Genomic DNA, 57,671 nt, shown 5'->3' on the forward strand with positions numbered 1-57,671 from the left:
GACGGCCACTCGAGCTCTCCCTGCGTCAGCGCAATCTCAACTGCTGCATGGGATTTGCGAGTCGCGTACAGAGCACATGCGGCCCGTCCCATGCGCGGGGAGATACCCGGCAACGCAAAATGCCCGCCTCGGTGCGACAGGGTTGTCGCACCGAGGCGGGCACCAGCATGTTTACGGGTGGAATGACGGGGCCGGCCAGGCCGGGTGGGCTACCGGAGGCAGCGCGTGCCGAACATCGGCGCGGACGCTACCGGACTACCGACTCAGGCGCCGAAGCCGCGGCCGGTGGACCAGGCGAACACCGCGTAGGCCGCCGAAGACGACATCTGGTGAACTTCGGCTTCCGTGCCACCGAGCTCACGGATGCGGTCGGCGAAGGTCGACTCGATGATGCCCGAACACGTCGTCAACAAGTCCATCAACGATGCGTCCGCCGCCGGCGGCTGTGCCGGCTCGAACTGGTTCGGCAAATGCGCTACTGCTCCCACGACCACTCCTGACCTCAAACTGTTAATTTCAGCTATCTAATTTTATCGGCTAAGTACCGGTCGTGACTAGGACTTTTGCCGTGACACTGCCCAGTGTACCTAATGCTTTGTGGTGTGCGTCACATCGACGCGACCGCAATTCAACATTGACCGCATCGTTATCACCACTGGTCCCACGGCACACTCCAGTCGCCGTTCTGCCACAGCTGCAATGGCTTGCCGCCGGTGTTCCGCACCTCGACCACGTCGCCGGGCACCGAGAAGTTGTAGAACCACTGCGCGTTGTCGTGGTTCAGGTTCAGGCACCCGTGACTGGTATTGGTGTTGCCCTGCGCCCACACCGTGGCGTCGAGCTGATGCAGGTACACACCGTCAGTGCTGACACGCACGGCGTACGGGATGGTCTCCTTGTATCCAAGGTGGTTGTTGATCGGCAGCCCGTACGTCGACGAATCCATGATCACCGGATTGCTCTTGTCGAGCACCGTGTAGACACCCGGCTGGGTCCAGAAACTCAGGGTCTTGCCGTTGACGGTTTCGGTGCCGCCGCGCCCCATGGAGGTCGGCATGGTCTTCACCAGTGCGCCGCCGTCGTACACGTTGACCTTCTTGGTCGCGTCGTCGGCGATCGACACATGGGAAGCGCCGATGGTGAACGTCGGCCCCCCGGCCACCGACACCACGGTGCCCGGCGCCCAGTACTGCGGCGGGCGCCAGTGCGCGGTGGTGTTGTTGACCCAGTGCCAGGACCCGGCCACCGGCGGGTTCGCGGTCACCACGAGGTCCCGAGCGGCCGCAGCCTCATCGACCGGACCGCCGAAGTGCGCGACGATCACCGTTCCGATGCCGTAGGTCGCGCCGTCTCGAATCGGCGCCCCGGAGGTCATGGAGAACGAGACCGGCGGCGGCCCCGCAGGGCCGGGAGGTGGTGCGTCGTCGTCTGCCGATGCCACCGCGGTGGGGACGAGAAGGACCATGGACATTGCCATTACAAATGCGCGTGCCGCCAACATGCGGTCACAGTACCGATGCTCCATTCGCCACCCCCTCTCCGGTGAAATCTTCGATGTGCCAGCAACATTAGGGATGCGTACTGAGGGCGCCTTAGTCTGCGCCTAAGAATCGGCTGAGTGCCCGTGTAACGCCCGCCACACCCGCAACCAGCGCCGCATCGCCGTCACAAGCCGTTGCAGTCCACGGCAAACCGCAGAAGTTCACCTAGCATCGTGACCAATGGTGCACAGGCCCGACGAGTCCCCTGCGGTCCCGGTCAAGACCGCCGATCTGGTGCTGTCGGGCGGTGGCGTCAAGGCGATCGGATTGGTCGGCTCCGTCGTCGCCCTCGGCGACGCCGGCTATCGCGTAGGCCGGGTCTCCGGGACGTCGGCCGGCTCCCTGGTGGGCGCGGTCATCGCCGCCGCGAATCGTCGTCAGCCTGCCGGCTGTCAGCTCAGCGGTGACCAACTCCACGAGCTGGCGATGTCCCTGCCCTACCGCAAGTTCCTGGATCCCGTTGGCACCAGCCGAATCCCGGTGCTGGGCAAGTACTGGACCGCCTTCCGCGGCCAGGGGATGTACCGGGGCGACGCCGTCCACGACTGGGTCGACGGCGAGCTGCGCAATCTGGGGGTAAGGACCTTCGGCGATCTGGCACTCGACGACCGCGAGCTGCCGCCCGAGCAGCGCTACCGCCTGGTCGTCACCGTCGCCGACATCACCCGCGGCACGCTGGTCCGACTGCCCTGGGACTACCGCAGGATGTACGGCCTCGATCCCGACGAACAGTCCGTCGCCGACGCGGTCAGCGCGTCGATGGCCATCCCGTTCATCTTTCGTCCGGTGACGATCACCGGCGCCTCGGGCACGACGTCGACCCTCATCGACGGTGGTCTGCTGTCGAACTTCCCGATGTACTCGCTCGATCGCACCGACGGGAAGGTGCCGCGCTGGCCCAGCTTCGGCATCACCGTCACGGCCCAGCGTGCCGCCCAGGGCGACGGCGACCCCGGCCCAGGGCTGGCACCCGTGGTCGATCTACCCGGTGCACCGCGGCTCTTGGAGAACCTCATCAACACCGCACTACTCGGGCATGACCAGACCTATCTGCGACAGCCATCGGTCGCAGCGCGCACGATCGTCGTCGATGCCGCGGGCATCGGATACCTGAATTTCGACATTTCCCAGGCGGATCGGAAGCGTCTTTACGACAACGGCTACGCCGCCGCAAAGGAATTCCTGAATACCTGGGACTGGCCCACTTACCTACATCGCTTTCACGCCGGTTCGGCGTGAATACCCGCGCGCCCTAAAAGCGGGGGCGCGGCACTCCGTCGGGACCGATGTTGAGGCCGGGGCACAAATGCACCATCGCCATATCCATCACGAAAGTCGCGGAGGCCTTGTTCACCTTCAACGAATTGGAAATATTGTTCACCGCATCGCCCGTCGGCTGGCCCGCGTACACGAACATGTTGCAGGTCAGACGGCCGGTCTTGAGCAGGTCGGCGTCGCTGCTTTTCAGTCGGCCGTGCAGCTCGGTGAGATAGGCGACCTCGGCCGCGTTGGCCGCAGCATTCGTCGGCACGCAGTCGAGCGGGTTGCCCCGTTCGGCGCAGGCCGCCATCTGGCCCGTTCCGACATCAGCCAAGGCGGGGGCAGAAACGCCGAGACCAGCAACTGCCAGGGCCGCCAGCAGCCCGCCGACAATCACTCGCGCAGTCATCGCAACAACACCTCCCGACCGCCATATAAGACGCTTCCGTCAATTAATTCCGGAACCGCCCCCGCGGTGTCCGTAACGGAATAATAAAGATCATTCGGGCATAGCGATAACCGAACGGGAAATGAAACTTTCCCGACTTATCGGCGTGATACCGGCGAAACGGGTCAGACCGCGCTGCCGGCCACCCGATGCTCGGTGAGTTGCGACACCGCACCCGCGGCGATCGCACTCAGTTCTCCCGACGGGTCCAGCGCATCGGGCCACGGCCCCGCCAACGCGTCGAACTCTAATTGATGACGGCCGACGGCCTGCTCAACCGCGCGCAGCGACACGCTGCAGTCGCGGGCCCGCCGGCCGCACGCGCACTGCTGGCCGGGATGCTCGGAGCAGCCGGCCACATAGCGATCAACGGCGGCGCGCAGCGTCTGATGTACCGGGCGGGCCAACGCAATGCTCCGTACCTGCCCTCTGCGCCCGATCCAGCTGGTCACCACGTCTTCGCCCATGTCATCGAGAGCTTGGACGTACGCCTCCAGTTCGGCTCGCGGCGACGGGTCTCCGGCGGCGGCGGGACCGACGATTTCGATCACCGCGTGCCCCTGCCAGTCCTGCGGACGGAACCGCAAGGTCCGCCGGCCGGACCGCAGCACCTGACCGCCGGCACTCACCACAGCTCCGTCCGGTTGTGGGGTGTCGTACATCCACCGCAGACCAACGAGCAACTCGGGGAGATGCCGTGTCACGACCCGCTCCGGTCGCTTCGAGGCGAGCCCCTGGCGCACTTCCGCGGGCTCGGTCCGACCAGGTCGACGCGGGACGCTCAGTCCGCCAGAATCCATCGCCATAGCAGCCTCCCAGCAAATCCCTCTTGTCCGCCAAAGAACGACGTTCATCCAATTACACCACGGCGATGAGGCGCCCGACGATACGTCAAACGACTGACATCGTGCAGTTCTCGCTAACTACATCAATCGACTCACAGGTAACGCACGGACCATGCGACCCACCGGAAACGCCGGCCACATACCGGTATTTACCAGGTGTTTGATAAATGCTGCCCTAGGCAAGCGCGTAGCTAGCGGCCGCCGATCAACTGACGACACTCTGACATGCAGCTAATAATCCAACGAAGTACATACCCTAGGTATGCTGCGCGATTCCAATCACCTCGACGCCGGCGCACCATTGATATTTACGTTGTGGGCAAACTAGGCCACCGGCCCCCACTCGTCTGGTGCCGCAGCTCGAGGCACCCGGCCGGTGGCGGCCCCGTGCGCGTGTTACCGCTGCCGTTCCCCGGGGCAGGTGAAAGACTCACCGAGTGCACCCAAACCGCTCGCGCCGCAGCTTCCTGGCACTGGCCGCCGGTGCAGTGGCGGTCGCCGCATGCACCAAACCGCCGGCCTCGGGCACCGTTGCCGGCGACGGGTCGGTCACGATCAATCACACATTCGGATCCACCCGGATTCCGGCACCGCCGAAGAATGTGGTGTGCGCCGGCCTCACCGGGCAGGACGAACTGCTGGCGGTCGGCGTGGTCCCGATCGCCGTGACCGAGTGGTTCGGAAACCAACCGTTCGCGGTGTGGCCGTGGGCCCAGCCTGCTCTTGGTCCGGCACAGCCGGCCGTCCTGAACCTCAACGACGGCATCCAGGTGGACAAGATCTCCGCGCTGAAGCCCGACCTCATCATCGCCACCAACGCCGGGCTGGATGCCGACACCTACAAGAAGCTGTCGGCCATCGCACCGACCGTCGCCCAATCGGGCCAGGACGCCTTCTTCGAACCATGGAAAGACCAGGCCACCGTCATCGGACAGGCAGTCTTCAAGGCCGACAACATGAAGAAGCTCATCGACGGCGTCGACGCGAAGTTCGCCGGCGCGGGTAAATCGAACCCGAGACTCAGCGGCCGAAAGATGTTGATCGTCAACGGTCTTCCCACCGCGGACGGGGTCGAGATCACACCCACGGGGTGGCGCACCGAGTTCCTCGGCGAGCTGGGCATCGCCATCCCGGACGGGCTGGACTCCTTCACCAAGGGACAACACGCCTTCGTGCCCCGCGACCAGATGGCCGGCGCGTTCCGCGGCGCGGACGTGCTGATCTGGACTCTCGACGCTGACGACCAGCGTCCCGCGGTGCTGGCCGACCCGACGGTCGCGCAGCTGAGCCAGGCCAAAGCCAACCGGATCGTCTTCCCCAACAAAGACCTGTCCGCGGCGATCGCGTTCGCCTCGGTGCTGTCCTATCCGGCCGTGGCCGATCAGCTGCCGCCCCTGCTGACCGCGGCGCTGGCCTGACCCGATCCGGGCCCGAACCCGGCTCCGGGTTGCACCCGTCGTCCCGCCTGCCAAGATGATCGGCGTGATCGGCACCGAGCGCCCCGAACAGCACGCCCGCTTCGCGCAGGTCGGATCGACCTACTATCCGATCCTGATCGCAGTGTTCACGGCCCTGGTGATCATCTCCAACGTCACCGCCACCAAGGGCGTGGCATTCGGGCCGATCATCACCGACGGCGGCTTCATCGTCTTCCCGCTCACTTACATCATCGGCGACGTGCTGTCGGAGGTGTACGGATTCAAGGCCACGCGGCGAGCGATCTATCTCGGCTTTGCGATGAATATCCTTGCGGCCCTGACATTCTGGGCGACCATCTACCTGCCGGCCGCCGACTTCTACCCGAACCAGGCGCACTTCGAGAACATCGTGCACTCCTACACGCAGCTGATCATCGCGGGTCTGGCCGGGTTCATCGTCGGACAGACCATCAACGCGTGGGTCGTGGTGGCCATCAAGGAACGCACCAAGGAGAAGCACCTGTGGGCGCGGCTGGTCGGCTCGACCTTCGCCGGGCAGCTCGGTGACACCCTGGTGTTCTGCGCCATCGCCGCCAACGCCATCGGCATCAGCACCTTCCATGACTTCGCCGTCTACACCGGCCAGGGCTGGCTGTACAAGACCGCCGTCGAGGTTCTTTTCCTGCCGGTGACCTACCGCGTGATCAGCTACATCAAGCACCGCGAACCGACGTACGACTTTGCTGTCTGAGCGATTCTTAAGGCTCCTCTGGCGACCTGCTAAAGAAGCGTCAATTTCCCGCTACTCGCGAGTAGATTTTGGTGATGACCGTCACAGTTCAAGACGTTGACACGGCAAAATCGCCAACGCTCGACAGTATCCGCGACTATGGCGACCAGGCGCTGCTCCTGGAATTGAACAGCACCGCCGAGGTGTTGGCGTGGACCGACACGCTGCGAGCTGCGCATCTGCCCGGCGTGCTCGACATCGTCCCGGCCTCGCGGACGATTCTGATCAAACTCGCCGCGCCGCGATATCAGATTCCCACCGGGCAGCGGCTGTCCAAGCTGCACCTCGCAGCCTCCGATAACACCGAGGCCAGCACCTCGCAGGAGCCCGACGTGATCATCGACGTCGTGTACGACGGCATGGACCTCGACGAGGTCTCCACGCTGACCGGACTGGCTCCGAACGAGGTGATCGCTGCCCACACCGGATCCCTGTGGCGGGTCGTGTTCGGCGGCTTCACACCGGGCTTCGCCTATCTGGTGGGTGGCGACGAGCGACTCCAGGTGCCGCGACGGAGCGAGCCGCGAACGCGCGTGCCCGCCGGGTCAGTGGCCCTCGCCGGCGAGTTCGGCGGGGTGTACCCGCGGGAGACCCCGGGTGGCTGGCAGTTGATCGGCCGTACTGACGCCAGGTTGTGGGACATCGAGCGGGAGCAGCCGGCGTTGCTGATTCCGGGCATGTGCGTGCAATTCCGGGCGATCGGTTAGGGGAACAGCGATGACCGCAACACTCGAAATTCTCAAGACCGGCCCGCTCGCACTGGTCGAGGACTTGGGCCGTCCCGGACTGGCTCACATGGGCGTGAGCCGTTCGGGCGCCGCCGACCGCCGCTCGCACACGCTGGCCAACCGGCTGGTGGCCAACCCGAATGACCGGGCCACCATCGAGGTGACGTTCGGCGGCTTTTCCGCCAGGGTCCACGGTGGCGGCAAGGAGGGCGTCGCTGTCGCAGTCACGGGCGCCGACGCCGATCCATCGGCCAACGGAAAGCTCTTCGGCACCAACAGCATCCACTACGCGCACGACGGAGACGTCATCTCCCTGGGTGCGCCGCACACCGGCCTGCGCAGTTATGTCGCGGTCCGCGGCGGCTTCGTGGTGGACCCGGTGCTCGGATCGTGCAGCTACGACGTCATGTCGGCCCTCGGCCCGCGGCCCCTGCAGGCCGGTGACGTACTGACCATCGGCGAACACACCGCGGAGTTCCCGGAACTGGATCAGGCGCCCGTGGCCGCCATCGCCGAGGACCTGCTCGAGCTGTTGGTGGTCCCCGGTCCACGCGACGATTGGTTCGTCGACCCGGACGCCCTGGTGCACACGGAGTGGGTGGTCACCGACCGCAGTGACCGGGTCGGGATGCGATTGAACGGCCGGCCGCTACAGCACCGCTGGCCGGACCGCCAGCTCTCCAGCGAGGGGGCGACGCGAGGAGCAATTCAGGTGCCGCCCAACGGTTTGCCGGTAATCCTCGGCCCCGACCATCCGGTCACCGGCGGGTACCCGGTGATCGGTGTGGTCGCCGACCACGACATCGACAAGGTGGGGCAGATCCGGCCCGGTCAGCACGTGCGGATGCACTGGTCCAGGCCACGTCAGCCGTTCGGCGGCTGAACCCCCGCAGGCACCAGCGCGGGCTGCACAATCCTGGTAGAACGAGGGGGTGCACCCCACGGATCTCTCCCGCGTACACAACGTTCACACGGCGCGCCTGGTCCACACCGCTGATCTCGACGCCGAGACCCGCGATGGCGCACGGCAGATGGTCATCGACGCCTACGACGGCGATTTCTCTGATGCCGACTGGGAGCACTCACTGGGCGGTATGCACGCGCTGATCTGCCACCACGGCGCGATCATCGCCCACGGCGCGGTCGTGCAGCGCCGCCTCATCTATCGCAACACCGCGCTGCGATGTGGATACGTCGAAGCCGTCGCCGTCCGCGAGGACTGGCGTGGCCAGGGGCTGGCCGGTGCGGTCCTGGACGCCGTCGAGCAGGTGATTCGCGGCGCCTACGAGATCGGGGCGCTCAGTTCCTCGGACGCGGGGCGCCCGATCTACACCGCGCGCGGCTGGCAGCCGTGGCGCGGCACGACGTCGGTGCTGGCTCCGGCCGGGGTCAACCGCACGCCCGAGGACGATCACTCGTTGTTCGTCCTGCCGGTCTCGGTCGAGGTCGACACCACCGCGGACATCACCTGCGACTGGCGCGACGGCGACGTTTGGTAACGCTGTGAGGTTTTGACCGGGAAAACACCAGGTCAATGTCGATTGTGAGGACAACTTCATCAATCGCTCACGAGTGACACCGCTGAGCAATGGTTGGGTAACCGGCCGGAAACACACGTTACGTTCACTAGACACATGAGTGATCCCGATCGGGCCCCGCTCACCGGATTTCGGGTGGCGGTGACCGCCGCACGCCGTTCCGATGAGCTGTGTACCCTGCTGCGCCGCCGTGGCGCGACGGTGATCGCCGCCCCTGCCATTGCCATGGTGCCGCTGCCCGACGACGACGAACTGCGCACCCACACCCGATCGCTGCTCGAGGTGCCACCCGATGTGGTGATCGCGACCACCGGCATCGGGTTCCGCGGCTGGATGTCCGCCGCCGACGACTGGGGAGTGTCCGGCGAACTGACCGAAGCCCTCAGCCGCGCCCGGATCGTCTCCCGCGGCCCCAAGGCCACCGGCGCGCTCCGTGCCGCCGGGCTGCCCGAGGAATGGTCACCCGAGTCCGAGTCGTCCCGCGAGGTGCTCGGCTACCTGTTGCAGGGCGGCATCTCAGGCCTGCGGATCGCCGTCCAGCTGCATGGCGCCACCGACGACTGGGACCCCTTCCCCGAGTTTCTCGACGAACTGCGCCGCGCCGGCGCCGACGTCGTCCCGATCCGGGTTTACCGGTGGCAACCCGTGCCGCCCGGTGGGCCGTTCGACTCGCTGGTCAACGACATCGCCGAGCGCAGGCTCGACGCCGTCAGCTTCACCTCGGCCCCCGCGGTCGCGGCGACCCTGATGCGCGCGACCGAACTCGGCGTCAATGAGCAAGTGCTGGAAGCATTTCGGACCCAGGTGCGCGCCATGTGCGTCGGCCCGGTGACGGCACGACCGCTCGCTCGGCTGGGTGTACCGACCTTCGCGCCCGAGCGGATGCGCCTGGGTGCGCTGGCCCGGCACATCGCCGACGAGCTGCCGGTGCTGCAGGCCCGGAAGCTGCGGGCAGCCGGGCACAACCTGGAGATCCGCGGTACCTGCGTCGTCGTCGACGGTGTGGTCCGGGACCTGTCGCCCGCTGGGATGGCCATCGTCCGTGCGCTGGCGCTGCGACCCGGCGCGGTGGTGTCGCGGCAGGAACTGCTCGCCGCGCTGCCGGGCAGCGGTACGGATACGCACGCCGTCGAGACCGCGGTGCTGCGCCTGCGAACCACCCTGGGCGACAAGGAAATCGTCGCAACTGTGGTGAAGCGCGGCTACCGACTGGCGGTCGACGACTACGCGGCAGGTGCGCTGTGAACCCCGTCCTGGTCGCCCACGGCACCCGCAAGGGCTCGGGTGTCGCGATGATTGGCGATCTGGCCGAGCGGGTAAGCGGACTGCTGAACCGCCGGGTGCACACCGCGTTCGTCGACGTCCTCGGCCCCACGCCGGCCGAAGTGCTGTCGGGGCTGCCCTACGGCCCCGCCGTCGTCGTTCCGGCCTTCTTGTCTTCCGGGTACCACGTCCACAAGGACATCCCGGAAGGGATTGCCGCGAGCGGACATCTGGACGTCACTGTGACGCCGGCACTCGGCCCCTCGACCGCGATGGTCCGGGTACTGGCCGACCGGCTGATCGAATCAGGCTGGCGTCCATCGGATTCCGTGGTGCTGGCCGCTGCCGGGACCACTGACCCGCGCGCCGCCAGCGACCTGCGCCGAACTTGCGCCATGCTGTCGGCAACACTGGGCAGCCGTGTCGAGCTCGCGTTCGCGATCAGTGGCACGCACTGGGTCGGTGACGTGGTGGCCCGGCTGCGCAAGCGTGGCGCCGAGCGGGTGGCCGTGGCGTCATACCTGTTGGCCGACGGCCTCTTTCAGGACCGGCTGTACACGTGTGGGGCCGACGTGGTGACCGACCCCCTGGGCCGGCACCCGGGCGTCGCCAGGCTGGTTGCGCACCGGTTCCGGACAGCCCGCCTGTCGATCGCCGCCTGACATACTGGAGGCATGGCCAAGCGGTCGGGCAACGACGTAGCGCTGGACACCTACCGGTTCCTTCGCGGCGGCATGGTCGTCATGGCTGTCCTGCTGGGTGCGGCGCTGGCCGTCGAGCGGGCACATGCCACGTGCTGGCAGACCTCGATCAGTGCCTACTACTTCACCACCGCGCATGCCGTCTTCATCGGCGCGCTGTTCGCGATCGGCGCCATGCTCATCGTGTACCAGGGCGCCAGCGACACCGAGAACACGCTGCTGAATCTGGCCGGGGTGCTGGCCTTCGTGATCGCCGTCCTCCCCACCACTCGGCCCGTATTACAGTGCGGCACAACTGATCCCGTAGCCGTGCAGACAGGGACGGCAGTGCTGTTCAACGCCTGGACGGTCACGGTGGTGCTCGCCGGCTCGCGTGTCGCGTCGTGGTTGCTGTTCCGGCCCACCCGGCCCAACACCCTTCTCGGCACTGCCGCGGTATGGCTGCAGCGCGCGGTACTCGGGACCGGCGTCGTGGTGCTGATCGCGGCTCCGGACTGGTTCCGGGGCAATGCGCACGGCATCGCCGCGGCGGCGATGTTCGGCGCCATCGTGCTGACGGTGTTCAGCTCGGCCTTCGGTACTGCGCCGGAATGCGGGCGTCGTTACCGCGTTGCCTACCAGACGATCTCACTGTTGATGGCCGGCACCTTGCTGACCACGGTGGTGCTGCATCAGACGCTGGACGGTTTCAACCACGCGGTGCTGATCGCGGAGATCGCCCTGATCATCGAGTTCACGGCGTACTGGGTGATGCAGACCATCGAGGACAACAGCTGCACGCGCTGACTTCCGACGAAACCTACGCGGCTACGTCGACTCCCAGCGGACCGATCTCGACCAGCCCTGCCCAGACCCGGATCGGGTAGACCGGCAGGCTCACCGAGGGATCGTCAAGGCAGACACCGTCATCCAGGGCGAACGCCTGCTTCTTGATGGGGCTCTGCACGCAGGCCCGGCCGGCGCGGTCACCGACGAGCCCCCGCGACATCACTGCCGCACCGGAGAACGGGTCGATGTTGCCGACCGCATACAGCGAGCCGTCGTGCAGGCGGAACAGCGCAGCCTGCGTGCCGTCGGGCAGCAGCACACCGGCGCCTCGTCCGGGCACCAACCGGTGGTAGGAGCACACCGCGGTCCACTCCGAACGGTCGTGGTACTGGGCAACTTCGGAAAGGTCGTTGAGAGTCATCGTGGCCTCCTGATCAGCTTTTCGCGGGCGGGACGGTGGGCATACCGATCGGCACCTTGCGGCCGTTGCGTTCGGTGAATTCGATGGTCGGGTCGGCCACGTCGGGCGCGTTGACGAACGAGACGAACTGCGACAGCTTCGCGCGGTCGTCCAGCACGCCCTTCCACTCGCAGGAGTAGCCGTCGACGTGCCGTTCCATGGCGGCTTCGAATTCGCTTGCCAGACCGAGAGAGTCGTTGCACACGACGTCGCGGACGTGATCCAGGCCCATCTGATCGACCCACGGCGCGGTGCGCTGCAGCCGATCCGCGGTGCGGATGTAGAACATCAGGAATCGGTCGATGTAGCGGACCAGGGTCTCGTCGTCGAGATCGCCGGCCAGCAGCTGCGCGTGGGCGGGCGTCATACCGCCGTTGCCGCCGACGTACAGGTTCCAGCCGGTCTCGGTGGCGATGACGCCGACGTCCTTGCCGCGGGCCTCAGCGCATTCCCGGGCACAGCCCGAGACGCCCATCTTGAGCTTGTGCGGCGAACGCAGACCGCGGTAACGCAGCTCCAGATCGATCGCCATCTGCACCGAATCCTGTTGTCCGTAGCGGCACCAGTCGCTACCGACGCAGCTCTTGACCGTGCGCAGCGACTTGCCGTACGCCTGCCCGGACTCCATGCCGCCGTCGACCAGACGCCGCCAGATTTCCGGCAGCTGGTCGACCCGCGCACCGAACATGTCGATCCGCTGGCCACCGGTGATCTTGGTGTAGAGCCCGAAGTCCCTGGCGATCTCACCGATCAGGATCAGCTGCTCCGGGGTGATGTCACCACCCGGAACCCGCGGCACCACCGAGTAGCTGCCGTTCTTCTGGATGTTGGCCAGGAAGTGGTCGTTGGAGTCCTGCAGACCGGCCTGCTCGCCGTCCAGGATGTGACCACTGCTGGTCGACGCCAGGATCGAGGCGATGGCGGGTTTGCAGATGTCGCAACCCTTTCCGGACCCGAACTTGGCGATCAGGCCGGAGAACGTACGGATCGAGGTGGCCGAGATGATCTCGAACATCTCGGCCCGCGACTGCGGGAAGTGCTCGCACAGCGCCTTGGACTGCTCGACGCCCTGGGCTTCCAGCAGCTGCTTGAGCAGCGGCACACAGGAGCCACACGAGGTGCCGGCCTTGGTGCAGGCCTTCAGTCCGGCGACGTCGGAGCAACCGCCTTCGATCGCGCCGCACAGGTCGCCCTTGGTGACGTTGTTGCAGGAGCAGATCTGGGCGGCATCCGGCAGGGCGCCGACACCGAGAGCGCTTGCGCCCTCACCAGATCCGGCCGGGGCGATCAGCGCCAGCGGATCGCCGGGCAGCGCCTCGCCGACCATCGGGCGCAGCACGCCGTAGGACGACGCGTCGCCGACCAGGATGCCACCCAGCAGGGTCTGCGCGTCGTCGGACAGCACCAGCTTGGCGTAGGTCTGCTTCACCGGGTCGTTCACCACGACCTGCAGGCAGTCGGGCGTAACACCCTGGGCGTCACCGAAACTCGCGACGTCGACGCCGAGCAGCTTCAGCTTGGTGGACATGTCGGCCTCGGGGAACTCCGCGGCGCCACCGAGCAGGCGGTCGGCGACCACCTCGGCGGTGGTGTAACCGGGACCGACCAGGCCGTAGCACCGGCCTTCGACCGCGGCGACCTCACCGATCGCGTAGATGTCAGGATCGCTTGTCACACAGGACAAGTCGGTCAGGATGCCGCCACGTTCGGCCAGTTCCAGACCGGCCTCACGGGCCAGCTCATCCCGCGGGCGCACACCGGCGGCGAAGACGACCAGGCCGGCGTCGATCAGGGTGCCGTCGCTGAGCAGCACGCGGATGCCCTCGTCGAGCGGCTCGATGGCGTCGGTACCGACATCCAGGTGCACCGAGATGCCCAGCTTGCCGATCATCCGGGCCAGCAGCGCACCGCCGGCGTCGTCGAGCTGCTGGTTCATCGGGCGCGGTGCGCGCTCGACGATGTGAGCCTGCATGCCGAACTGGCGCAACGCATTCGCGGCTTCCAGGCCGAGCAGACCACCACCGATGACCACACCGGTGTTGTTGCCGTGTTCGGCCGACCGCTGCATGGCGGCACGGATGCCGTCGAGGTCGTCCAGGGTGCGGTAGACGTAGCAGCCGGGCAGCTGGTGACCTGGCACCGGCGGTACGAAAGCGTAAGAGCCCGTGGCTATTACCAACTTGTCGTACGTGATACCGCGGCCCGACTCGGTCACCACCGTCTTGGCGGTGCGGTCGATACCGCCGACCTTGTCACCGAGCACCAGGTCGACGAGTCCGTCGCCCTCATAGTCGTTGCCGGGCAACGCCAGCTTCGACCGGTCCCAGTGCTCGGTGTAGCCGGTGAGCCCCACCCGGTCGTAGGCGGCGTCCGCTTCCTCGGACAGCACGGTGATGCGCCACTGGCCCGCGGTGTCCCGCGAGCGCAGCGCCTCGACAAGGCGGTGCCCGACCATTCCGTGGCCTACGACCACAAGGTTCTTCGCGTCCATGCACCAAAAGGTAGGGAGCAGATATTGCGGATTGTGTTGCCGCGTGTGAATCGACCGTCACGCTCTTCTCACAGGCCGCGACGAAGGCCCGTGAAGTGAGTGGCCCAGGTCACAGGCCTGCGGTTATGCGCTCACTAGCCGACGCCGGCGGGCGACGAGGTGGTCGCGGTGGTGTACGGGTTGTAGATCGTCGTTGTGGTGGTCGTGGGGTTGGTCCCGTAACCGGAGGTGCTCGACGGCGTGTAAGTCCCGCTGGTGGTGGTGCTGGTCGACGAGGTCGTCTCATCCGTGGTCGACGTTTCCGACGTGCTTTCCGTCGTCGTTGTCGTCGTGGTGGTGGTCGTCGTGGTGGTTCGCGTCGTCGTCGTCCGCTTGGTGGTCGTCGGATGCGTCGTCAGCACCGTGGGTTCGCCCACCGGACCGGGCGGCTGCTCGGACGCGTCAGAGGTTTGAATCACCTGGTAGATCAGGACGATCAACAGCACCGCGGCGGCAACGCCGGCGGCCCACCACAACCCGTAATTTTCGTCGGCGCTGCGCTCGTGGTCGCTGTCGCTCACTGCCATCGCGCCAGAATATCCGCGGCCGCCGCGGCCAATGCGCGCTGGAGGAACGGTCCGAAACTGATGCGCCCGACGCCCAACGGACCGAAGGACGCGGGGTCGTCGGACTCGGGGATCGCAATGGCGTTGATCGGCAACGGCAGGTCGGCGGCCAACCGGCGCAGGGTGTCGTCATCGTGGCGGCCCACCGGATACAGGGCGTCCGCCCCGGCCGCCGCACACAGCTGCAACCGCTGCACGGCGCGGTCGTACCGGTCGGCCTCGTCGCCGATCTGGCGCAGGAACAGGTCGGTGCGCGCATTGATCACCACGTGGACACCGGAAGCATCTGCAGCCCTGCGCAATTCACCGACCAGGTCGGCGTGTTCCTGCGCGTCGCGGATGCGTCCACCGTCCTTGTGCACGGTGTCCTCGATGTTCAGGCCGACCGCACCCGCGGCCAGCAGGCCAGAGATAAGGCGGGTCGGGGCCTCGCCATAGCCGGATTCGATGTCGACCGACACCGGAACCTGAACCGCCGAGGTGATCTGACTGACGCGCGTCGTGAGGTCGTCGAACGACATGCCCTCGCCGTCGGGCTTGCCCACCGAGTCAGCCACGGGATGGCTGCCGACCGTCAGCGCCGAGAATCCGGCGGCCACCGCGAGCGTCGCCGACCAGGCGTCCCACACGGTCGGGAGGACGACCGGATTTCCCGGCTGGTGCAGGGCCAACAGTGCTTCGGCGCGCTGCGCCAGTACCGCATCGGACATGGTCACACCGTACCGACACACACCGGCCGGACATGCCGGCGCCGTGCCGACAAACGTGACCTGTCTCACTTTCATCTCCGGATCTGACTAGCATCCGGTGTCGTACTGTGATTTATGACACCCTTCAGCCCAAGGAGGTCGCATGATGTCCACCACCACTGAGCTCACCGAACTGCACGAATTGATCGGCAATCTTCGCCGGTCCGTCGGCTCGCTGGCCGCCAAATACGGGGACTCCCCCGCCACTCGCCGCATCGCGAATGACGCCGAGCGCCTGGCCGTCGACATCGATCGGCTGGACATCGACATCGAAGAGCTGGAATTCAGCCGCGGCATCAAGCAGCAAGGCCCGGCCAAGGAAAAGATCGTGATCCCCGATCACGACTACTCCAGCGAATTCTGGAACAACGACGACGGTGGCGTCGGCGGCTGACCGGCAGTGGGCACGGCAGTCGGCCGTGCCCACCAGCGGCCGTCCCAAAACTGCATAGACAGACCGTGTCCCCAATGGAATCGAGGCTTTCTTCGTGAGCGCACCCGCCGCCAACCGTCCCGGGACCGGCGTCTTCTCCCCCACGCGTGCACAGATACCGCAGCGCACCCTGCGGACCGACAACTGGCTCAAATCCCCGATTCTCATCGACCTGGGATTTGCCGCGTTCATCATCTACGCGACAGCGCGCGCGTTCCAGCGGGACCACTTCTACGTCGCGGACTACCACTACCTGACGCCGTTCTACTCACCGTGTCTGAGCGTCAAGTGCGGGGCGGCCAGCGAGTTCTGGCCGCAGATCCTGCCCGCTGACGGACTCCTCTCGCTCATCCCCTACGCGGCGCTGTCCCTGCCGTTCCTGCTGCTGTTCCGGCTGACCTGCTACTACTACCGGGGCGCCTACTACCGCACGGTGTGGCAGTCCCCGACCGCGTGCGCCGTCGCCGAGCCGCACGCCAAGTACACCGGTGAGACGCGGCTCCCGCTGATCATCCAGAACACCCACCGGTACTTCTTCTACGCCGCCGTGCTCATCTCGCTGATCAACACCTACGACGCGATCGTGGCGTTCCGCTCGCCGACCGGTTTCGGGTTCGGTCTGGGCAACCTCGTCCTGCTGGGCAACGTGATCATGTTGTGGATCTACACGGTGTCCTGCCACTCCTGCCGGCACGTCACCGGTGGCCGGCTCAAGCACTTCTCGAAACACCCTGTGCGGTACTGGATCTGGACCCAGGTCAGCAAGCTCAACACCCGGCACAAGCTGTTCGCGTGGATCACCCTGGGCACCCTGATGTTCACGGATTTCTACGTCATGGCCCTGTCGGCCGGGTGGTTCAGCGACCTCAGGTTTGTCGGATGAGTTTTGTCGGCGACGAAACTCTTTGATTTTCAACACTATTCACAACAATTTGGAGTTATTTCATGGCTGAACTCGAGCGGCACGAATACGACGTCGTCGTAATCGGAGCCGGCGGGGCGGGGTTGCGTGCGGTCATCGAGGCCCGGGAACAGGGCCTGCGGGTCGCGGTGGTGTGTAAGTCGCTGTTCGGCAAGGCCCACACCGTCATGGCCGAGGGCGGCTGCGCCGCCTCGATGCGCAACGCGAACTCCAAGGACAGCTGGCAGGTGCACTTCGGCGACACCATGCGCGGCGGCAAGTTCCTGAACAACTGGCGCATGGCCGAGCTGCACGCGCGTGAAGCACCGGACCGCGTCTGGGAGCTGGAGACCTACGGCGCGCTGTTCGACCGCACCAAGGACGGCCGGATCAGCCAGCGCAACTTCGGTGGCCACACTTACCCGCGGCTCGCGCACGTCGGCGACCGCACCGGCCTCGAGATCATCCGCACCATGCAGCAGAAGATCGTCTCTCTGCAGCAGGAGGATTTCGCCGAGACCGGCGACTACGAGGCCCGGATCAAGGTGTTCCACGAGTGCACCATCACCGAACTCGTCAAAGACGGCGATCGCATCGCCGGCGCCTTCGGCTACTGGCGTGAGTCGGGCCGGTTCGTGCTGTTCGAGGCGCCGGCCGTGGTGCTGGCCACCGGCGGTATCGGCAAGTCGTTCAAGGTGTCGTCGAACTCCTGGGAGTACACCGGCGACGGGCACGCCCTGGCCCTGCGGGCCGGCGCGACGCTGATCAACATGGAGTTCATCCAGTTCCACCCGACGGGCATGGTCTGGCCGCCCTCGGTGAAGGGCATCCTGGTCACCGAGGGGGTGCGCGGTGACGGCGGAGTGCTGAAGAACTCCGAGGGCAAGCGCTTCATGTTCGACTACATCCCCTCGGTCTTCAAGGGCCAGTACGCCGAAACCGAGGAAGAGGCCGACCAGTGGCTCAAGGACAACGACTCCGCTCGTCGCACCCCTGACCTGCTGCCCCGCGACGAGGTGGCCCGCGCCATCAACTCCGAGGTCAAGGCCGGCCGCGGCACCCCGCACGGCGGCGTCTACCTCGACATCGCGTCGCGTATCCCGACCGAGGAGATCAAGAAGCGCCTGCCGTCGATGTACCACCAGTTCATGGAGCTGGCCGAGGTCGACATCACCAAGGACGAGATGGAGGTCGGCCCGACCTGCCACTACGTCATGGGCGGCATCGAGGTCGATCCCGACACCGGCGCGGCCCGCACGCCGGGCCTGTTCGCCGCCGGCGAGTGCTCCGGCGGTATGCACGGCTCGAACCGGCTCGGCGGCAACTCACTGAGCGACCTGCTGGTGTTCGGCCGGCGGGCCGGCCTCGGTGCGGCGCAGTACGTCAAGGCACTGCCCGCGCGTCCCGTCGTCTCGGACACCGCGCTGACCACCGCGGCCAGAGAAGCGTTGGCGCCGTTCGACGAGCACCCCGGCGCGGAGAACCCGTACACGCTGCACACCGAGCTGCAGCAGTCGATGAACGACCTGGTCGGCATCATCCGCACCAAGGACGAGATCGAAGCGGCACTGGGCAAGCTCGATGACCTGAAGCGCCGCATGCACAACATCACCGTCGAGGGCCACCGGCAGTTCAACCCCGGCTGGCACCTGGCCGTCGACATGCGCAACATGCTGCTGGTCAGTGAGTGCGTCGCCCGCGCCGCGCTGGCCCGGACCGAGAGCCGCGGCGGCCACACCCGCGACGACTACCCGGAGATGAACGCCGACTGGCGCAACATCCTGCTGGTGTGCCGTGCCGGCGGCGGTGACCCGATCGTCCCCGACGTCACCGTCACCGCGGAACAGCAGGTGCCGATGCCCGCCGAATTGCAGGCCTGCTTCGAGCTGTCCGAGCTGGAGAAGTACTACACCGACGCCGAACTGGCCACCCACCCGGAACGGAGCAAGTGATGAGCACGAGCTACCAAGCCAATGTGCGGGTCTGGCGCGGCGACGACACCGGCGGCGGGCTCGACGACTTCAAGGTCGAGGTCAATGACGGTGAAGTTGTGCTGGACATCATCCATCGCATTCAGCAGACCCAGGCCGGCGACCTGGCGGTGCGGTGGAACTGCAAGGCCGGCAAGTGCGGCTCGTGCTCGGCGGAGATCAACGGCCGCCCGCGGCTGCTGTGCATGACCCGGATGTCGACGTTCGATCCGGCCGAGACCGTCACGATCACCCCGCTGCGCGCCTTCCCGATCATTCGCGACCTGGTGACCGACGTTTCGTTCAACTACGAAAAGGCGCGCCAGATACCGTCTTTCGCACCGCCGAAAGACCTCAAGCCCGGCGAGTACCGGATGCAGCAGGAGGATGTCGAACGGTCGCAGGAGTTCCGCAAGTGCATCGAGTGCTTCCTGTGCCAGAACACCTGCCACGTGGTGCGCGACCACGAGGAGAACAAGCAGGCGTTCGCCGGGCCGCGCTTCCTGATGCGCGTGGCCGAGCTGGACATGCACCCGCTCGACACCCTGGACCGCAAGGACATGGCACAGGACGAGTTCGGCCTGGGCTACTGCAACATCACCAAGTGCTGCACCGAGGTCTGCCCCGAGCACATCAAGATCACCGACAACGCGCTGATTCCGATGAAAGAACGCGTCGCCGACCGCAAGTACGACCCGATCGTCTGGCTGGGCAACAAACTGTTCCGGCGGTAAGCGGCAGTTACCGAGATCAACGAGATGGTCGTTCCAGCGCCCGGGAACGGCCATTTCGGCTATTTCGAGGCACTTCTTTCGGGTCGGCGTACTGTCGGAAGGGCAGCCAATCCGCGACGAAAGGCAGCCGCATGAGTCAAGAAACCAAGAGCGTCAACGAGATCCGGACCGCGATCCGCGAGCTTTCCGCGCGCGCCGAGCTGGCACGGAAAGAGGGCCGGCCCGACGACGCCGCCGAGCTCGAACAACGGGTCGAGGGCTACCGGCAGGAGCTCAGCTCCCGGCCCTAGCGCGGGACTTGTGCACGATTTTCCGCGGCCAGCGCGGATTATCGTGCACAAATCGCTGGCATCAGGCCTCCAGGCGGCGGAATGAGCTGCGGTGGAAGACCATCGGCTCGACGTCCGGGTTGATGACGATGTCGCTGATCGCCAAGACCACGATGGTGTGATCACCGGCGGGAACCAGCTGATCGATCGATGTCTCGAGCCACACGCTGGTGCCGTGGATGAACAGCGAACCGTTCTCGCGCGCCTCGGTTTCCATGCCGGCGAACCGATCGCCGGTCTTCGCGGCGAGGGTGCGCGCCGCGGCGTCGTGGTGCTGTCCCAACACGCTGATACCCAGGGCCGGCAGGTCCTTGAGCTTGGGCCAGGTGGTCGAGGTGTTCTGCACACAGAACGACACGAGCGGCGGTTCCAGCGACACCGGCACGAAGGTACTGGCGGCCAGGCCGACCTTGACGCCCTCGACTTCGGCTGCGATGGCGACGACACCGATGGGGAAACAGCCGAACGCTGCCCGCAGGGACGCCGGGCTGAGATCTGTGGAGCTCATAGTCCCTCCATCTTCACACGGCGCTCCCCGGCACACCGAGCAAGCGTCCGCTTGGCGGGAATGCGCTGCTACCGGCCCAGGTAGCGCGCCAGCGAGTCTTCGACCGCCTCGGGTATGAATCCCGTTGATTCCAGCTTCTGGTTGTCGAGCACGCTGTTCCGCGGCCGGGGTGCCACCGTCTTGGTCGCCGAGGCGAAGTAGGCGTCGGTGCTGACGCCTGTGACCCTCTGCGGGTCGTGTCCGGCCAGCTCAAATATCCGGCGCGCGATGTCTGCCCACGACGTGGCCGGACCCGCTCCGGTGACGTTGTACGTCCCGTAGGGAGCGCCGGTCGTGGTGAGGTATCGGATGGCTCTGGCCAGCTCGGAAGTGAAGGTCAGCCGCCCGAACTGGTCGTCGACCACCGACGGGTCGACGCCGCGCTCGGCCAGCGACAGCATGGTGCGGACGAAGTTGTGGCCGTCGCCGATCACCCATGACGTCCGCAAGATGTAGTGCCGCGGCACCGTCGCCACGAGCTGGTCGCCCGCCGCTTTGGTCTGGCCGTACACCCCGAGCGGGGCGATCAGGTCGTCCTCCCGGTACGGCGACTCGGACGTCCCGTCGAAGACGTAGTCGCTGGAGATGTGCACCAGCGTGAGGCCGCGGGCGGTCGCGATACGCGCCAGTGCCCCAACCCCGGTGACGTTGACGGCCCAGGCGTCGGCCCGACCGCTGGGCGTCTCGGCGTCGTCCACCGCCGTGTAGGCGGCCGCATTGATGACGGTGTCGTAGTCCTGCCACCGGATCGCCGTCTCCAGGTCCCCGGCCAGATCCACCTCGTCCCGGGTGACGAACTCAACGCTCCGGCTGTCGCTATATTCGGCGCGCAGCGCCCGGCCGAGTTGGCCATTCGCACCCAGCACCAACGTCTTTCGCGGTGCGACGGGTTGCACGTCCGCCAACCGCGGATGCGCCCGGTCCTTGGCCGACAACTCGGCGCGCTCGAGTGGAATCGGCCAGTCGATGGCGAGCGTCTCGTCGGCCAGATTCACCGAAACGTATTGGGCGTCAACCGAATAGTGGTCGTTGACCAGGTAGACGTATGCCGTGTCGGCTTCCAGGGTCTGATACGCGTTGCCGACCCCGCGCGGCACGAACACCGCGCGCGACGGGTCCAGCTCGGCGGTGAACACGGCCCCGAACGACGGGCCGTCCCGCAGGTCGACCCAGGCGCCGAAGATCCGGCCTGTCGCGACCGAGACGAACTTGTCCCACGGTTCGGCGTGGATGCCGCGGGTGGTGCCGGCCGCGTCGTTGAACGACACGTTGTTCTGCACGGGGCCGAAGTCCGGCAGTCCGAGCGCCGTCATCTTCTCGCGCTGCCAGTTCTCTTTGAACCAGCCGCGGTTGTCGCCGTGGACCGGCAGTTCCCAGACGGTCAGCCCGGGGATCGGTGTGGTGTTGGCGGACAACGGTTTCCCGTACTCGGTCACTGGTCGCCCGTCGCTCACTGGCCCTGGCTGGCGTAGCGCGCTTCGGTGGCGTCCTTGACCGGACGCCACCATGCCTCGTTGTCGCGGTACCAGGCGATGGTGGCGCTCAGCCCGTCGGCGAAGTCGAGATACTTTGGCTGCCAACCGAGTTCGGTGCGTAGCTTGGTGGAATCGATGGCGTAGCGCAGGTCATGGCCGGCGCGATCGGCGACATGGTCGTACGCGTCGGCCGGTTGCCCCATCTGCGACAGGATCATCTCGATGACGGCCTTGTTGTCCTGCTCGCCGTTCGCACCTATCAGGTACGTCTCGCCGATGCGGCCGTGTTCGATGATCGCGAGCACCGCGGACGAGTGATCGTCGACGTGGATCCAGTCCCGCACATTGCGACCCGCACCATAGAGCTTCGGCCGGGTTCCGCACAGCACGTTGGTGATCTGGCGCGGAATGAACTTCTCGACGTGCTGGTAGGACCCATAGTTGTTGGAGCAGTTGGAGATTGTGGCGCGGACCCCGAACGAGCGCACCCAGGCCCGCACCAGCAGGTCACTGCCGGCCTTGGTCGACGAATACGGTGACGACGGGTTGTATGCGGTGCCCTCGGTGAACTTGGCAGGGTCGTCGAGTTCGAGGTCGCCGTACACCTCGTCGGTCGAGATGTGGTGCAGCCGCGCACCGTGCTTGCGCACCGCCTCCAGCAGCGTGAACGTCCCGATCACGTTGGTGTGCAGGAACGGTTCCGGATCCCGCAGCGAGTTGTCGTTGTGCGATTCGGCGGCGAAGTGCACCACGATGTCGGTCGTGGCCATCAGCTCGTCGACCAAGGCCGCGTCGGCGACGTCACCGAGGACGAACGTCATCCGCTGTTCCGGCAGGCCCGCGAGGGATTCCCGGTTGCCCGCATAGGTCAGCTTGTCCAGCACCGTCACGTGATGGTCGGTGTGGTCCAGGACGTACCGAACGAAGTTGGCGCCGATGAATCCGGCGCCCCCGGTGACCAGCAGCCGCGCCATCAAAGTCCCCTGGCCAGCAGGTCCAACAGATACGTGCCATAGCCGGACTTCACCAACGGCTCGGCGCGCTGCCGCAGTTCGTCACCGCTGAGATAGCCACGCCGCCAAGCGATTTCCTCGGGCACCCCGATCTTCAATCCGGTGCGCCGCTCGATCGTCCGGACGAATTCAGCCGCGTCCGTCATCTGGTCGAATGTCCCGGTGTCGAGCCACGCCGTCCCACGGGGCAGCACCTGCACCCGTAATCTGTTCTGCGCCAGATAGGTTCGGTTGATATCGGTGATCTCGTACTCGCCGCGGGCGCTGGGCTTCAGCTCGCGCGCGATCGACACCACGTCGTTGCTGTAGAAGTACAGGCCCGGCACGGCGTAATTGCTCTTCGGCACCACAGGCTTTTCCTCCAGGGAGACCGCCCGCCCGGCGTCGTCGAACTCGATGACGCCGTAGGCCGAGGGCTCGGCGACCCAGTAGCCGAAGATCGCCCCGCCGTCGACGTTGGTGAACCGCTGTAGCTGATTGCCCAGACCAGGGCCATAGAGCAGGTTGTCACCGAGCACCAGTGCGACGCTCTGTCCGTCAAGGAAATCCGCGCCGATGGTGAAAGCCTGCGCGAGACCGTCGGGCGACGGCTGCTGGGCATAGCTGATCGAAACGCCGTACTGCGACCCGTCGCCGAGCAGCCGCTCGAAACTCGGCGCATCGAGCGGCGTCGTGATGACCAGGATGTCGGTGATCCCCGCCAGCATCAGCGTTGACAGCGGGTAATAGATCATCGGTTTGTCGTAAACCGGGATCAGCTGCTTGGAGACCCCGGCCGTGACGGGGTGCAGTCGCGTCCCCGCGCCGCCCGCCAGGATGATCCCTTTCACTCAGCAATCCTGACATACAGCCGCCGGCCACAGACCGGCATGCGCTGGACACGCCTGCCCGGCGGGCCGTTCAGCGCGCGGATTCGAGGGCCGGCTCGGACGCCAGCGTCTTGCCGTCCTGCACGATCTCCAGCCCGGACGACGAGACGTGGTACTCGGCCGAATCGGGATCGTTGATCGCGACATAGCCGTCGCCGGATGCGTGCACGGTGCCGAGCCGGATCTTCGCGCCGTCGGACAGCCGATACCCCAGGTAATACAGCACGCCGACGCTGCTGCGGCAGATCACGACCGCCGACTGCGGCGTCCGCAAGATCATCGCGGCCTCGTCCGCACCGGCGCACCGGGCGGCCCCGTCGTAGGTGGTGAACCCGTGGGAGTCGGCGTCGGGCAGCACCATTCGCGCTGTCGTGGGAGTCAGCGTCGTGGAGCTCTCCGGTGCAGTGGATTCGACCGAGGTCACGGTCACGCCCGACGTCTCGACCGGGGTCGTCGTGGCCTCCGCCGAAGTCGTTGCGCCGCTATGGCCGTCACGTCCACCCATCAACGCCACGCCGGCGAAGACCAGGGCCACCGCCAGCAGCACCCCGATTCCCGCGAGTGCCCAGACCGTCGGGCTCAGCCCGCGTCGCGTCGTGGTCGGCGGATTTGGTTGGTGCGCAAGCCCCATGGGCGCGGCGACCGGCGCGGCGTGAACCGTCGGAGCTCCGGGTACCGCGGGAGCCGAGGCGGACGGCGGCAGCGTCGCGGCCGCGCCACGTGCCAGTGCCGCGGCGAAATCCGCACATGACTGGAAGCGGTCAGCGGGTCGACGGGCCATCGCGATCGCCATCACGGGGTCCAGATCGGCGAGATCCGGGCGGAACTCCGCCAGCCGCGGCACCACTCCACTCAAGCGTTGGCTGATGATCACCACCGGGGTGGAGTCCCCACCCGGGGAGTGGCCGGTCAACAGCTGAAAAGCCGTGGCGGCCAAGGCGTATTGATCGGAGCGACCATCCAGGGCCTCGCCCAGCAATTGCTCCGGCGACGCGTAGTTCGGCGTGCCGAGCGTCATGTTCGTCGACGTCAGTCCGTCGAAATCGTCGACGCGGCGCGCGATCCCGAAATCGGCCAACAGCACCCGGCCACGGCCCGGACCCCCTGCGCCCAACAAGATGTTCGCGGGTTTGACGTCCCGGTGCAGTAGCCCGCGACTGTGCGCGTGATCCAGTGCGTCGGCAATCGCGGTGACGATCGCCATCACCTGTTCTCGCGGCATCCCACCGGGGCACTGCCTGCGGACAACATCGCCGGCGTCGGAACCGTCGACGTAATCCATCGAGATCCACAGTCGCCCGTCGTATTCGCCGCGGTCGTGGACTCCGACGATGTGCTGGTGCCACAACGTCGCCGCGGCGTCGGCCTCGCGCTCGAAGCGCCGCCGGTATTCGGCGTCGGCGGACAACGACGCCGGCAGTACCTTGAGCGCGTCGGCGCGGGGCAGCCGCGGATGCTGAACCAGGTACACCTCGCCCATGCCGCCGGCACCCAATTTTCTGACCACGGTGAATCCGGCGAAGACCGATCCATCGGGCAGCGACATGGTCGGATCGTAACTGCCAGAACACGAATCGGCGGCCACTCGAGACTCGCTCGGGTGGCCGCCAGTCGACGAGTGGCCTAGCGCTTGTCCAGGATTCCCTCGATGTTGGAGGAACCGTGGATGCCGGTGGTCGTATCGCTTTCCAGGACCACGAACCCCTTGCCCGCGGGGTTACGCGTGATCAGCAGCGCGTCGTGCGACATCGCGGCGTTCTTGCCCTGCTTGTGCAGTGGCGTGACAATGTCGTCGTTCAGCTTCTTGAAGAAGTTGACGTCGATGTTGTCCGTGCTCCAGACCCGGTACTGGTGCTTGCTGTCCTCGGACTTGATGAACTTGTCGTCCTTGTGGCCGGTGACCTCGATGACCTGGTCGATCCACTTGTGCTCGTCGTTGCCGACCTTGCCGGCCTTGATCGCCTGAGCGATGTCGTCACGCGCCGGGCCGTACAGCCGGGTCAGGTGGATGTGCAGCTGGTTCAGCCGGCGGCCGTCCGCTGAGTTGAGCCCGAGTGCCCAGTCCGGACCGCCCGTCATGAAATGAACCGAGTCGTAGGCGTGCTTGAAGTAGTTCGGGGCATCACTACGCAGCAGGTTGTCGCATTCGATGCCGGTCTCGCGGACAGTCGGCACCACCAGCAGATCCTGCGTCTTCTGCATGTCCACGCCCGGGTGCACTGCCCAACCACGCGTCGAGTCGTGGCCCGGCCACTGGATGTCGAAGTTCCGGCCCGGGTGCTTCGGCGAGTGCTCCAGCGGGTGCCCGTGGGTCGGCGGCCGGACGCCGTCCCAGATGGGATCGTCCTTGCCGTTGTCGCAGCCCTGGTAGTGCTGCGTGCCCGTCTCGGCGTGCGCCATGGGCGAGAGACCGAAGGCCAGCGCCGGCGCTGCCACCATGGCGGCGGCGGCCGCGATCCGGCGGGCGAAGCGGGAGCGGGTGGTCACGGTCGTGGTGGTCATCTTGTCTCCTGAAGGTTTGGGGTGTGCTTCGGTGTTGAAGCAACCTTCGCGGAATTGACGCCCCAGGTCAGTCCACTGATCGGGCCCCCGACCGGACGAAATCGATGTCCTCCGATTGGGGGACAGACACGCGCTTCAGCGCACCCGCCTGCGCTGCGCCGCCAACAGCTTCTCCCGCGCCCGCAGCACCACCATCCCCGGGCTTCCTCGACCTTGCGCCGTCGACTGGGTCACCCATATGACGCTCCACCCCCGGGATTCCAGCTCCGCCGTGTGGCTGTGCACCCACTCGCGGTACCCGGGAGAATCCGCTTCTTCGTCGCACTCGACGGCCACCTTCCACCGCGGCCAGCCCATTGCCGCCCGAGTGCAAACCAATCCCCACTCGTCGTAGAACGGGATTTGCGTTTCGAGTCCCGGAACCCCTGTGCGCCGTAGCAATAGCCGAGTGTGAGTCTGAAGCGGCGATTGGGCGCCGCCATCGGCCTGTCCCAGCGATATCCGCAGTCGGTCGATACCCCGAATTCCCCGATGTGTCTCGGCCAGCGACCAGACGCGCGCAGGGTCAAGGCCGGTCTGGTTCAACAACGCATCCAGGATCGGTACCGCCTGAACGTCAGGCAGCAGTCGCCCTAAATCGAAGGCTGTCCGCGCCGCTGTCGTCACCCGCATACCGCGCGCCTCGCAGACATCGTCCGGCGCGAGCGCATATGAGCGCACCGTGAGTTCAGCGGGTGCATGACGGTTGGTCCGCACGACCTCGGCCGGCGCGCTCACGTCGAGCCACTTCGTGCCGTGCACTGCCGCCGCCGAGAGCCCACACAACACGGCGTCGGGCCCGGCGAACAGCCACGCCGCCTGCGCTCGCAGCATCGGCGTCAAGGTCACCTCGTTGGCGAGATAGACGCCCCGATAGATGGCGCGGTACTCGGCGCGGAGCTCGTGCTTGGTGAGTAGTCCTGCTGCCAACGCCGCGCCACCGAGGAACGGGGCGGGTCGCGCACCGGGAAAGACGCGGGCGAGTGGCTGGTCCATGCGTCGAGCATCGCTGCGCCCACCGACAGGTCGGCTGCCTCTGCCCACGGTTATCCACAGGGGCGGCGCTGCTGGCTGCCGTGGCCTGTCTCTACGACCAGCAGAGCCGGGGTACTACGGCGAATGTGCATGTTCCGGTTGAGATTTCGCGCATTTACCAGCCAAACCTGCACATTCGCCATAGCACCGCCCACCGGATGTAGCACCTGGCCGCCAAACCAGCTACCACCGCTCTCATGGGAGTTGAGTAGCCTTGGCGCCATGTCCGATGCGTCGATCCTCTCTGTGCTGCGAGAGCGCGCCGGCCTGACTCCCGACGACGTGGCGTTCACCTTCACCGATTACGACCACGACTGGGACGGCGTCACCGAGAGCCTGACCTGGGCACAGCTGTACCGCCGCACCCTCAACGTGGCGCACGAGCTCAGCATGCACGGCGCCCCCGGCGACCGGGCGCTGATCATCGCGCCGCAGGGGCTTGCGTACATCGTCGGGTTCCTGGGCGCCATGCAGGCGGGTTTCATTGCAGTACCGCTGTCGGTGCCGCTACCGGGCTCGCACGACGAGCGCGTCAGCGCCGTCATCACCGACACGTCGCCGACGGTCGTGCTGACCACCGCCGCCGCGTTCGACATCGCGGCGCAGAACGTGGACGACGGCGCCTCCATGGTCGCCGTGATCGCCGTCGACACCCTGGATCTGGACGCCGACCGAGATTTCGACGAAGACGTGCCCGCGGGCCCGGACATCGCCTACCTGCAGTACACCTCTGGCTCGACGCGGCTGCCGGCCGGCGTGATGATCTCGCACAAGAACCTGCGGGTGAACATCGAGCAACTGCTCGCCGATCTACTGTCGCAGCACGGCGGCGAGCTGCCACCCGGCTCGGCGCTGGTCTCGTGGCTGCCCTTCTACCACGACATGGGCCTGGTGCTCGGGATCGCGGTACCGATCTTCTCCGGGCACACGGGTGACCTGATGAGTCCCATCGCATTCCTCACCCGCCCGGTGCGCTGGCTGCAGGCGCTGTCCCGGAACCACCGGGCATGGTCGGCCGCCCCGAACTTCGCGTTCGACCTCGCCACCCGGCGCGTCACCGATGCCGAGATGGCCGAGCTCGACCTCAGCGGCGTCGTCGGCATCAACAACGGTGCCGAACGCATTCACCCACCCACCTTGGTCAAGTTCGACGATCGCTTCGCGGCCGTCGGCTTCCGGCCCGAGATGATGGTGCCGTCGTACGGCCTGGCCGAGGCGACGCTGTACGTGGCCAGCGGCGCGCACGGCCGGCCGCCCGAGGTCGTCGAGTTCGCCGCCGACGAACTGACCCAGGGCATCGCACTGCGCAAAGCAGGTGGGACGCCGCTGATGCGATACGGGCGGGCGCCGTCGCCACTGCTGGAGATCGTCGATGCCGATACTTGCCAGGTCTGCCCTGACGGTGTCGTCGGCGAAATCTGGACCCGCGGCGACAACGTCTCCGCCGGCTACTGGCGCAAGCCCGAGCAGACCGGATCCGCATTCGACGCGACTCTGGCGGACGCCCCCGAGGGCACACCCGAGACGGGCTGGCTGCGTACCGGAGACCAGGGCTTCATCTCCGACGGTGACCTGTTCATCGTGGGCCGCATCAAGGACATGCTGATCGTGCGCGGCCGCAACCACTACTCCGATGACATCGAAGCAACGGTGCAGAAGATCAGCCGTGGCCGGGTGGCGGCGATCGCCGTGACCGACGACCACACCGACCAGCTGGTCACCATCATCGAACTCAAGGCGCGAGCCGACGCCGACGAGCTCACGGTGATGAAAAATGATGTGGTCGCCGCGATTTCGCGGGCACACGGGTTGCAGGTCGCCGACGTGGTGCTGGTGGAGGCGGGCTCGATCCCGACCACCACGAGCGGCAAGATGCGCCGCTCGGCCTGCGCTGAGCAGTACCGGCAAGGGCAGTTCACTCGGTTGGACGCGTAGCCCGCGCCCCGATGTGGATCACCCTGCTGGTGATGGCGGTCGCGGTCAGCCTGGAGCCGTTCCGGATCGGCATGTCCGTCGTCATGCTGAACCGGCCGCGCCCGCACCTGCAGCTGGCCGCCTTCCTGTGCGGCGGTTTCCTGATGGGTCTGACCGTCGGCGCGATCGTGCTGTTCTTCCTCGAGTCACGGTTACCCGCTTGGGCCTCAGCGCATTTCAATCTGCCGACGGTGCAGATCGTCATCGGTGTCCTGGCCTTGGTGGCCTCGTTGTTCCTGGCCGTGACCACAGGGCGCGACCGCCAGGCGCCTGAGTGGCTGAGCCGGTTGCTCGACGGCCGGTCGCTGTGGGTCGCCGGCGTCGCGGGCCTGGGCATCGCGCTGCCCTCGGTCGACTATCTGGCCGCGCTGGCCGTGATCGCCGCCGCGCGGGTCGAAGCCGACGTCCGGATGAGCGCCCTGGTGGCATTCAACGTGGTGGCGTTCTCGTTGGTCGAGGTCCCGCTGCTGGCCTACCTCATCGCGCCGCAACGCACGCGCGCAGCAATGAGCAAGCTGCACAACTGGATTCGCGCCCGGCAGCGGCACGAAGTCGCTGGTCTGCTGGCGGCGGTCGGCGTGGTGCTGGTCGCGGCGGGTGCGCTGGGGATCTGACCCTTAGTGCGCGCTCGGCCCGTGGCTCAGCACGTAGTTGATACCCGACATCAGCTGGGAGACCGGGTCGGCGGCACCACCGAAGGCGGCCTGCGTGGCCGGGGCGGTGGCGGCGGCCGGGTCGTAGCCGTGCACCGGGTCGACCTCGATGGGCGCGGTCGCCGGGTCGTCGTTGCGTGAGTACCCGCTGTCGATCATCGGTTTCATCACGGCGTCAAGGTGATTCATGTCCGCTTCGGACATGCCGAGGTACTTGAACGGCACCACGAGCGGCAGGTGCTGCTCGGGGATCAGGTACGTCGTGGTCTTGGCGCCGCGGGAGTTGACGGTCGTGATGATGTTCTGCGGCGGCACGTTCTTCGGGTTGGTGAAGGCCACCGCGGTGTGGCCGGTGGCCAGGCCGACGACCGCGTTCGCCAGTGCCATCAGGTTGTCCGGCCGGTCCGGCCAGTCGGCGATGCTGTCGTATGCGGAGACGAATTGGTGTGTGTCGTACTGACTGTCGACCGCCGGCGGCATCAGGAAGTCCAGCGCGGGCACCGTGCTGCCCACGGGAAAGGTCTGCCGCAGGAAGCTCTGGGTCCAGGGGTTGACCGTGAGGGGGTCGCCGTAAGTGGCGAACGACAGCTCGTTCGGCGCCGGCGCAGCCGGGTCATAGGCGAGCCGGTCCTGCACGGCGTGCACGACCATCGCGCCCTCCGACAGGCCGATCACGGTGCCGGGGCCGCCTTCACGGACCCGGCGGATGACGTTGTCCTGCCCGATGTCGACGGACTCACCGATGCTCGGGCCGTTCAACCCGATCTCCGGCATCTTCTGGTGCAGTTCCTCGACGCCGGGGATGAAGCTGAGCACGTGGCCCTGAACCTGACCGGCGGGGTAATCGACGATCTCGCGTTGCAGGCCCGGGAACCAGTCCGCGCCGGTGCGCCGGATGTACTCGTCGTACGGAATGCCCATGACGTGGGCGCCGCCGAGGGCGTACCCGCGGCCGGGAGTACCGATCGGCGGGATGGCGGGGACGATCGTGTCGCCGGACCCGGAGCCACCCGAAGGCTCGTCGGCCGTCGCGATCCAATCCGCGAGAGGGCCGCTGGCTCCGACCGTCAACAGCGTGGTGGCAATTGCCAACGAGCTGGCAAGTCGCTTGTTCATGCGTTGCTCCCCTGCGGTTTTGGTCGTGACGGCCACCAGTTCGCCTCTCCGACGAGCGTGGCCATGGCGGGCACGGTGATGGTCCGCACCAGGAAGGTGTCCAGCAGGATGCCGGCGCCGATGACGAATCCGCCTTGGATCACCGTGCCGATGCTGGAGAACAACAGACCCCACATCGAGGCCGCGAAGATCAGGCCGGCCGCGGTGATCACCCCGCCGGTCGACGACAGCGTGCGAATGATGCCGTAGCGCATGCCATGTGGCGACTCGTCACGCATGCGCGAGACGAACAGCATGTTGTAGTCGGCGCCGACGGCGACCAGCACCACGAAAGCCAGTGGTGGGACGGTCCAGTGCAACGGCTCGTGGAACAGGTACTGGAACACCACGACCCCGATACCGAGCGCGGCGAAGTACGAAAGCACCACGGAGCCAACCAGATACAGCGGCGCGATCAGCGACCGCAGGAGCAGCATCAGGATCAGGAGCACCACGGCGATGGTGACGATGATGATGAACCGGATGTCGTTCTGGTAGTAGTCGCGAGTGTCCTTGAGCGCCACCGGATATCCGCCCATCGACACCGTCGCATCGGACAGCGACGTGTTCGGCTGAGCGCCGCGGGCGGTGTCGCGGATGGTGTTGACCTGATCCATCGCGGCGGAGCTGAACGGGTCGAGCTTGGTGAGGACCAGATACCGCACCGAGTGTCCGTCGGGCGAGATGAACATCTTGGACGCCGACTTGAAGGCCGCCAGCTGCAGCACCTCGGGCGGGATGTTGAATCCTGCCTGGGTCGGGCCGGCCGCGTTCTGTTTCATCGACAGCAGGAACGCCCCGGCCTGGTCGAGACCTGAACGCATCAGCTTGATCTGGTCGACGACCTCGTCCACCCCATTGGCGACTTCGCGGCTCCCGGTCGCCGACCGATCGGCGCCCTGCCGGAGTTTGGTCAGGTTGGCCTGCGCGCCGGCGGGGCTGTCCATCCCCATGCTGCGCATCACCTTGGTCAGGTTGGTCATCGCGCTCTGGAGCTGGGCCACCGACGCGTTGAGCGTCTTCTGATCTTGCATGGTCTGCAGCTGCCCGGCGAGCTTGTTGATCTCGTCGATGGTGCCGTCCTGGCGCGCCTGTTCGAGCCGCTGGAAGTGGCCGCGGGTTTCGGCGCAGGACAGGTCGAGGTCGCACACCGCGTTGTTCTGCAGCGCCGCCAGCACCGGGCCGACCCAGCCGAACATGTCCTTGGCCGCCGTGTAATTCAGCCCGAGGGTATTACCGAGCTTGCTGACGCTGTTGACGAGCTTGGCCGCGACCTCGACGTTCTGCACCAGCTTGTTGCCGCCGTACTGGCTGCGTATCGCGGTGAAGGCATCCAGCGTCGTCTGGAGTTGCGTGGCGATCTGACCGACCTGGCCGCGCACGTCGCTGAGGTTGGTCGCGAGCGTGTCGGCGCCCTTCGCCAGCCGGTTGATGTCGTTGGTGCGCTCGCCGATCATGCCCGCGCCCTCGGTCAGCCGGTCACCGACCAGGCCCGCTTGGAAGGTGGCCCGGAACTCCGGCGGCACCTCACCGAGGGGACGGGTGATGCCGCTGACCATGGCGACGTCCGGCAGTTGGCTGATGCGTGACGCCATCTGCTCCAGGTCCGCGAGGGCCTGTGGCGTGCGCAGGTCACGCGGCGATTGGACGAGGACGTACGACGGCACGGACTGGTTGACGTTGAAGTGGCTCTCGAGCGCGGCGTACCCGACGGAGCTTGGGGCGGACGAGGCGACGGCCTTACGGTCGTCGTAGTTGAACTTCGCGAAGCTCGCGGCACTGGCCAGCAGGATCAGCACCAGCAGGCTGGCCACCAGGTGCAGTCGCGGGCGGCGGACGATGCGGGCGCCGGACCGGCGCCACAGCTGTGCGGTGATCTCGTTTCGCGGCTTGATCCAGCCCTTCGGCCCGACGAGCGTGATGATCGCGGGCAGCAGCGTCACCGCGGCGAGGAAGGCCACCAAGATGCCGATCGCCGACGACACCCCGACGGTGGAGAAGACGCCCATCTTGGCGAAGCTGATGCCGAGGAACGTGACGCCGACCGTCGCCGCCGAGGCGGTGATGACCTTGCCGACGGACGTCAGCGCCTTGCGCACCGCGTCGGTTGACTCGTCGCCCTGCCGCACATAGTCGTGGTAGCGGCTGATCAGGAACACCGCATAGTCCGTGCCCGCGCCGAAGATCATGGCGCTCAGCAGGATGATGGCCTGGTTCGACACCCCCAGCCCGGTCAGTTGGGACAGCCCGGCGACCGCGGCCTGCGCGATCACCAGGGACATGCCGATGCCGGCCAGCGGCAACATCATGGTGACGGGGTTGCGATAGACAACCAGCAGGACCAGGAGCACCAGGACCGCGATGGCGATCTCGATGGGCATCCGGTCCTTCTCACCCGCGACGGTGAGGTCGGCAACGGTGGCCGCCGGCCCGGCGAGCTGGATCTTCAGCGGACTGCCCGCGGTGCTGTGTTTGACGATGTCGGCCACCCGGTTGTAGGCGGCGTACGACTGCGGCGTGCCCAGCGCGCCGGTCAAACCGACCGGCAACACCCAGGCCTTCTTGTCCTTGCTGGTCAGAAAGTTCCGCAGCGGTGGGGTGCTGATGAAATCCTGCAGCATGACGACGTCGTGCGGATCGTCGCGCAGGGCGTCCACCAACTTGCGGTAGGTGGCTTCATCGGCCCGATCCAGGCCGCGGTCGTTGACGAGAACCACCAGCAGCAGGTCGTCGGTGCCGGGTTCTTTGAACGCCTCGGTCATGTGCCGGGCGGCGACGCTCGACGGGGAGTCGGCGGGCAGCATGGCCAGCGGATGCTTCTGGGCCATGTCGTTGAGGCTCGGCACAGCCAGCGGCAGGGCCACGGCGAGCGTGATCCACAGGCCGATCACCACCCAAGGCCACCGCACTACAAAATCGGCTAGCCGTCGCAACTGAGGCCCCTTGTCGAGCCCGCCCGACGGGTCACCAGTTCCCGCCGTCGGCGATCCGCGAGCAGACCGACTTCATCGCTTCCAGGTACCTGGTCACGGACTTCTTGGCGATGGGGTTGTCCGGGTACATGACCTCCATGACCGTGCCACCCTCGTACCGGAACACGTAGATGGTCAGCTGGTAGGAGTACCGGCCGTCGGAGTAGATGCCGATGTTGTTGGCGTACCCCATCTCGGTCGCCGCAAGAATTGTGTTGAGCGGGGCCGCGCCGCCATGCAGAAAGTTCGACACCGGGAAGTTGGGCCGCGGCCAGTCCAGCCACGGTGCCAGCTCAAGCACGCGGTAGTACGGAACCCGCGCCATGTTCAGGTTGCCGTCGAACGATTCCTGCGCCGACCAGGCGGCTTCGTTGAAGGTCGCGGCAGCGATCGGCACGGTGATGGGCACCAGGCCGGTGAACCAGCCCTGCGTCATGAAGTTGTCCGACGTGCGCCGGGTGTCCCGCGGCGTGAGGCCGTAATACGTTGCGGCACCGGTCAATTCGTGCTCGACCTGGGCCATGCACGCGAACAGGCCACCGACGAACCGGGCGCCGGCCGACTCGCAGGCGGCCTCGAACCGCGCCGTCTGGTCCGGGTCCAACAGTGATTCGCCGACCATGTCGCCGACCGACGGCTCCATGGCGTTCCCCAGCGGCAACGGGAACTCCGGCATGCTGTTGTTGTTGTTCTCAGCAAACTCGATCCAGGCCTGCACCTCGGGCGAGTCGACGGTCAGCGCCGAGGTGCGCTCGTGCTCCCGGACGCACCATTCGTCGAAGCTGCCGGCGTCCGGCAGAGCAAACGCTGAGCCCCCTGTTGTCAATGCTGTGTACCGGCCATGAGCCTCCAGCATGGTGATGCCGATGAGCGCAGCATCCCCGTGGACGTGATCGATGGCGGCGTAGAAGTTGAAACTGTCTTCGCTCTGCACGATGCCGAAGGAGAAGCAGCCCCACTCCAGTGGCGTCGGGATGTCCACCAGATGCTTACGGACGTCTTCGACCGCCAACTCACCGTGATCGACGGGCTCGAACTCGAGGTCTTCGGGATCGGTCAGGGTGTGCCGGAGGATGTCACCGGCGTCGGTGTACTCGAACCAGCTGCGGTAGGTGTCGTGCCTGCGCAGATAGGAGTTGAGCGCCTCGTTCATGGCCGCGATATCGCACTGACCAGGAACTTCGCACGTCGCGATGATCTGCCGGGAGTACTCGAGGCCCGAGCCGGTGCGCTCGACGACGCCGCGGATGTGCTGGCCCTGCATGTAGCTGACCGGCACCGAACTCACAGGTGCCTGCCGGGCTATTTCACTAGCCGTCTCGGTCGGGTGCCAGGAGGTCAGAACACCTGGGATCGGCGTCCAATCATCGATCTTTCCGATCGTGATTTTCCCGATGCGCAATTACTTTCCTCCCAGGTCTGGACACACTGAGGCCCGGCAACGCTGTTGGCGTCATCAACATACCCCGGCAACCTTTGCCGGCGCCGTTACGCCTGGTGGGACGGTCCTCGCTGACCAATCACCACCGCTGCGCATAATCCTCGTGCTTCAGCAACCTACATGTAATACTGGCCCGCAGAAGATGAGCTGGCCGTGGCCGTTCGGAAGATCAACTGGCCGAGGCCGTTCAGTAGATCTGCCGACCAGTCGATAGGGCCGGCCCTTCGCACATAATTTCTGGCGCTGAACACGGTCTCCTGCATGGGACCGGACGTCACCGGCAAACGCGGGAGGACAACTTTTTCATGGCAAGGATCGAAGCTCCGGAAACGTCCAGCTTTGCGATCGTCGGCTACGCCGCGCGCTTCCCCGGAGCCACCGACGCCGAATCCTTCTGGGAGATGCTGAGCGAGGGCCGGGACGCCGTATCCGAGGTGCCCCAGGACCGGTGGGACGTCGACGAGTTCTTCGATGCCGACCCGGACGCCCGCGGCAAGATCATCACCCGCCGCGCCGGCTTCCTCGACGACGCCGTCGGCTTCGACGCACCGTTCTTCGGGGTGTCAACCCGCGAAGCCAAGATGATGGACCCGCAGCAGCGCCTGCTGCTCGAGATGGCGTGGCGCGCGGTCGAGCACTCGGGCACCGCCCCGTCTGCCCTGGCCAACACACAGACCGGTGTGTTCATCGGCCTGGCCACCCACGACTACCTGGGCATGGCCTCGGGCGATCTGACCTACCCGGAGATCGAGGCCTACATGGCCATCGGCACCTCGGGCGCCGCGGCCGCCGGCCGCATCAGTTACCGCCTTGGCCTGCAGGGTCCGGCCGTCACCGTCGACACCGCATGCAGCTCGTCGCTGGTGGCCGTCCATCAGGCCTGCCAGGCCCTGCAGCTCGGCGAGTGCGACCTGGCGCTGGCCGGTGGCGCGAACGTCATCCTCAGCCCGGCCACCATGATCACCTTCTCGCAGTCGCGCATGCTGGCCCCCGACGGCAAGTGCAAGACCTTCGACGCCTCCGCCGACGGCTACGTCCGCGGTGAGGGCTGCGGCGTCATCGTGGTGAAGCGGCTCGAGGACGCCATCCGTGACGGCGACCGGATCCGGGCCGTCATCCGCGGTAGCGCCATCAACCAGGACGGCGCCTCCGGCGGCCTGACCGTGCCCAACGGCGTTGCACAGCAACGGGTTATCGCCGAAGCACTGGAACGCGCGGGCCTGACACCCGGCGACGTCGGCTACCTGGAGGCACACGGCACCGGCACCTCGCTGGGCGACCCCATCGAGGTCCAGGCCGCGGCCGCGGCCTACGGCACCGGACGCGACGCGACCGATCCGCTGCTGATCGGCTCGGTGAAGACGAACATCGGACACCTGGAGGCCGCCGCCGGCGTCGCCGGCATCATCAAGGTGATCCTGTCGCTCGAGCACCAGGAACTGCCGAAGCACCTGCACTTCACGAACCCGTCGCCGCACATCCCGTGGGACCGCATCCCCGTGAAGGTCGTCGACGAGGCCACCACCTGGGCACGCGGTGACCGGCCGCGCGTCGCGGGCATCAGCTCGTTCGGCTTCTCCGGCACGAATGCCCATGTCCTGCTTGAGGAAGCGCCTTCCTCGATTCCCTCGGACAGCCCGGTCGAGGAGCCCGACGACCGGCGCTTCATGGTGCTGCCCCTGTCTGCGCGGACCCCGGCCGCCCTGCTGCAGTCCGCCGAGGACTACCGCGGCTGGTTGGCCGCCCACCCCGAGGCCACCCTCTCGGACGTCTGCATCACCGCGGGTGCGGGCCGCGCCCACTTCGAGCACCGCGCCGCGCTCGTGGTGAATTCCCTTGAGTCCGCACGTGAATTGCTCGGCGCGCTGGCCGACGACCGTCCGGCGCCGGGCCTGGTGCGCGGAACTTCCGCGGACAAGCCGAAGACCGCCTGGCTGTTCCCGGGACAGGGCAGCCAGTTCGCCGGCATGGCCAAGGAGCTGTTCGAGACCGAGCCGGTCTTCGCCGCGACCATGGAGCAGTGCGCTGCCGCGGTCGCTGACGTCCTCGAAAAGCCGTTGCTGGATGTCATTTTCGACGACGGCCCCGGCGCCGAGGAGGCGCTGCGGCAGACCAGCTACGCCCAGCCGGCGATCTTCGCGGTCGAGATGGGCCTGGCCCGGCTCTGGCAGTCGTGGGGCTTCGAGCCCGACGTGGTCCTCGGCCACAGCGTCGGGCAGTACACCGCGGCCTGTGTCGCCGGCGTGTTCAGCCTGGAAGACGGTATGCGCCTGCTCGCCGAACGCGGCCGGCTCTTCGGCAACCTGCCCGCGGGCGGCCGGATGGCGGCGATCTTCGCCGCGCCCGAGCGCGTCGAGCGCCTCACCGATGAGTACCCGAGCCTGTCGGTCGCCGCGTACAACGGCGCCAACACCGTGCTCTCCGGTCCCGGCGCCGACCTGGAACGTGCTGTCGCCGGGCTGTCCGGAGACGGTGTCCGCTGCGACTGGCTGGAGACCAGCCACGCCTTCCACTCGGCGCTGCTCGATCCGGCGCTCGACGAATTCGAGTCGTACGCAAACCAATTCACGTTCAACGCACCGCAGCGGATGCTGGTGTGCAACCGGACCGGCGACACCCTGGGCCGCACCGCGAAGCTCGACGGTCAGTACTGGCGCCGGCACGCACGTCAGCCCGTCGAGTTCGCCAAGGGCGTGGAGACGCTCGCCAAGCTCGGCTGCGCGGTGCTGCTCGAAGTCGGCCCGCAGCCGGTGCTGACTGCCGCGGCCCTGCGCGCCTGGCCCGACCCGGCGACCGCGCCACGGGCCATTGCGTCGTTGCGCCGCAAGGGCGCTGACCACCGGCAGATCACCGAGGCGCTGGCCACCACCTACACCGTCGGTCACCTGCCCGACTTCGCCGCGGTGCGGCCGGGCTCGACCCACAAGTTCGACCTGCCGACGTACCCGTTCCAGCGCAAGGCCTACTGGTTCACCGACGAGCGGATCACGCCGACGTGGAACTTGCACCAGACCGGTGGCGCCACCACTGAAGCCGTCCAGCTGCTCCAAGACGGCCGCATCGACGAGCTCGCCACCCTGCTGGGCGGCGTGGCCGGGGACATTGCCGGCAACCAGTCCACCATTGATGTCCTGAACAGGTTTGCCGCGCAACACAACCGGCAGCGCACCGCGCAGTCTGTAGCGGATGCCCGGTACGAAATCCGCTGGGAGAAAGCCGCGGCTGGGTCCTCTTCGGAGATCGGCGAAGGCTCGGCGTGGGTCCTGATCGGTGACGACGCTGAGGTGCTCGAGCCGCTGGCCGAGGCCCTGACCCGGCTCGGCCACCGGCACCGCATCCTCGGACTGCCGGGTTCCGACGCCGACGAGCAGCAGCTGGCAGCCGACCTGCGCGCGGCCGTCGAAGACGAGCCGACGCTGCGCATCCTGCACGTCGCGGCCCTCGACACCGATGCCGCCTCGATGCAAGCGGTCCTGCGCATGCAGCACCGCATCCTCAGCGGCACGCAGCGCCTCTTCCGCGCGGCGGCCACCGCCGAACTGCGGGCACCGATCTGGGTGATCACGCGCGGCGCCCAACGGGTTACCGACACCGACACCGTCGCACCGGAGCAGACGAGCCTGTGGGGCTTCGGCCGCTCGGCCGCGCTGGAGTACCCGCAAGTGTGGGGCGGCCTCGCCGATCTCACCGAAGGCAGCGCCGACGAGTGGGCACGATTGATCGCCCAGGTGGTCGCGGCCCAGCGCGGTGAGGACCAGATCGCGCTGCGCGCCGAGGGCGTGCACGTGCCGCGCCTCGTCCGCCGGACCGGGCAGCCGAACCCGACACAGCTCGAATTGCGTGCTGATGCAACCTATCTGGTGACCGGCGGCCTCGGGTCGCTCGGGCTGGAGATCGCGGAATACCTAGCCGCGCACGGTGCAAGGCAGCTGGTCCTGACCAGCCGGCGCGCGCCGAGTGAGGCCGCGCAGCAGCGCATTTACGCGCTGCGCGAGCAGCACGGCTGCGAGGCCCGGGTCATCACCGCCGATGTCGCGAATCCGCACGACGTCGCCCGGCTGATGTCCACCCTGCGCGCCGAGCTGCCGCCGCTGGCCGGTGTCGTGCACGCGGCCGGTGAGAACAGCACCACTCCGCTGGCCACCCTGGAGGGCGCCGAGCTGGAGCGCGTGTTCTCCGGAAAGGTCTGGGGTGCTTGGTATCTCAGCGAGGCGGTCGCCGATCTGAAGCTGGACTTCTTCCTGTCCACCTCATCGATCTCGGCGGTGTGGGGCAGCTACGGCCAGACCGCCTACAGCGCGGCCAACGCGTTCCTCGACGGCTTGACCTGGCGCCTGCGCGAGCAGGGTGTGCCCGGCATGAGCGTCAACTTCGGTCCGTGGTCCGCCGGTATGGCCGACCCGGACGCCCGCGCCCAGCTGGAGCGTCGCGGCGTCCGCACTCTGTCCCCTACCGACGCCCTGACCGGCATGGCCGACATCCTGGTGGCCGGCGGCTCCCCCGCGGAAGCCGTTGTGGCGCGGATGGACTGGGCCAAGTTCCTGCCGATCTACTCACAGGCCGGCTCGCGGGCCCTGCTGGCCGAGGTGGCCCGTGAGGTGCCCGAGACCGCGGGAGCTTCCGGCGCTGTGGGTGCGTCCGGGAACACGCGCCTTGTCGAGCAGCTCATCGCCGCACCGGTGCAGCAGCGCAAGAAGCTGGTGCTGGAGTACCTGCGCGACGCCGTCGCCGAGGTGACGCGCATCGAGGCCGCCGAGATTCGCGAGGAGACCGGTTTCTTCGACCTCGGCATGGACTCGCTGATGGCTGTCGAACTGCGTCGCCGGCTGGAACAGGGTGTCGGCAAGGAACTTCCGGCGACTCTCGCCATGGACCACCCGCGGCTCACCGACGTCGCGGACTACCTGCTCAGCGACATCCTGAACCTCAACGAGAAGGCCGGTCCGAAGGCCGTCACCGCGGTCAAGTCGCTCGCCGCGGCCGACGAACCCATCGCCATCATCTCCGTGGCGTGCCGCTTCCCCGGCTCGCCCGACCCTGATGCGTTCTGGCGGGTGCTGTCCCAGGGCGTCGACGCGATCAGCGAGATTCCCGAGGACCGCTTCGACGTCGACGAGTTCTACGACCCCGACGCCATGACGCCGGGCAAGATCTATACCCGCTCCGGCGGCTACCTGGAAAGCGTCGACACGTTCGATCCCGAGTTCTTCGGCATCTCGCCGCGCGAGGCCGTGTGGATCGACCCGCAGCAGCGGCTGATGCTCGAAATCGCCTGGGAGGGCTTGGAAAGAGCCGGGTACGCCCCGTCATCGCTGCGCGGCAGCCGCACCGGCGTGTTCGTCGGCGTCGGCGCCAACGAGTACTCGCACCTGTTGTCGGGCGGCTCGGTGGAGAACCTCGAACCGCACTTCATCACCGGTAACGCGCTCAACGCCATCGCGGGCCGCGTGTCGTTCACGCTGGGCCTGGAAGGGCCGGCCATGGCGGTCGACACCGCCTGCAGCTCGTCGCTGGTGGCCGTGCACCAGGCCACGCAGGCCCTACATTCGGGCGACTGCGACATGGCTCTGGCCGGTGGCGTCAACGTGCTGCTGAGCCCGGCGTCCATCGTCGCCGCGTCACGCGCCCGCATGCTGGCGCCCGACGGTCGCTGCAAGACGTTCGACGCCGCTGCCGACGGCTACGTCCGCGGTGAGGGCTGCGGCGTCCTGGTCCTCAAGCGGCTCAGCGATGCGCAGCGCGACGGGGACCGCATCGCCGCGATCATCCGCAGCAGCGCGGTCAACCAGGATGGTGCGTCCAGTGGCTTGACGGTGCCCAATGGTGGTGCACAGCAACGGCTCATCAACACGGCCCTGAGCCGGGCCGGCTTGACCGGTGGCGACGTCGACTACCTGGAAGCGCACGGCACCGGCACCCCGCTCGGTGACCCGATCGAGGTCCAGGCCGCGGCGGCCGCGTACGGTGCGGGCCGCGACCCGAACCGGCCGCTGCTGATGGGCACGGCGAAGACCAACATCGGTCACCTGGAGTCGGCCGCCGGCGTCGCCGGTCTGGTCAAGGTCGTGCTGTCGCTGGAGCACGAAATGCTCCCGCAGACCCTGCATTTCAACAAGCCGTCGCCGCACATTCCGTGGGACTCGCTGCCCGTGCAGGTGGTGGACAAGCCGATGCCGTGGCACACCGACGGCCGCCCGCGCCGCGCCGGCGTCAGCTCTTTCGGTTTCACCGGCACCAACGCGCACGTGCTGTTGGAAGAGGCCCCGGTGGTGACCGCCGATGAGGACACCGACGAGATCACTGCGGACGACGCGACCAACGCCCCTGCCGCCGAACCCATCAGCGTGCTGCCGCTGTCAGCCCGCTCGGCGCAGGGCCTGACGGCGCTGGCGCAGCGGTACCGCGAGTGGCTCGACGAGCACCCCGACGCCTCGATCGCCGACGTCTGCTTCACCGCAGGCTCGGGGCGTTCGCACTTCGAGCACCGCGCCGCGGTCGTCGCGAACACCGTCCACGACGCCAAGAACCTGTTGGAAGACCTGGTGGCGAACAAGCTACGGCCGGGTGTGCTCAAGGGCGAGTGCGCCGACCCGCCGACCACCGCGTGGTTCTTCCCCGGTCAGGGCAGCCAGTATCCGGGCATGGCCCGCGAATTGTTCGACACCGAACCGGTTTTCGCCGACGTGGTGCGCCGGTGCGCAGAAGCAGTGGACCCGATCCTGCCGCGCCCCCTGCTGGAGGTCATGTTCGGCAACGATCGGGAAGCGGCAGACACGCTGCGCAACACCGCATTTGCGCAGCCCGCGATCTTCGCCGTCGAGATGGGCCTGGCCCGGCTGTGGCAGTCGTGGGGCATCGAACCCGATGCGGTGCTGGGCCACAGCGTCGGCCAGTACGCGGCGGCCTGTGTGGCCGGGGTGTTCAGCCTGGAGGACGGCGTGCGATTGATCGCCGAGCGCGGCCGGCTGTTCGCCAGCCTGCCGGCCGGCGGCCGCATGGTGGCGGTGTTCGCCGATCCCGAGTACGTGGAGCACGCCGCCGAGGCGTTCCCGCGGGTGTCCATCGGCGCCTACAACGGCCGCAACACCGTGCTGTCGGGTCCGGGTGAGGATCTGGAGCAGATCGTCGCCGCCTGCAGCGAGGACGCCACGCGCTGCACCTGGCTCGAGACCAGCCACGCCTTCCACTCGGAGCTGCTGGACCCGGTCCTCGACGAATTCGAGTCCTTCGCAACGCAGTTCCAGTTCGCGGTGCCGACCCTGCCGCTGATCTGCAACCGCACCGGCGCGGTGCTCACCGCCGAGACGCCGATGAACGCGCCGTACTGGCGTCGGCATTCGCGTCAGCCGGTGCAGTTCACCGAAAGCGTCAAGACCGTCGCGGCGCTGGGCTGCTCGGTGCTGATGGAGATCGGCCCGCAGCCGATCCTGACCGCGGCCGCCCTGCAGTGCTGGCCCGAGTCTTCGGAGACCCCGCGGGCCATCGTGTCCCTACGCAAGGGCGCCAACGCACAGCGGCAGATCACCGAAGCGCTGGCCACCACGTACATCACCGGACACCGGCCTGATTTCGCGGCCAAGAATCGCGGTCAGCGGGTCGAACTGCCGACCTACCCGTTCCAGCGGCGCCGCTTCTGGCCCAAGACCGCGAATGTGGCGGGTATGAGCTCCGGCGGCTCTGCCGCCACATCCGGAATCCTGGGCAGCGCAAAGGATCTGGCCACCGGCGACACGATCTACAGCAACGTGCTGTCGGTCAAGACACAGCCCTGGCTGTCGCACCACGTCATCTACGGCACCGTCGTGGTGCCTGGCGCGACATATGCGGCGATGGCCCTGGCCTCGGTCGGAGCACCGGCGCGGGTGAAGGAAGTCTTCTTCTACGAGCCGATCATCCTGCCGGACAAGGCGGCTCGCGAGACGCAGCTGACCATCCGCTCCCTGGAGGGCGGCGAAGGCTGGAAGTTCCAGGTACACAGCCGACCGAACGGGGTTCGCGAAGCCGAGTGGTCGTTGAACGCCGACGGCACCCTGCTGGCCGGTGCCAGTGAAGCGGACGCCTCGGACGATGTCGCCGGTTCGATGGAGGATGTCGTCGAGCGCATGGAGCGGCTGCGTCCGCAGCAGCTGTTCGAGACGTTCAACGACATGGAATTGGCCTGGGGCCCAACGTGGTCCACGTCGCTCAAGTCGTTGTGGGTGCGCGACGGCATGGCCATCGGAGACGTGTCGGTCGGCGACGAACTCGCCGAGCACCTCAGCACCGAGCCCATCCATCCCGTGCTGCTCGACCTCTGCACCGGTGTGGCCTTCCCGGCCTTCCCGGCGCTGCTGGCCGCCGAACATGGCATGCACGACCTATTCCTGCCGCTGCGGTACGGCCAGGTCGAGCTGCGCGACAAGATGCCCCGGCGGTTCTATGCGCGGGCGCGCTGGCACACCAGCGAGCTGACCAACGAGACGCAGGTCTTCGACATCGACTTCCTCGATCGCGACGGCAAGCGGCTCGGCGGCATCACCGAGTTCACCGTGAAGCGGGCGCCGCGTGAGGCACTGCTGCGCGGGCTCGGTGGCGACACCACCCGCCTGCTGTACACGCTGGGCTGGCAGGAGGGCGCAGCACCGAGCGCTGCGGACGAGGCAGAGACCAAGACCACCGGTACCTGGCTGATCGCCGGCTTCAACGAGTTGGCGGCCGGTCTGCCCGGCGCGGTCACGCTCGATCAGACAGTGGATGCCGCCGCCTGGCAGCAGGCGATCGCGGCAGCCGCCGAAAGCGGCTCCCCGGTCACCGGAATCGTCTGGCGCGCTTCGGGACAACAGGACGCCGACATCGCGGCGCGGCTGGAGTCCGAGGTCGGCACCGTGCTCGGGGCCATGCAAACCGCCCTCGCCGAGGAAAAGCTGAACCTCACCGGCGGACTCTGGATCGTCACCGAACGCGCGGTGGCGACCGAGCCCGGCGAGCCCGTCGACCCGGTGCAGGCCGCGCTGTGGGGCCTGGGCCGCACCGTCATCAACGAGCAGCCGACCCTGCGCCTGCGGCTCGTCGACCTCGACGATGCCGACGACAACGCCACCAACTGGCTGACCGGCATTCTGGGCACTCCGGTGACGGAGTCGGAATTCGCACTGCGGCAGGGCAAGTTCCTCGTGCCGCGGCTGATGCACTGGGCGCGCAGCGGCCACCTGCCGATGCCGCGCTCCGACGATTACGTGCTGGCTCCCACCGAGCGTGGTGCGATCGACAACCTGCGGCTGACCGAGAAGGACGTGACGCCGCCCGCGCCGCACGAGGTGCAGGTCCGGATCGAGGCTGCCGGCCTCAACTTCCGTGACGTCCTCAACGTGCTGGGCCTCTACCCGGGTGATCCCGGGCCCATCGGCGGTGACCTGTGCGGTGTCATCACCGAATTGGGTTCGGAGGTGACGAGATTCGAGGTCGGCCAGCGCGTCTTCGGTTCCATGCAGGGCGCCTTCTCGAGCCGCCTGAACGTGCCGGAGCAGTTGCTCGCGGTGGTGCCAGAGGGCGTCACCCCGGTCGACGCGGCGACGCTGCCCGCGGCGGCGCTGACGGTCCGGCTCGCGTTCGACTGGGCGCAACTCAAGCCGGGCGACCGCGTGCTGATCCACGCCGCCAGTGGTGGTGTCGGGTTGGCGGCAGTGCAGATGGCGCGCCAGAAGGGCGCGATCGTCTTCGCCACCGCCAGCACCTACAAGCGCGCGACGCTGCGCAAGATGGGTGTCGAGTACGTCTACGACTCGCGCACAACCGATTTCGCGGACCAGATTCTCGCCGACACCGACGGCGAGGGCGTGGACGTGGTGCTCAACAGCCTGACCAACGAGGGCTTCGTCGAGGCCACGGTGCGGGCGACCGCCCGGGGTGGCCGGTTCGCCGAGATCGCCAAGCGCGACATCTGGACCCCCGAGCGCATGGCGGAAGTTCGCCCGGACATCAACTACGAGATCGTCGCGCTCGACGTCACGATGATGACCGACCCCGCACACATCCAGCGCCTCATGGAAGAGGTGTCGGATGGCTTGACCAAGGGCGAGTGGACGCCGGTGCAGGCCGAGGTCTACCCGCTGACGGAGGCCAAGACCGCGTTCCGCCGGATGCAGCAGGCCCGGCACATCGGCAAGATCGTGGTGCAGATGCCGAAACCGCTGCAGCCGCACGGTGATCGGAGCTACCTGGTGACCGGTGGCCTCGGCGCGCTCGGTCTGCACACCGCCGCCTACCTGGCGCAGTTGGGTGCCGGCGACATCGTGCTGACCAGCCGGCGGGAGCCGGACGCCGACGCGCAGCGCGCCATCGACGCGATGATGGAGCGCTTCCACTGCCGGGTGCACGTCTTCTCCGGCGACGTCGGCGACGAGTCCTCGGTTACGGCGTTGCTCGACCGGATTCGCACGGAATTGCCGCCGCTGGCCGGCGTGGCCCATCTGGCGGGTGTGCTCGACGATGCCCTGCTCCCCCAGCAGGACCTGGAGCGCTTCCGGAAGACTCTGGGCCCCAAGGCCTTCGGCGCCTTGCACCTGCACAAGTTGACGCAGGACGACGATCTCGACTTCTTCATCGTCTACTCGTCGGCGTCAGCGGTGCTGGGTTCACCGGCGCAGGCCAACTACGCCACCGCCAATGCACTGCTCGACGGACTCGTCGCGCATCGCCGGGCGCTGGGTCTGCCGGCGACGGCCGTCAACTTCGGCCCGTGGGGCCGCGGCGGCATGGCCAGCTCGCAGGCAGCCACCGCCAACCTGAGTGCGCAGGGCATGATGCCGCTCGAGCCCTCGGCGGCCCTGGCCGCGCTCGGCGAGGTCATCCGGCATGGTGCCGCGCAGGCGACGGTCCTCAAGGCCAACTGGCAGCGGGCCGCGAAGATGCTCGGTGGCATCCGACCGCCGCTGCTCGATCAGGTGTTGCCGACCAGCGACGCGGCAGCCACCGGTGACAGCGAGCTGCTCCGTCAGCTGCAGGAGATTCCCGACGCCCAGCGCGCCGGGTTCATCACCGAGTTCCTGCAGAAAGAGGTGCAGGGCTTCCTGCGCCTGGCGCAGCCGCCCGCCGCGACGAGCCGGTTCCTGGATCTGGGCACCGACTCGCTGATGGCGGTCGAGCTCCGTAACCGGTTGTTCGGGCAGTTCGGCGGCAAGTTCGACATCAGCCCGACGGCGATCTTCGACTACCCGACCCTCGGCGAACTCGCCGGGCACCTGGCGTCACAGCTGCCGCCGTCGGATGTACCGGAGGCGCGGGCTGAAGAGTCGAACGAGACACCTGCAGCCGCGACCACGAGTGAGCCCGAGGCAACGGACTGACGTCACGAATGTGTAGGGGTGTGCACACGATCTCGCGGTGCACACCTCTCACTTCTGGTATGTCTCTCGCCGCAGGTCGTCCGCAACCGGCTGCCACGTCGGGCCCGGCTGCACCGCTTGGTTCACAAATCGACCCCGCGGTTATTGACGTTCGTAGATATAATCGCTCCCACGATGCAGCTCCTAATCGCTCGTCGGCCACGCCAAGGGAGTCAGCCACGGCTACACGTCAGGGGATTTCGCGAAACTCTGCACCGGGCCCGCCTGCGCAGGGAAGATGGTGGAGCCCTCGGCTTCGACCAGATCCCGCTGGGCCGAACAAGTGAGGTCGATGCGGCGTCTCGCGGCATTCGCCAGTGCCATGTGCTTCGTACTCACGGTCGCCTGTTGCGTCGCGGTCGGAAAGCCAGAACCGGCCCGTTCCGCGTGCCCTCCAAACCAAGTTGTCGCCTGGGGCGATTCACTGACCTACGGCCTGACTCAGATCGACGGTGTGTGGCAACAGGCAAACCCCACCATGGTCCAGACGATCGGCCACGATTTGGGTCTGCCGACCAAGAATTTCGGCCTCCCCTCGCTCGGGTCAGCTGAGATCGCAGTACGGCAAGGCGGCCTGAGGCCGCGAATAACGTTGATCGGCAGCGGGATTCCTGCAAGGTCTACCGCGCCGATTCACGTGGAGGCAATCAGTCCTACCGACGGTTGGAGCCAATACACCAAAGCCGGGGCATTGAAAATGCATGGCACGCTAGCTGGTGTATCCGGAACGTTGCAGCACATGCTGGCAGCAGGTGTCGACGATTTCTCATTTACTCCGGATGCCCCCCTCGATGGTGCCGTCCCAGTCTCGCCAGGATCCCCGTTTACCGGTGACGAGGGCATTGACTACCGAGGGTGTTTCGCAATCATCTGGGCCGGTGCGAACAATCAATCCCAGCCGGCGGCCATCATCCGCGACATCGCGTCGATGACTTCTTCTCTGCCCGACCCGTCGCACTACTTGATCATCGGGACCATCCCCAGCACCAACGATGCCCTGGCGAAGACATACGGACCGCAGTTCGTTGATTTGCGGGCCTGGCTCATGTCAGATGGGCCGGCCGCTGCAGATGTTGCGCCAACTGCTGGTGATACCGAAGCTGCCGCGGCGGGAATGGTGCCGCCGTCGTTGACAGTGGACGGCACACATTTCACTCAAGCGGCCTACACCGCCAGCGGACACCGCCTCGCCTCCCTGATTGCTCAGGCACTGGATTGAATCGGGAGGACAAATGTCCAAGGAAACAAAGGCCGGACAGAGCTTTTCGCCCACCTAGGCGACCTCTGCGGGCGAAGCTGCTCACCTAACCAACCAGTGGAATACAGGTTTGGCATGAAGTGGTACAGGACGTTGCTGGCAGCCGTCATCATCGCGGCGATGAGCAGTGCCGGTTGTCTCGCGCGCCAAGAACCGGACACAGAGGATTCGGCCTGGGACCGCAGCTTCTACTGGGGTACTGCGACGGCGGGATACCAGGTGGAAGGCGACGCCCCCGACAGCAACTGGCGCCGATACGTCGACCGGACAGCCGGCAAGCCCGTATCACCGGGGGCCGCCCCCGGGGATCTTCCGGTCGACCCATACAAGCAGGCGGGCGACTTCCGGCACCGGTACCGCGAGGACATCGCCAACGCGCATGCCATGGGCGTCAACACCTTCCGGTTCGGCATCGAATGGGCGCGGGTGATGCCCGAGCCGGGCGTGTGGGACGAGAAGGAGCTCGCCTACTACGACGACGTGGTCGCGACACTGCTCGCCAACGGCATGACGCCGATGATCACGCTCATGCACTGGGTGTACCCCGGCTGGATCGCCGACCGCGGCGGCTTCCTCAACAATGTCCCCATGTTCGACGACTTCGCCAAGGCGATCACCAAACGCTACGCGGGACAGGGCGTGCTGTGGGTGAGCGTCAACGAGCCACTGGCCTTCGGCGCGATGGAAGTGCGCACCGGTGCCATCAAGCCCGATCAGTTCGGCACCTTCTTCGACCGAGTCGCTGACGCGCACCGTGCGGTCTATCGGGCGGCCCACGATGCCGACCCGAAGGCCAAGGTCACGACCAACGAGGCCTACATCTCGCCCGAGGTAGTGGCGCAGTTCCTTCAAGCTGACCCAATGGGTTTGCACAGAATGGGCTTGGACTGGGTAGTTCGGGATTCGTTCGTCGACCGGGTCAAGGACACCCTCGACTACGTCGGGTTCGATTACTACACAGGAACGGCGAAGGACAATCCGGCCGCCGCGCCGGGAATGGCGTCCGGATGGCACATCAAGCTGCAGGCCGAGGACATCTACTACGTGGCACGCCGCTACGCCCAGCGGTACCCCGGCTTGCCCATCTACATCGTCGAAAACGGCATGGTGACCGACAACGCCAAACCGCGGACCGACGGCGTGACCCGATCGCAGTACCTCAGCGACACCGTCTTCTGGCTGCAACGAGCCAAGGCCGACGGTATCCCGATCATCGGCTACAACTACTGGTCCCTGGTCGACAACTACGAGTGGGGCAGCTACCGGCCTCGCTTCGGCCTGTATTCGGTTGACGCCATGGGCGATCCAGCCCTGCGACGGGTGCCGACCGACGCCGTCCAGACCTACACCCAGATCACCCGCGACGGCGGGACCCCGCCGGGATACCGCCCCGTGCTCCCGGCAGCACACTGCTCGACGACTGTCGGCCAGGACAGCTGCGCGCCGCTGGATACGAACGGACCGCTGGCCAAGCTCAAATGACTCACGTTCGCGTTCATGCTGTCAGGCCGGCGACGCTTTTCGTGCCGAACCCGCAACCCGCGCTCCGGTAGCCTTGGCAATTGGACTGAGTCGTCACTGCCGCTCACATCGAATGAACGGACCGAACACGAACAATGGGAATGCCCCTCTCGCGCCGCGCATTTGTTCGGATCACCGCGCAGACGACCGCAGCCGCTGCCGCTGGCCTTCTCGCCAGCAACCCGGGCCAAGCAAGAGGGTCCGCCGTTCCGATAGCGACGTACTATGTATCGAACGCCGGCGATGACAGCAACGACGGACTTAGTCAACAGTCCGCCTGGGCGACCATTCAGAAAGCCAACGACTCGCTCCCAGCTGACCGATCACTGATCCTGTTTCGACGAGGTGACACCTTCTACGGTGAATTCACCGTGCCGGCAGGATGCGAAGTAGGTGCATACGGCACAGGCGCCAAGCCCACGCTCACCATGTACAAACTGCTCAACAAGGCCTCCGCCTGGAGCGAGGACTCCCCCGGGATATGGACGATTGACCTGAGTTCTCCGGCCACCCACGACGGTTACAACGCAACAAATGACACCAATATCGGCTTCCTTTGGGTAGACCAGGTCGTGAAGCCGGCACTCAAGTTCGATCTCTCGGAGCTGCGGCTTCCTTGGGACTTCTTCTGCGACCGTCCAAATCACCTGCTGTACGTAAAGGCATCCGCGAATCCCACGACATTGGCCAGAGAAATCAAAGCTGCGCCGCATGGAGATGGGACCGGAGCAGCGATTTACTGCAACGAAGGCAGAAACAATATCCATGACATACATGTCACAGGCTCTGGTGGGCATGGAATTCGCGGATTGGCTAGCAATATACATATCCACGAATGCCAGATTGACTACGTCGGCGGTTCGATACTAGATACCGTCGACAGGGAAACGCGCTTCGGTAATGGCATCGAGAGTTGGATCAACGTTTCACACTGGACGATCGAAAACAACGAGATCGCACACGTTTATGACGTCGCCTGGACCGCGCAGGGCAACGACGCCACAGATGCTCCGGTCTTCTGGCATGACCTTGTTCTGCGTAACAACCACATACATGACTGCGGTCAGACTGTTGAATTCTGGTCCCAAAGCAGCAATCCGGACTCGCCAGGATTCACCCAAGTCCTCGTCGAAGGAAACCGGTGCGAACGCGCAGGCTACGGGGCATTTTCCGACGTTCGGCCAGACCAAAGCGTCCGAGTTCACCTACTCACATATCTACTTGAGACGCCTGTAGACATCACGATTCAAAACAACGTATTCGACGACGCCTACGCGGCGTTCAGCTATCACGGCCTAGAACCGCCAGCCGGATATGTCACTCGAAACAATAGAATCACCATGAGAGCCGGTCGCCTGATTGAAGGCAAGCGTCCGGAGACTGTCGAGCGGTTCGCTGCATGGCAAGCAATAACTGGTCGCGAAGTCGGATCGACGATGACCGTCTTACCGTAGAAACAGTTGTCCGCAAGTAGCAGCGCATACACAAACTTGGCAACCCTGCGGGGAAGACATGCGCCCGCCGCGTCAACGTGAAGCGGAATCCACCGTTCAAGTAACTAATTCGGAAAACTCAGCTTCACCGACCCCATTCCGCACCGAAGAGAAGACCGCACTCCCCTCCGAGTTCACACAACGGTGATTGTTCTTGCTGATCGGCGCGTTGAGCATCCTGCCGAATGCGACAGCAGCAGTACTCGACCTCAGTGCACGCGTCGCACCTGAAAATTGCGTTTTGACAGACGATTTCCAGCCGTTCACGCCCTGCAAGCCATCGGCGAAAGTCGGCTCTTGTCCACAGATCGAGCAGCACCGGTTGCGAACGGACCGAATTGCGTGCAACTCCGTCCTCGCCCATGCCCGCGCCTAGTCGCACGCGGCAGAACATCCACGCCAGGAACACCCGCACCGATCGCCGCGAAGGCAGGGCGTGCGCAGAGGTGGCGCCACATCGCCCGGAAGCATCCGTCACCTGCGTCGTTCACTATTGACGCCAGGCACAATTTCTGGGAAGCTGCTAAGCAAGCTCCCTTCGGCGGAAGGCTTGGACCATGTCTGTTCTCGCAGCGCGCATGTCGGACGCAACGGTCAAAATTCAGCTCGGCGTAGCCTCTTGCGTGGTCGCCGGCGCAGCCATACTGACGCCGGTCGCACAGGCGGATATCGCTGCGCCCGCTCCGCTCGCGCCGCTCACGCACGTCCTCGATAACGTCGCCCAAAGCCCGTTGTCGTTCGCACCGCTCAACACCTGGTGGCAGAACGATCCGTGGTGGTGGGTCGGACCTGGCTCAAACCCAAGCCCCGGCGCGCCCATCCTGGTGGGTACGTTCACCCCGCTGTCGATCATCCCCGGTTTCCTCCAGGACCCGTGGAAGCGGCTGACGCAGAACATTAATCTCTCGGTGTGCTTCTTCGGCGCAGGCGCAAAGATAGGTCCATACGGCACCATCACCGTTTCGTTGACTCGAGGCTGCTAGGTCGCGGCCCATCGGGCAAGACGTAGATAGATCTGCGAACACAGCACAGACTGTGGTTCAAATACGGAACGTTCCTGAGTGAGCAGGCATTCGCGACGCGCGACGGAAAACACACCCACGGGTGGCGACGCAGCGCCAGACGCCCCTAGCCATTCATCCCCTGGGGGCCGCAAACGCCGCGCCCGATTACTGGGGTTAGCCGTCCTTCTCGCCGCAATCGGATTTCTGTGCTGGTTGGGATTCGAAGGATCGGCGGCAAAATCCAGCCTCGCGCAGGCTCGCGCTAACGCGCAGCACGCGAAGGAAGCACTATCGGCGGGCGACCTCGACGCGGCGGTGCGCTTCGCCTCGGCAACAGAAGTAGATGCCAAGCAGGCGAGCAGCGCAACGCGGTCGCTGCCATGGAATGTCGCATCACACGTACCGTGGCTCGGCAGTCCATTCAAGACTGCTCAGCAAATCTCGCAAGTAGTTCTGGAACTCGCGTCCGATGTAATGAAGCCGGCATCCGAATTGGGCACAGCGCTCTCCCCGACCCACCTGATCAGGGGGTCGCACGTCGACGTCCAAACGCTTCGCGACAAAGAGCCAGCGATAGCCAAGGTCGCCGCCGACGCCCGGCGCCTTGAAGCGGATGCTGCCGCGATATCTGAACCGGCATACCTGTCCACTCTTCAGAACGCGCGTCAGGAACTTCAGGCACAAACCACCAAGATCACGAGCCTCCTCGATAAAGCCGCCCTCACCGCCAAGCTAGCGCCGGCGCTGATGGGCATCGACGGACCGCGTACCTACTTCATGGGTTTTCAGACCAACGCCGAAGCGAGGGGAACTGGAGGCATACTCGGCGGGTTTGGGATCCTTCGCTATGACGACGGTGTGCCGACAGTTAATGCTTTGGGCCCCAACACCGAATTGACAGGACCTTTCAAGCCACTGGACCTCGGACCTCAGTTCAGCGAGGAGTACGGCTTCACCAATCCGAGCACCGACTACCGCAACAGCAATCTCAGTTCGCATTTTCCATACGCGGCACAGATCTGGCGCTCCATGTGGGCGCAACAAACGGGCACAGATGTCGACGGAGTCATAGCACTGGACCCCGTCGCGTTGAGTTACGTACTCGGCGCCACCGGACCGCTGGCACTACCCGACGGCGAGGTCATCACAACTGAGAACGTCGTCGAACTCACCGAATCTACTGCCTATCAACGATTCCCGACGGATCAGAGTGCCCGCAAGAGATTCCTGCAGGACATCGCGACGGCCGTCGTCAAGAAGATGACCGGCGCCATCGAGTCGCCACGGCGACTCCTCGACGCACTCGGGAAGGCAGTGAGCGAGCGCCGAATCGCGATGTGGAGCGCAGCGCCCACCGAGGAGAAGCTGCTAGAGCAGACTCCACTCGCTCACGCCATTCCCGACGACACCTCGCCCTACGCGGCCGTTGTTACCAACAACCTCGCCGGCAATAAGCTTGACTACTACCTAAGGCAAGACGTTACCTACGACGCCGAAGGCTGCGGCGGAGATACTCGAACCTCGACAGTAACCGTGAAGTTGAGGAGCGTCGTACCGGACAAGCCGCTACCAGAGTATGTGGCTGGCTCCCTGGGCGTTAACCGCAACGTCCCGCTCTCCATCCCAAGCGGAACAATGCTGACATCAGTTCGACTCGTCGCCACTAAGGGCGCAAAGTTGGTAGCTGCGTTTTCCAACGGACAGCAGATACCCGTGTTTACCGGGTCGGACCGCGGTCATCCAACCTTCGAGATCCAAGTGGCCATCCCCCCTAGGCAATCGGGCGTGCTGACTTTTCGCCTGTCCGAGCCGACGGCTCCAGGCCCGGCAGAGGCTCCCCAGCAACCCCTCATCGACCAGAGCGCTCCCGTGGTAAAGGTCCCCGAATGTGCCGAGAAATGATTGCCGTTCCACATAATTGTCGCGAGCGTTGACATACATTAGGTAGCAAGATCCATGCGTTGAACAACACCACCCCGGGCTGACATCAACCTCTCTCAACAGACGTCTGGATCGACCCGCTCGATGATTCGAAGGAGGGAGCGGCGTTGAATCTCCAGAGGTTTCTCAGAATACTGCGGCTGCGATGGATGACCATCAGCGCAGTGATTGTTTTAGCACTGCTGGCATCAATTGCGATTACTGTCACAACAACCCCACTCTACAAATCGTCAACACGGTTGTTTGTTTCGACGTATGCGGGCAGTTCACTAATGGACACGTACCAAGGAAATCTGCTCTCTCAGGAGCGGGTGCGTTCGTATACCATTCTGCTCACCGGCGAGGCGCTCGCACAGCGCACGATCGATGCACTCCACCTCGACATGTCCGCGCGGGCGTTGCGTCAGGAGGTCAGCGCGCGGTCGAAAATGGGCACAGTTCTGATCGACGTGGACGTCCTCGACCCGTCCCCGGTGCGTGCACGCGATATCGCGAATACGCTTTCGGACCAGTTCGTCAAGATGGTTCGAGAGCTCGAAACCCCAGGTGATGGGAGCCTTCCCGACACCCGGGTAGTAGTCGAGCAGCCCGCCGCGATTGCGAGCTCCCCCGCCGTTCCGAACCTGATGCGGAATCTGGCGCTGGGTCTGTTCGCGGGCGTCCTGCTCGGCGTCGCGTGCGCCCTCGGGCGGGAAGTGATCGACAACACCGTCAAGAAGCACGAGGATCTCGAGAGCATCACCGGCGTGGCCGTAGTTGGCGACATACCAATGGACAAGGCGCGACGAGGAACCCCCGCCATATCATTCGGTACGGAGAATTCGCAGATTGCCGAATCGTTCAGGAAGTTGCGCACCAATCTCAGCTTCCTTTCCGTCGACAACCCGCCGCGGGTAATCGTTGTCACGAGCTCGATTCCGAATGAAGGTAAATCGACAACCGCAGTGAACATAGCCTTGGCCTTGGTCGAAGTGGAATACAATGTGCTGCTCGTTGATGGCGATATGCGCCGGTCGATCGCGCACAAACATCTGAATGTGGATGGCGCAGTGGGATTAAGCACTGTCCTCAGTGGCGCCGTCTCGCTTTCTGATGCTCTGCAGGAGACGCAATTCTCCGGCCTCACTGTGCTGGCAGCCGGCGCAACGCCACCGAACCCGAGCGAATTGTTGGCGTCGCACGCCGCTAAGAATCTACTCGAGGAGCTTCGCGGGAAATTCGACTATGTGATCGTGGACTCTTGCCCATTACTTGCGGTCACGGACGCTGCTCTGTTGGCGGCAAATGCCGACGGCGCCCTACTACTCGGACGCTACGGACAGACCAAGCGCGATCAGCTCAAGAACGCTACAGACGCTCTTCAGAACGTAGGCGCACCTTTGCTCGGCTCGGTCTTCGTGATGACGCCGCCGCGCTCTCGTTCAGCTTATGGAGGCGCCTACTATTACTATGGCGACAAACGTGGTAGCAATAGCCGCCATTCCCAAAAAACCTAGCTGATTCCAGCAATGAATCTACCCAGTTTCAGAGCCACACACGGCGATTTCCCTTGGGCTCCAACACGATTGAGGATTGGCAGAAGTTGGTGTCTACTCAGCGCCCTGTTGGCGCTCACCGCATGCACGCCCAAACCTCCACCACCATACGATTCGCGCGAAATCTTGCTACCAAGCTTCACAAGCACGGCAACGATGCCTGGTCACGTAATGCCAGAATCGCCACCAAACAAGGCATCATTCATCGATGATTTCGACCGGCCGGATACGACGAATGGCCTAGGAGACGACTGGGATTTGCGTGGCATGCCTCAGAACGGCGCACCCTTGCTGCCGGCCATGGATGGCTACATCAAGGACGGGCAGTTCACGTATGCCGGAAAAAGTGATGCGATTGCAGTACGACAATTTCGAGCTCCGGTACAGAGCATCGGCACAGAGGGTCAGTTTCGTCGGATCAACAATATCAACGGCGATACCACTATGATGATCGGGACCGGCGGAGACAACAATCTCGAAACTAATGTTGTGGTGTTTCTCGCCAACAGAAGCTCTTGGGAGCTGAGGAGCAGACTGGTCAATGGCACGCTGAAGACCGTCGCGTCCGGAAGTTTCCCTCATATGTTGGAACTCGACCATCGCTACACGTTCGTTCTCAGCTCCACTGGCGACCGCGTGAGTGTGTCGGGCCCCGGAGTCACCGTATCGAAACCGCTCCCGATACCCATATCGCCTGGCGCATTCGGCTTTTGGCGCGAGTCTCCAAACCGAACACCGGCCGGCGAAGTCTTTGACTTCGACAAAGTGTGGGCTCTCGAAGATGGCCAGCCAACGACGCCCATCACTGCTTCCGCAGCGGGTCCGGAACACTAAGCGCGAGGGGCCGAAGTAACATGCACACGCTCCCATTCAGGCGATTGACCGCACCACGATTGGCCCTAATTATTTGGCTGCTGTCTATCACGATGGTGCCGATTTGGATCAGTGTTCACTTCTTCGCCACAGTTCCAATCTATTGCATGGTAGCCATGCTAATTGTTGTCTTGGCCATCACCTTCGGCAGCCATCACATCGAGTTCACCGCATTTGATGCATACCTGATCTCAATCTTGGGCGTAGCTTCTCTCGCGATGGACGATGTCAACCGAGGCGTGTTGGCAGAAATGGCGGTGCGCTGGGTTCTTCCGTATTTTGTCATTCGAATACTGGCGGCGGCCGCGGGGCTCCAATTCACAGTCGATGCGCTCTCTGTTTTTCTTGCCGTCGTTGGCGGTCTCGCGGTAGTCGAACTATTCTTCGCCTGGCATCCGTTCGTGAACTGGTCAGTCGATTGGAACGCAAAATCACCCGAGTTCGAGACCTGGCACCTGATCCAGTCACGCGGCGGCGCCGATCGAAGCACATGGGCTTTCGGGCACTCAATCGCGCTAGGCGGCTCACTCGTGCTCGCCATCCCGTTCATTGCACACGCGTCATTTCGTATCCCATGGAAGGTTCTGATGTTTGTCGCAGTCGGCTGCGGCATCATCGCGACCGGCAGCAGGGGCGCAATGCTGGCTGCTGCGCTCACAGGATGCTTGACCATGGCTTACCTCGCCAGAGAGCAAGCATCTCGAACTGTGGCTGTACTGGTTGCAGCCGCAACAACGTTTTTGATCGGCCCGCACGTCATGCCGATCATCGAGGAATGGGCGGCCGGATCCTCGACAGAGGAACAGGTCAGCGCAACATACCGAAGTTACTTGTACGAGACGTACTTGCCGATCATCAAATGGTTCGGGCGATGCCCAGATTTCTTCCCCGGGAACACATCGCTTGACTCGGTCGACAGCGCCGTCCTGTACCTCGGTGTGACCTGGGGCTGGGTCATCACTGCAATGATCGTGCTCCCGCTGTTCGTCGTTGTGGCGCGAGTCGTAGCCGGCAGGGGATCTGTGCCAGAGATCGC

At 65.7% G+C, this 57,671-nt stretch carries 43 protein-coding genes and 1 pseudogene (1 of these 44 only partly in view); 25 read left to right on the forward strand and 19 right to left on the reverse strand.

The annotated features are described in order from the left end of the window. Positions 1-263: 263 nt before the first annotated feature. Positions 264-488, reverse strand: a complete 225-nt coding sequence (locus TL10_RS12385; RefSeq protein WP_131630727.1) for a hypothetical protein — start codon at positions 486-488, stop codon at positions 264-266. Positions 489-649: 161 nt separating this feature from the next. Beyond that, a pseudogene (locus TL10_RS12390) lies at positions 650-1,405 on the reverse strand (L,D-transpeptidase); the annotation flags it as partial. Positions 1,406-1,721: 316 nt separating this feature from the next. On the opposite strand from TL10_RS12390, the gene TL10_RS12395 reads away from it, so the two are divergent. Further along, positions 1,722-2,780 carry a patatin-like phospholipase family protein gene (locus TL10_RS12395; protein WP_043985892.1) on the forward strand — a complete coding sequence of 353 codons (1,059 nt, stop codon included), beginning with the start codon at positions 1,722-1,724 and terminating at the stop codon, positions 2,778-2,780. A gap of 13 nt (positions 2,781-2,793) precedes the next feature. Here TL10_RS12395 and TL10_RS12400 read toward each other — a convergent pair whose 3' ends face one another. After that, positions 2,794-3,210: a DUF732 domain-containing protein gene (locus TL10_RS12400; protein ID WP_082067931.1), complete on the reverse strand. Its 417-nt coding sequence runs from the start codon at positions 3,208-3,210 to the stop codon at positions 2,794-2,796. A 164-nt stretch (positions 3,211-3,374) separates the two neighbouring features. Then, positions 3,375-3,953, reverse strand: coding sequence for a hypothetical protein (locus TL10_RS29605; protein ID WP_131630728.1), 579 nt, complete (start codon positions 3,951-3,953; stop codon positions 3,375-3,377). Positions 3,954-4,531: 578 nt separating this feature from the next. On the opposite strand from TL10_RS29605, the gene TL10_RS12410 reads away from it, so the two are divergent. From TL10_RS12410 to TL10_RS12445, 8 genes are all read left to right on the forward strand, one after another. Beyond that, positions 4,532-5,512, forward strand: a complete 981-nt coding sequence (locus TL10_RS12410; RefSeq protein ID WP_043985894.1) for an ABC transporter substrate-binding protein — start codon at positions 4,532-4,534, stop codon at positions 5,510-5,512. A 55-nt stretch (positions 5,513-5,567) separates the two neighbouring features. Continuing rightward, positions 5,568-6,263 (forward strand): queuosine precursor transporter, encoded by a 696-nt coding sequence (locus TL10_RS12415; RefSeq protein ID WP_043403066.1) that lies wholly within the window; start codon positions 5,568-5,570, stop codon positions 6,261-6,263. Positions 6,264-6,337: 74 nt separating this feature from the next. Then, positions 6,338-7,009, forward strand: a complete 672-nt coding sequence (locus tag TL10_RS12420; RefSeq protein WP_043985895.1) for a 5-oxoprolinase subunit B family protein — start codon at positions 6,338-6,340, stop codon at positions 7,007-7,009. Between the two features lie 10 nt (positions 7,010-7,019). Next, complete coding sequence (locus TL10_RS12425; RefSeq protein ID WP_043985896.1) at positions 7,020-7,913, forward strand: 5-oxoprolinase/urea amidolyase family protein; 894 nt, start codon at positions 7,020-7,022, stop codon at positions 7,911-7,913. Between the two features lie 49 nt (positions 7,914-7,962). Then, entirely contained in the window at positions 7,963-8,529 is a 567-nt protein-coding gene (locus TL10_RS12430; RefSeq protein ID WP_043403072.1) for a GNAT family N-acetyltransferase, read from the forward strand. Between the two features lie 135 nt (positions 8,530-8,664). Then, positions 8,665-9,813, forward strand: coding sequence for a uroporphyrinogen-III synthase (locus TL10_RS12435; protein ID WP_043403075.1), 1,149 nt, complete (start codon positions 8,665-8,667; stop codon positions 9,811-9,813). Beyond that, positions 9,810-10,493 carry a sirohydrochlorin chelatase gene (locus TL10_RS12440; RefSeq protein ID WP_043985897.1) on the forward strand — a complete coding sequence of 228 codons (684 nt, stop codon included), beginning with the start codon at positions 9,810-9,812 and terminating at the stop codon, positions 10,491-10,493. Before TL10_RS12435 ends, TL10_RS12440 begins: the two co-directional genes overlap by 4 nt. Positions 10,494-10,505: 12 nt before the next feature. Next, positions 10,506-11,318, forward strand: coding sequence for a hypothetical protein (locus TL10_RS12445; RefSeq protein WP_043985898.1), 813 nt, complete (start codon positions 10,506-10,508; stop codon positions 11,316-11,318). 13 nt (positions 11,319-11,331) lie between these two features. On the opposite strand, the gene nirD is transcribed toward TL10_RS12445, so the two are convergent. The 4 genes from nirD to TL10_RS12465 form a co-directional block, all read right to left on the reverse strand. Next, a complete protein-coding gene (gene nirD, locus TL10_RS12450) occupies positions 11,332-11,721 on the reverse strand; it encodes a nitrite reductase small subunit NirD (RefSeq protein ID WP_043403079.1) in 390 nt (129 codons plus the stop codon). A gap of 13 nt (positions 11,722-11,734) precedes the next feature. Continuing rightward, positions 11,735-14,251, reverse strand: coding sequence for a nitrite reductase large subunit NirB (gene nirB, locus TL10_RS12455; RefSeq protein WP_043403081.1), 2,517 nt, complete (start codon positions 14,249-14,251; stop codon positions 11,735-11,737). A 134-nt stretch (positions 14,252-14,385) separates the two neighbouring features. Continuing rightward, entirely contained in the window at positions 14,386-14,817 is a 432-nt protein-coding gene (locus tag TL10_RS31245) for a hypothetical protein (protein WP_157850371.1), read from the reverse strand. Then, positions 14,808-15,566, reverse strand: a complete 759-nt coding sequence (locus TL10_RS12465) for an isocitrate lyase/PEP mutase family protein (protein ID WP_043985927.1) — start codon at positions 15,564-15,566, stop codon at positions 14,808-14,810. Before TL10_RS12465 ends, TL10_RS31245 begins: the two co-directional genes overlap by 10 nt. A 145-nt stretch (positions 15,567-15,711) precedes the next feature. On the opposite strand from TL10_RS12465, the gene TL10_RS12470 reads away from it, so the two are divergent. From TL10_RS12470 to TL10_RS31440, 5 genes are all read left to right on the forward strand, one after another. Beyond that, positions 15,712-15,999, forward strand: a complete 288-nt coding sequence (locus TL10_RS12470; RefSeq protein WP_043403300.1) for an Rv0250c family protein — start codon at positions 15,712-15,714, stop codon at positions 15,997-15,999. Positions 16,000-16,093: 94 nt separating this feature from the next. After that, positions 16,094-16,921 carry a succinate dehydrogenase subunit SdhC gene (locus TL10_RS12475; protein ID WP_043403084.1) on the forward strand — a complete coding sequence of 276 codons (828 nt, stop codon included), beginning with the start codon at positions 16,094-16,096 and terminating at the stop codon, positions 16,919-16,921. 62 nt (positions 16,922-16,983) lie between these two features. Further along, positions 16,984-18,891 (forward strand): fumarate reductase/succinate dehydrogenase flavoprotein subunit, encoded by a 1,908-nt coding sequence (locus TL10_RS12480; protein WP_043403087.1) that lies wholly within the window; start codon positions 16,984-16,986, stop codon positions 18,889-18,891. Then, positions 18,891-19,643: a succinate dehydrogenase/fumarate reductase iron-sulfur subunit gene (locus tag TL10_RS12485; protein WP_043403303.1), complete on the forward strand. Its 753-nt coding sequence runs from the start codon at positions 18,891-18,893 to the stop codon at positions 19,641-19,643. The genes TL10_RS12480 and TL10_RS12485 overlap by 1 nt, the downstream gene beginning before the upstream one ends. 131 nt (positions 19,644-19,774) lie before the next feature. Then, complete coding sequence (locus TL10_RS31440; RefSeq protein ID WP_192830221.1) at positions 19,775-19,933, forward strand: hypothetical protein; 159 nt, start codon at positions 19,775-19,777, stop codon at positions 19,931-19,933. A gap of 61 nt (positions 19,934-19,994) precedes the next feature. Here TL10_RS31440 and TL10_RS12490 read toward each other — a convergent pair whose 3' ends face one another. From TL10_RS12490 to TL10_RS12520, 7 genes are all read right to left on the reverse strand, one after another. Beyond that, entirely contained in the window at positions 19,995-20,480 is a 486-nt protein-coding gene (locus TL10_RS12490) for a flavin reductase family protein (RefSeq protein WP_043403089.1), read from the reverse strand. A 68-nt stretch (positions 20,481-20,548) separates the two neighbouring features. Next, positions 20,549-21,955 carry a dTDP-4-dehydrorhamnose reductase gene (gene rfbD, locus TL10_RS12495; protein WP_043985899.1) on the reverse strand — a complete coding sequence of 469 codons (1,407 nt, stop codon included), beginning with the start codon at positions 21,953-21,955 and terminating at the stop codon, positions 20,549-20,551. A 14-nt stretch (positions 21,956-21,969) separates the two neighbouring features. Then, positions 21,970-22,968, reverse strand: a complete 999-nt coding sequence (gene rfbB, locus TL10_RS12500) for a dTDP-glucose 4,6-dehydratase (RefSeq protein WP_043985900.1) — start codon at positions 22,966-22,968, stop codon at positions 21,970-21,972. Continuing rightward, a complete protein-coding gene (gene rfbA / locus TL10_RS12505) occupies positions 22,968-23,837 on the reverse strand; it encodes a glucose-1-phosphate thymidylyltransferase RfbA (RefSeq protein WP_043985901.1) in 870 nt (289 codons plus the stop codon). The genes rfbB and rfbA overlap by 1 nt, the downstream gene beginning before the upstream one ends. Before the next feature lie 70 nt (positions 23,838-23,907). Beyond that, positions 23,908-25,422, reverse strand: coding sequence for a serine/threonine-protein kinase (locus TL10_RS12510; protein ID WP_082067935.1), 1,515 nt, complete (start codon positions 25,420-25,422; stop codon positions 23,908-23,910). 77 nt (positions 25,423-25,499) lie between these two features. Next, the gene (locus TL10_RS12515; protein WP_043403102.1) at positions 25,500-26,378 is read right to left on the reverse strand and encodes a CDP-diacylglycerol diphosphatase; all 879 of its coding nucleotides are present in this window, start codon (positions 26,376-26,378) and stop codon (positions 25,500-25,502) included. Between the two features lie 135 nt (positions 26,379-26,513). Next, complete coding sequence (locus TL10_RS12520; protein WP_043985902.1) at positions 26,514-27,413, reverse strand: type IV toxin-antitoxin system AbiEi family antitoxin; 900 nt, start codon at positions 27,411-27,413, stop codon at positions 26,514-26,516. Positions 27,414-27,674: 261 nt separating this feature from the next. On the opposite strand from TL10_RS12520, the gene TL10_RS12525 reads away from it, so the two are divergent. Next, complete coding sequence (locus TL10_RS12525; protein ID WP_043985903.1) at positions 27,675-29,387, forward strand: AMP-binding protein; 1,713 nt, start codon at positions 27,675-27,677, stop codon at positions 29,385-29,387. Between the two features lie 11 nt (positions 29,388-29,398). Continuing rightward, positions 29,399-30,040, forward strand: coding sequence for a GAP family protein (locus TL10_RS12530; protein ID WP_043403108.1), 642 nt, complete (start codon positions 29,399-29,401; stop codon positions 30,038-30,040). A gap of 3 nt (positions 30,041-30,043) precedes the next feature. On the opposite strand, the gene pe is transcribed toward TL10_RS12530, so the two are convergent. The 3 genes from pe to TL10_RS12545 are packed head-to-tail and all read right to left on the reverse strand — an operon-like array spanning position 30,044 to position 35,608. Then, positions 30,044-31,195 carry an acyltransferase PE gene (gene pe, locus TL10_RS12535; RefSeq protein ID WP_043985904.1) on the reverse strand — a complete coding sequence of 384 codons (1,152 nt, stop codon included), beginning with the start codon at positions 31,193-31,195 and terminating at the stop codon, positions 30,044-30,046. Further along, positions 31,192-34,167, reverse strand: coding sequence for an MMPL/RND family transporter (locus TL10_RS12540; protein WP_043985905.1), 2,976 nt, complete (start codon positions 34,165-34,167; stop codon positions 31,192-31,194). Before TL10_RS12540 ends, pe begins: the two co-directional genes overlap by 4 nt. Before the next feature lie 31 nt (positions 34,168-34,198). Further along, a complete protein-coding gene (locus TL10_RS12545) occupies positions 34,199-35,608 on the reverse strand; it encodes a condensation domain-containing protein (RefSeq protein WP_043985906.1) in 1,410 nt (469 codons plus the stop codon). Positions 35,609-35,952: 344 nt separating this feature from the next. On the opposite strand from TL10_RS12545, the gene TL10_RS12550 reads away from it, so the two are divergent. Continuing rightward, entirely contained in the window at positions 35,953-46,971 is an 11,019-nt protein-coding gene (locus TL10_RS12550; RefSeq protein WP_043985907.1) for a type I polyketide synthase, read from the forward strand. A 222-nt stretch (positions 46,972-47,193) separates the two neighbouring features. Here TL10_RS12550 and TL10_RS31250 read toward each other — a convergent pair whose 3' ends face one another. Continuing rightward, positions 47,194-47,349: a hypothetical protein gene (locus TL10_RS31250; protein ID WP_156127369.1), complete on the reverse strand. Its 156-nt coding sequence runs from the start codon at positions 47,347-47,349 to the stop codon at positions 47,194-47,196. Positions 47,350-47,488: 139 nt separating this feature from the next. Here TL10_RS31250 and TL10_RS12555 point away from each other — a divergent pair, with 139 nt between their 5' ends. From TL10_RS12555 to TL10_RS12580, 8 genes are all read left to right on the forward strand, one after another. Continuing rightward, positions 47,489-48,229, forward strand: coding sequence for a hypothetical protein (locus TL10_RS12555; protein ID WP_131630729.1), 741 nt, complete (start codon positions 47,489-47,491; stop codon positions 48,227-48,229). 114 nt (positions 48,230-48,343) lie between these two features. Then, entirely contained in the window at positions 48,344-49,750 is a 1,407-nt protein-coding gene (locus TL10_RS12560; protein WP_043985908.1) for a family 1 glycosylhydrolase, read from the forward strand. Positions 49,751-49,884: 134 nt separating this feature from the next. Continuing rightward, the gene (locus tag TL10_RS30630; protein WP_110789060.1) at positions 49,885-51,243 is read left to right on the forward strand and encodes a right-handed parallel beta-helix repeat-containing protein; all 1,359 of its coding nucleotides are present in this window, start codon (positions 49,885-49,887) and stop codon (positions 51,241-51,243) included. Between the two features lie 596 nt (positions 51,244-51,839). Next, positions 51,840-52,265, forward strand: a complete 426-nt coding sequence (locus TL10_RS12565) for a hypothetical protein (protein WP_231575474.1) — start codon at positions 51,840-51,842, stop codon at positions 52,263-52,265. A gap of 225 nt (positions 52,266-52,490) precedes the next feature. Continuing rightward, positions 52,491-54,188 (forward strand): DUF4012 domain-containing protein, encoded by a 1,698-nt coding sequence (locus TL10_RS12570; protein ID WP_234711441.1) that lies wholly within the window; start codon positions 52,491-52,493, stop codon positions 54,186-54,188. A 146-nt stretch (positions 54,189-54,334) separates the two neighbouring features. After that, complete coding sequence (locus tag TL10_RS12575; protein WP_043985909.1) at positions 54,335-55,723, forward strand: tyrosine-protein kinase domain-containing protein; 1,389 nt, start codon at positions 54,335-54,337, stop codon at positions 55,721-55,723. A gap of 210 nt (positions 55,724-55,933) precedes the next feature. Beyond that, positions 55,934-56,596 (forward strand): hypothetical protein, encoded by a 663-nt coding sequence (locus TL10_RS30950; protein ID WP_131630730.1) that lies wholly within the window; start codon positions 55,934-55,936, stop codon positions 56,594-56,596. A gap of 44 nt (positions 56,597-56,640) precedes the next feature. Then, positions 56,641-57,671, forward strand: partial view of an O-antigen ligase family protein gene (locus tag TL10_RS12580; RefSeq protein WP_192830222.1) — the 5' portion only. It continues 208 nt past the right edge of the window; 1,031 of the gene's 1,239 nt are visible here — the first part of the coding sequence; its start codon is at positions 56,641-56,643; the stop codon falls past the right edge of the window.

The sequence above is a fragment of the Mycolicibacterium llatzerense genome (genome assembly GCF_000878195.1).
Lineage (GTDB): Bacteria > Actinomycetota > Actinomycetes > Mycobacteriales > Mycobacteriaceae > Mycobacterium > Mycobacterium llatzerense.

Coding starts and splice junctions, on each gene's coding strand:
- TL10_RS12395 (WP_043985892.1), top strand. CDS start 1,722: ATGGTGCACAGGCCCGACGAGTCCCCTGCGGTCCCGGTCAAGACCGCC.
- TL10_RS12400 (WP_082067931.1), bottom strand. CDS start 3,210: ATGACTGCGCGAGTGATTGTCGGCGGGCTGCTGGCGGCCCTGGCAGTT.
- TL10_RS12415 (WP_043403066.1), top strand. CDS start 5,568: ATGATCGGCGTGATCGGCACCGAGCGCCCCGAACAGCACGCCCGCTTC.
- TL10_RS12420 (WP_043985895.1), top strand. CDS start 6,338: ATGACCGTCACAGTTCAAGACGTTGACACGGCAAAATCGCCAACGCTC.
- TL10_RS12425 (WP_043985896.1), top strand. CDS start 7,020: ATGACCGCAACACTCGAAATTCTCAAGACCGGCCCGCTCGCACTGGTC.
- TL10_RS12435 (WP_043403075.1), top strand. CDS start 8,665: ATGAGTGATCCCGATCGGGCCCCGCTCACCGGATTTCGGGTGGCGGTG.
- TL10_RS12445 (WP_043985898.1), top strand. CDS start 10,506: ATGGCCAAGCGGTCGGGCAACGACGTAGCGCTGGACACCTACCGGTTC.
- nirD (WP_043403079.1), bottom strand. CDS start 11,721: ATGACTCTCAACGACCTTTCCGAAGTTGCCCAGTACCACGACCGTTCG.
- nirB (WP_043403081.1), bottom strand. CDS start 14,251: ATGGACGCGAAGAACCTTGTGGTCGTAGGCCACGGAATGGTCGGGCAC.
- TL10_RS31245 (WP_157850371.1), bottom strand. CDS start 14,817: ATGGCAGTGAGCGACAGCGACCACGAGCGCAGCGCCGACGAAAATTAC.
- TL10_RS12465 (WP_043985927.1), bottom strand. CDS start 15,566: ATGTCCGATGCGGTACTGGCGCAGCGCGCCGAAGCACTGTTGGCCCTG.
- TL10_RS12470 (WP_043403300.1), top strand. CDS start 15,712: ATGTCCACCACCACTGAGCTCACCGAACTGCACGAATTGATCGGCAAT.
- TL10_RS12480 (WP_043403087.1), top strand. CDS start 16,984: ATGGCTGAACTCGAGCGGCACGAATACGACGTCGTCGTAATCGGAGCC.
- TL10_RS12485 (WP_043403303.1), top strand. CDS start 18,891: ATGAGCACGAGCTACCAAGCCAATGTGCGGGTCTGGCGCGGCGACGAC.
- TL10_RS31440 (WP_192830221.1), top strand. CDS start 19,775: ATGAGTCAAGAAACCAAGAGCGTCAACGAGATCCGGACCGCGATCCGC.
- TL10_RS12490 (WP_043403089.1), bottom strand. CDS start 20,480: ATGAGCTCCACAGATCTCAGCCCGGCGTCCCTGCGGGCAGCGTTCGGC.
- rfbB (WP_043985900.1), bottom strand. CDS start 22,968: ATGGCGCGGCTGCTGGTCACCGGGGGCGCCGGATTCATCGGCGCCAAC.
- TL10_RS12510 (WP_082067935.1), bottom strand. CDS start 25,422: ATGTCGCTGCCCGATGGATCGGTCTTCGCCGGATTCACCGTGGTCAGA.
- TL10_RS12515 (WP_043403102.1), bottom strand. CDS start 26,378: ATGACCACCACGACCGTGACCACCCGCTCCCGCTTCGCCCGCCGGATC.
- TL10_RS12520 (WP_043985902.1), bottom strand. CDS start 27,413: ATGGACCAGCCACTCGCCCGCGTCTTTCCCGGTGCGCGACCCGCCCCG.
- TL10_RS12525 (WP_043985903.1), top strand. CDS start 27,675: ATGTCCGATGCGTCGATCCTCTCTGTGCTGCGAGAGCGCGCCGGCCTG.
- TL10_RS12530 (WP_043403108.1), top strand. CDS start 29,399: ATGTGGATCACCCTGCTGGTGATGGCGGTCGCGGTCAGCCTGGAGCCG.
- pe (WP_043985904.1), bottom strand. CDS start 31,195: ATGAACAAGCGACTTGCCAGCTCGTTGGCAATTGCCACCACGCTGTTG.
- TL10_RS12550 (WP_043985907.1), top strand. CDS start 35,953: ATGGCAAGGATCGAAGCTCCGGAAACGTCCAGCTTTGCGATCGTCGGC.
- TL10_RS12555 (WP_131630729.1), top strand. CDS start 47,489: ATGGTCCAGACGATCGGCCACGATTTGGGTCTGCCGACCAAGAATTTC.
- TL10_RS12560 (WP_043985908.1), top strand. CDS start 48,344: ATGAAGTGGTACAGGACGTTGCTGGCAGCCGTCATCATCGCGGCGATG.
- TL10_RS30630 (WP_110789060.1), top strand. CDS start 49,885: ATGGGAATGCCCCTCTCGCGCCGCGCATTTGTTCGGATCACCGCGCAG.
- TL10_RS12565 (WP_231575474.1), top strand. CDS start 51,840: ATGTCTGTTCTCGCAGCGCGCATGTCGGACGCAACGGTCAAAATTCAG.
- TL10_RS30950 (WP_131630730.1), top strand. CDS start 55,934: ATGCCAGAATCGCCACCAAACAAGGCATCATTCATCGATGATTTCGAC.